The sequence below is a fragment of the Curtobacterium sp. NPDC086286 genome, from assembly GCF_044746255.1.
In the GTDB taxonomy this organism is placed as follows: domain Bacteria; phylum Actinomycetota; class Actinomycetes; order Actinomycetales; family Microbacteriaceae; genus Curtobacterium.
Genome location: NZ_JBIVBW010000002.1, coordinates 1 through 42077, shown reverse-complemented (window position 1 = coordinate 42077; position 42077 = coordinate 1). Strand labels below are relative to the sequence as shown.

Annotated in this window: 36 protein-coding genes and 1 tRNA gene; 23 read left to right on the top strand and 14 right to left on the bottom strand. The window is 71.6% G+C overall.

Features of this window, described 5'->3' with window-relative positions:
* Positions 1-134: 134 nt before the first annotated feature.
* The 4 genes from ACIPKM_RS03665 to ACIPKM_RS03650 all read right to left on the bottom strand — a co-directional run bounded on the left by ACIPKM_RS03665 (position 135) and on the right by ACIPKM_RS03650 (position 5275).
* Entirely contained in the window at positions 135-1562 is a 1428-nt protein-coding gene (locus ACIPKM_RS03665) for an FGGY-family carbohydrate kinase (protein ID WP_402736199.1), read from the bottom strand.
* A complete protein-coding gene (locus tag ACIPKM_RS03660) occupies positions 1559-3091 on the bottom strand; it encodes an FAD-binding oxidoreductase (RefSeq protein ID WP_402736198.1) in 1533 nt (510 codons plus the stop codon). Before ACIPKM_RS03660 ends, ACIPKM_RS03665 begins: the two co-directional genes overlap by 4 nt.
* Before the next feature lie 97 nt (positions 3092-3188).
* Positions 3189-3965, bottom strand: coding sequence for an SDR family NAD(P)-dependent oxidoreductase (locus tag ACIPKM_RS03655; protein ID WP_402736197.1), 777 nt, complete (start codon positions 3963-3965; stop codon positions 3189-3191).
* Positions 3966-3991: 26 nt separating this feature from the next.
* Positions 3992-5275, bottom strand: coding sequence for a nitrate/nitrite transporter (locus ACIPKM_RS03650; RefSeq protein WP_402736196.1), 1284 nt, complete (start codon positions 5273-5275; stop codon positions 3992-3994).
* Between the two features lie 309 nt (positions 5276-5584).
* On the opposite strand from ACIPKM_RS03650, the gene ACIPKM_RS03645 reads away from it, so the two are divergent.
* From ACIPKM_RS03645 to ACIPKM_RS03630, 4 genes are all read left to right on the top strand, one after another.
* Positions 5585-6607, top strand: coding sequence for a LacI family DNA-binding transcriptional regulator (locus tag ACIPKM_RS03645; RefSeq protein WP_070417111.1), 1023 nt, complete (start codon positions 5585-5587; stop codon positions 6605-6607).
* 523 nt (positions 6608-7130) lie between these two features.
* On the top strand, positions 7131-8654 hold the full coding sequence (gene mmsA, locus ACIPKM_RS03640) for a multiple monosaccharide ABC transporter ATP-binding protein (protein WP_402736353.1): 1524 nt from the start codon (positions 7131-7133) through the stop codon (positions 8652-8654).
* On the top strand, positions 8651-9943 hold the full coding sequence (gene mmsB / locus ACIPKM_RS03635; protein ID WP_070417112.1) for a multiple monosaccharide ABC transporter permease: 1293 nt from the start codon (positions 8651-8653) through the stop codon (positions 9941-9943). Before mmsA ends, mmsB begins: the two co-directional genes overlap by 4 nt.
* Before the next feature lie 78 nt (positions 9944-10021).
* On the top strand, positions 10022-11128 hold the full coding sequence (locus tag ACIPKM_RS03630) for a sugar-binding protein (RefSeq protein WP_070417113.1): 1107 nt from the start codon (positions 10022-10024) through the stop codon (positions 11126-11128).
* 122 nt (positions 11129-11250) lie between these two features.
* On the opposite strand, the gene ACIPKM_RS03625 is transcribed toward ACIPKM_RS03630, so the two are convergent.
* Positions 11251-11628, bottom strand: coding sequence for a DUF86 domain-containing protein (locus ACIPKM_RS03625; RefSeq protein ID WP_071294381.1), 378 nt, complete (start codon positions 11626-11628; stop codon positions 11251-11253).
* Entirely contained in the window at positions 11625-12140 is a 516-nt protein-coding gene (locus ACIPKM_RS03620; RefSeq protein WP_083403123.1) for an XRE family transcriptional regulator, read from the bottom strand. Before ACIPKM_RS03620 ends, ACIPKM_RS03625 begins: the two co-directional genes overlap by 4 nt.
* A 154-nt stretch (positions 12141-12294) precedes the next feature.
* Between ACIPKM_RS03620 and ACIPKM_RS03615 the strand changes: the two genes are divergently transcribed.
* Both ACIPKM_RS03615 and ACIPKM_RS03610 read left to right on the top strand, forming a co-directional pair.
* Entirely contained in the window at positions 12295-13296 is a 1002-nt protein-coding gene (locus tag ACIPKM_RS03615) for a hypothetical protein (RefSeq protein ID WP_402736195.1), read from the top strand.
* A gap of 5 nt (positions 13297-13301) precedes the next feature.
* Positions 13302-14045 (top strand): hypothetical protein, encoded by a 744-nt coding sequence (locus tag ACIPKM_RS03610; protein WP_261646440.1) that lies wholly within the window; start codon positions 13302-13304, stop codon positions 14043-14045.
* Between the two features lie 25 nt (positions 14046-14070).
* On the opposite strand, the gene dcd is transcribed toward ACIPKM_RS03610, so the two are convergent.
* Positions 14071-14658 carry a dCTP deaminase gene (gene dcd, locus ACIPKM_RS03605; RefSeq protein WP_070417116.1) on the bottom strand — a complete coding sequence of 196 codons (588 nt, stop codon included), beginning with the start codon at positions 14656-14658 and terminating at the stop codon, positions 14071-14073.
* 88 nt (positions 14659-14746) lie between these two features.
* On the opposite strand from dcd, the gene ACIPKM_RS03600 reads away from it, so the two are divergent.
* Together ACIPKM_RS03600 and ACIPKM_RS03595 are read left to right on the top strand one after the other, a co-directional pair.
* Positions 14747-15838 (top strand): GNAT family N-acetyltransferase, encoded by a 1092-nt coding sequence (locus ACIPKM_RS03600; RefSeq protein WP_402736194.1) that lies wholly within the window; start codon positions 14747-14749, stop codon positions 15836-15838.
* Positions 15839-15920: 82 nt separating this feature from the next.
* A complete protein-coding gene (locus tag ACIPKM_RS03595; RefSeq protein WP_070417118.1) occupies positions 15921-17966 on the top strand; it encodes a cytochrome c oxidase assembly protein in 2046 nt (681 codons plus the stop codon).
* 70 nt (positions 17967-18036) lie between these two features.
* Here ACIPKM_RS03595 and ACIPKM_RS03590 read toward each other — a convergent pair whose 3' ends face one another.
* From ACIPKM_RS03590 to ACIPKM_RS03580, 3 genes are all read right to left on the bottom strand, one after another.
* Entirely contained in the window at positions 18037-20970 is a 2934-nt protein-coding gene (locus ACIPKM_RS03590; RefSeq protein WP_402736193.1) for an Ig-like domain repeat protein, read from the bottom strand.
* Between the two features lie 210 nt (positions 20971-21180).
* The gene (locus ACIPKM_RS03585) at positions 21181-21528 is read right to left on the bottom strand and encodes a hypothetical protein (RefSeq protein ID WP_070417120.1); all 348 of its coding nucleotides are present in this window, start codon (positions 21526-21528) and stop codon (positions 21181-21183) included.
* The gene (locus ACIPKM_RS03580; protein ID WP_402736192.1) at positions 21518-22585 is read right to left on the bottom strand and encodes a DUF6177 family protein; all 1068 of its coding nucleotides are present in this window, start codon (positions 22583-22585) and stop codon (positions 21518-21520) included. The genes ACIPKM_RS03585 and ACIPKM_RS03580 overlap by 11 nt, the downstream gene beginning before the upstream one ends.
* A gap of 210 nt (positions 22586-22795) precedes the next feature.
* Between ACIPKM_RS03580 and ACIPKM_RS03575 the strand changes: the two genes are divergently transcribed.
* The 13 genes from ACIPKM_RS03575 (at position 22796) to ACIPKM_RS03515 (ending at position 37282) form a co-directional block, all read left to right on the top strand.
* A tRNA-Gly gene (locus tag ACIPKM_RS03575) sits at positions 22796-22869 on the top strand.
* 14 nt (positions 22870-22883) lie between these two features.
* On the top strand, positions 22884-23501 hold the full coding sequence (locus ACIPKM_RS03570) for a GntR family transcriptional regulator (protein WP_070417122.1): 618 nt from the start codon (positions 22884-22886) through the stop codon (positions 23499-23501).
* 182 nt (positions 23502-23683) lie between these two features.
* A complete protein-coding gene (locus tag ACIPKM_RS03565) occupies positions 23684-25132 on the top strand; it encodes an MFS transporter (RefSeq protein ID WP_402736191.1) in 1449 nt (482 codons plus the stop codon).
* 71 nt (positions 25133-25203) lie between these two features.
* The gene (locus tag ACIPKM_RS03560; protein ID WP_071294374.1) at positions 25204-26106 is read left to right on the top strand and encodes an ABC transporter substrate-binding protein; all 903 of its coding nucleotides are present in this window, start codon (positions 25204-25206) and stop codon (positions 26104-26106) included.
* Positions 26103-27113: an ornithine cyclodeaminase family protein gene (locus tag ACIPKM_RS03555; RefSeq protein ID WP_402736190.1), complete on the top strand. Its 1011-nt coding sequence runs from the start codon at positions 26103-26105 to the stop codon at positions 27111-27113. Before ACIPKM_RS03560 ends, ACIPKM_RS03555 begins: the two co-directional genes overlap by 4 nt.
* 26 nt (positions 27114-27139) lie before the next feature.
* Positions 27140-28102 carry a class A beta-lactamase gene (gene bla, locus ACIPKM_RS03550; RefSeq protein ID WP_402736189.1) on the top strand — a complete coding sequence of 321 codons (963 nt, stop codon included), beginning with the start codon at positions 27140-27142 and terminating at the stop codon, positions 28100-28102.
* Between the two features lie 69 nt (positions 28103-28171).
* A complete protein-coding gene (locus ACIPKM_RS03545) occupies positions 28172-29440 on the top strand; it encodes an NAD(P)/FAD-dependent oxidoreductase (protein WP_402736188.1) in 1269 nt (422 codons plus the stop codon).
* The gene (locus ACIPKM_RS03540) at positions 29437-30567 is read left to right on the top strand and encodes an FAD-dependent oxidoreductase (RefSeq protein ID WP_402736187.1); all 1131 of its coding nucleotides are present in this window, start codon (positions 29437-29439) and stop codon (positions 30565-30567) included. Before ACIPKM_RS03545 ends, ACIPKM_RS03540 begins: the two co-directional genes overlap by 4 nt.
* Entirely contained in the window at positions 30564-32126 is a 1563-nt protein-coding gene (locus tag ACIPKM_RS03535) for an ABC transporter substrate-binding protein (RefSeq protein ID WP_402736186.1), read from the top strand. Before ACIPKM_RS03540 ends, ACIPKM_RS03535 begins: the two co-directional genes overlap by 4 nt.
* On the top strand, positions 32123-33478 hold the full coding sequence (locus ACIPKM_RS03530) for a M20/M25/M40 family metallo-hydrolase (protein ID WP_402736185.1): 1356 nt from the start codon (positions 32123-32125) through the stop codon (positions 33476-33478). Before ACIPKM_RS03535 ends, ACIPKM_RS03530 begins: the two co-directional genes overlap by 4 nt.
* 392 nt (positions 33479-33870) lie before the next feature.
* Positions 33871-34986, top strand: a complete 1116-nt coding sequence (locus ACIPKM_RS03525) for a glycerate kinase (RefSeq protein ID WP_402736184.1) — start codon at positions 33871-33873, stop codon at positions 34984-34986.
* Positions 34987-35128: 142 nt separating this feature from the next.
* Positions 35129-36175, top strand: coding sequence for an NAD(P)-dependent alcohol dehydrogenase (locus ACIPKM_RS03520; protein WP_071296525.1), 1047 nt, complete (start codon positions 35129-35131; stop codon positions 36173-36175).
* A gap of 147 nt (positions 36176-36322) precedes the next feature.
* Positions 36323-37282, top strand: coding sequence for an AraC family transcriptional regulator (locus ACIPKM_RS03515; RefSeq protein WP_071295513.1), 960 nt, complete (start codon positions 36323-36325; stop codon positions 37280-37282).
* On the opposite strand, the gene ACIPKM_RS03510 is transcribed toward ACIPKM_RS03515, so the two are convergent.
* Genes ACIPKM_RS03510 through ACIPKM_RS03495 form a run of 4 tightly spaced genes read right to left on the bottom strand, consistent with a single transcriptional unit; the run spans position 37279 to position 41079 of the window.
* Entirely contained in the window at positions 37279-38679 is a 1401-nt protein-coding gene (locus ACIPKM_RS03510) for a hypothetical protein (protein ID WP_402736183.1), read from the bottom strand. The two genes, ACIPKM_RS03515 and ACIPKM_RS03510, sit on opposite strands and share 4 nt — an antisense overlap.
* Positions 38669-39448, bottom strand: coding sequence for a TIGR03943 family putative permease subunit (locus ACIPKM_RS03505; protein ID WP_402736182.1), 780 nt, complete (start codon positions 39446-39448; stop codon positions 38669-38671). Before ACIPKM_RS03505 ends, ACIPKM_RS03510 begins: the two co-directional genes overlap by 11 nt.
* The gene (locus ACIPKM_RS03500; RefSeq protein WP_071303407.1) at positions 39435-40466 is read right to left on the bottom strand and encodes a permease; all 1032 of its coding nucleotides are present in this window, start codon (positions 40464-40466) and stop codon (positions 39435-39437) included. Before ACIPKM_RS03500 ends, ACIPKM_RS03505 begins: the two co-directional genes overlap by 14 nt.
* 28 nt (positions 40467-40494) lie before the next feature.
* A complete protein-coding gene (locus tag ACIPKM_RS03495) occupies positions 40495-41079 on the bottom strand; it encodes a TetR/AcrR family transcriptional regulator (protein ID WP_402736181.1) in 585 nt (194 codons plus the stop codon).
* A 97-nt stretch (positions 41080-41176) separates the two neighbouring features.
* Here ACIPKM_RS03495 and ACIPKM_RS03490 point away from each other — a divergent pair, with 97 nt between their 5' ends.
* Positions 41177-41491, top strand: coding sequence for a multidrug efflux SMR transporter (locus ACIPKM_RS03490; RefSeq protein WP_092384760.1), 315 nt, complete (start codon positions 41177-41179; stop codon positions 41489-41491).
* A gap of 1 nt (position 41492) precedes the next feature.
* Positions 41493-41891: a DMT family transporter gene (locus ACIPKM_RS03485; RefSeq protein WP_402736180.1), complete on the top strand. Its 399-nt coding sequence runs from the start codon at positions 41493-41495 to the stop codon at positions 41889-41891.
* Positions 41892-42077 lie beyond the last annotated feature (186 nt).

Genomic DNA, 42077 nt, shown 5'->3' with positions numbered 1-42077 from the left:
GCTCGCCCTGTGGGGGGTGCTGGGGGCTATCTTCCCACCGCCAACGTGGCTCTACCCGGCCCCCGCCCGGGCGGGGGGGGGGGGGCCCGGGGGCCCCCGCGCCTCCCGTCCTCCGAGCGGTCGCGTCGCACCCGTCAGCCGACGATGGCCGCCGTCCGCCGGTAGACCTCGTCGGTGTGCGCCGTCACGTCCGCGTGCACGGCACGCAGCGCGTCGTACACCGCCGCGGTCGACGGGTCCGGCGTGAAGCGGTCCCGCTCGACGACCATCGCCGCGGCCGCAGCCTCGAACGACGGGTGCACCCCGGTCGCGACCGCCGCGCAGATCGCCGCCCCGCGCCCCGCAGCGCTGTCGCCCACCACACGGATGGTCGGCGCCTGGAACACGTCCGACATGATCTGCATCATCAGGTCGGACGACGAACCACCGCCGGAGACGACCACCCGGCGGTACGCCGTCCCGAGCTCGGCGGCCATGGCATCCCCGCGGTCGCGCATCGTCATCGCGATGCCCTCGAGGATCGACCGGTACACGTGCGCCCGGCCCTGCCGTCCGTCGAACCCGAGGATCGAGCCCTTCCGGAACGTCGCGTCGGCCGGCGCGAGCCAGTCCAGGACGGTCAGCAGCCCGTCCGATCCCGCGGGGACGTCGGCGGCCTCGCGGCCCAGTCGGTCCTCGGCGCGCTCGCCCGCCGCGTCGGCCGCTGCCGCGAAGTCCGGCCCGAGCAGGTCGCGGAACCAGCTCACGGTCCACATGCCGCGACGGATGCCGCCGGACTCGTAGAGGTAGCGGCCCGGCTCCGAGCCGAAGTTCGTCCAGAAGTCGGACGCCCCGTCGATGTTCCGCTCGCCGACCGACATGCCCGCGATGTACGTGCCGAGCGACACGAGGAGCGTCGTCGGGTCGAGGAGCCCGCAGCCGAGGGCCTCCACGGCCTTGTCGTTGGCCGTCGCGACCACCGGTAGGCCGACCGGGAGGCCCGTGGCCGCCGCGGCCTCGGCCGTGACGGTGCCGAGGACCTCGCCCGGCGCGACGAGCTCGAACAGCTGGTCCGGTCGCATGCCGGTCGCGGCATACGCCGCTTCGTCCTCGCTCCACCGCCAGGTGTCGGTGTCGATCGGCCAGACTCCTTGGTAGTTCGCCGCGGTGTCCCGGAAGGCGCCGGTGAGCCGGTGCGTGACGTACCCGGAGGACGTCGTGACGTACGCCACGTCGTCCTGCTCGGCGACGAAGGGCGCGCCGACGCGGGCGTCCATCCAGCTCAGGACCGGCTGGGCGAGCGACCCGTCGGCGCGGAGCACCGCCCGGCAGAACCGGATCGTGCAGAGACCGACGCCGACGATCTCGGACGGGTCGCCCGGGAACGCCTCCATCGCGATCCGGCACGCCGCCGCGATCGAGTCCCAGAGGTCGTCGTCCGGGTGCTCGACCACTCCCGGTGCCGGCGTGTGGTTCGGCCGCAGCGGCACACGCCCCTCGGCGACGACCCCGCCCCGCTCGTCGAAGACCGTGACCTTCGACGACTGCGAGCCGTTGTCGATGCCGACGAGGTACCTGGTCATGCGCCGGTGCGCCCGCTCGTCGCGCGACCGAACGTCGTGTCGGGGTCGGCCGCGGCCGGCTGGATCGCGCCCGGCTCCGGGAAGATCGTGCCCTTGTTCATGATGCCCTTCGGGTCGAACTGCGCCTTGAGTCCCTGCATGATCGCGAACGCCGAGCCGTGCTCCTCCTCGACCCAGGGGGTGCGGTACTTGCCGACACCGTGGTGGTGGACCATCGAGCCACCGTGGCGCAGCGCCTCCTCGACGATGATCGCGTTGAGGGGGATGTGGTACTTCTCGATCTCCTCCTCGGGCGAGCAGTCGATGCGGTAGTCGTACACGAAGTACATGTTCGTGCCGGTCTGGTAGCTGTGCGACGAGTGGCCGCCGAGCATCGTCAGGTCGCCGGCGTACGGGTACTCCTCGCGGATGCGGCGCATCACCGCGTCGTACACGTCGCCGACGGCCGACCAGTCCGCCGAGACCTCGGTCGTGTAGCCGAGCTGCCCGTCGCGCAGCATGACGGCCTTCTCGGCGTCGATCTTGTCCTGGCCCCAGTTGAGGTTGTCGAACCACGCCTCGATGAGCGCGGGGTCGACCCGCTCGTGCGGGTGCTGGGCGAGGACGCGCTGGATCTCCTCCGAGGTCGCACGGACGATGCCGGCGGGGCCCTCGGCGACGAAGACCACCACGCACCTGTCCTTCGAGAAGTGCGAGAAGTGCTGGTTGGCGTCCTCCGGCGAGTACAGCCGCACGACCGAGGGGTGGAAGCCGTTCGTGATGACCTCGCGCAGGATCGCGATGCCCGTCCGCATGTCGTCGACGAGCGCGCCGTGGAACTCGTTGTTCTCGGGCTGGTACTTGAAGAGCTTGACGGTGACCTCGGTGATGACGCAGAGCGCACCCTCGTTGCCGATGACCACGTGGCGGATGTCCGGGCCGGCCGAGCGGCGCGGGACGGCCTTGATGCGACGGACCTTCCCGCCGGGGAACACGGCCTCGAGCCCGACGACCATGTCCTCGATCGCGCCGTACAGGGTGGAGAACTGCCCGATCGAGCGGGTCGCGACGAGGCCGCCGTACTGGGCGAGCGGCTTCGACTGCGGCGAGTGGCCGGTGGTGAGGCCCTGCAGGCGGAGCTCGTCCTCGAGGCGCTGGAGCGGCACACCGGCCTGCACCGTGACCTGCATGTTCTCCGGGTCGATCTTCAGGACGGCGTCCATCCGCGAGCAGTCGAGCACGATCGTGTCGACGACGCTCGTCTCGAGGCCGCCCTCGGTACCGGTGCGACCGGTGCGCGGGACGATGTTGACGAGGTTGTCGTCCGCGAACGCCAGGATCGCGGCGACGTCCTCGGTGGACTCGGCGTTGACGATCGCGACGGGGGTCGGGGCGTCGTGGATGCCGTGCACGGACTGGTACTTCTTGAACCGGTCGACGCTGGCGTCCTTGAGGTGCTGCTCGTCCGTGTCGATCTGTTCGGGGCGGACGATGCCGGCGAGACGCTGCAGGATCTCGGCCCGGTCGAGGGTGGCGATCGAGTCGATCATGGTGGTGAGCCCTTCGTTGGTGTGTTTCGTTGCTCTGGTCTGGTGGTCTGTGCCCAGGAGGCGCGTGGCGGTGCCGTCACGCGCCTCCTGTCCGTCGTCAGCGGACGAGGTACCCGCCGTCGACGGTGAGGGTGTGGCCGTTCACGTAGTCGGATGCGCGCGAGGCGAGGAAGACCGTCGCGCCCATGAGGTCGGCGACGTCGCCCCAGCGCCCGGCCGGGATGTGGTCGAGCACGCGCTGGTTCGTCTCCGGGTCCGACCGGGTCTGCTCGGTGATCTTCGTGGCGAAGTACCCGGGCGCGATCGCGTTCACCTGCACGTTGTGCTGCGCCAGCTCGTCGCAGTACGCCTTCGTGAAGCCGACGATCCCGTGCTTGGTCGCGGCGTACGCGGGCGACCACTGTCCGCCGAGGAACGCGAACAGCGACGCGATGTTGATGATCTTGCCCGAGCCCTGCGCGACGAAGTGCTTCGCGACGGCGTGCCCGAGGGCGAACGGCGCGGTGAGGTTCACGGCGATCATCGGGTCCCACTTCGCGCGGTCGAACGCCTCGACGTCGTCGAGCAGGCAGATGCCCGCCGAGTTGACGAGCACGTCGACCCCGCCGAGCCGCTCCGTGCACGCGTCGACGATGCGCGTCGGGGCGTCGGCGGCGGTGAGGTCGACCTCGAGGAACTCGTACCGGCGTCCCTCGCCCTCGACGAGCGCCCGGGTCGTGCCGTCGTCGTCGACCACGCTCGGCACGAACACGTCGGCGCCGGCCTTGGCGAGGGCGAGCGAGAACGCCTGGCCGAGGCCCGAGTTGCCGCCGGTGACGATCGCACGCTTGCCGGCGAGCGAGAACAGGTCCATCGAGAAGTCGCGGATGTCCATGGGGTGAGGGGTCCTTTCGAGGTGGGTCAGGCGGCGACGACGACGTCGGGCGCCGGGCGGTTCCGCAGTTCGCGTGCACGGACGCGCATGGTGAGGGTGGTGAGCAGGAAGCCGAGGACGGCGGCGCCGAGGAGGACGGCGAACATCGTCGTGTAGCCGCCGCCCTGCGAGGGCACGCCGTTCGCCGGGTCGCCGACCCACCACGCGCCGAGGGCGGGGAGGAAGGCGTCCGGCAGGTAGGCGATGCCCGAGGCGAGCCCGATCACACCGCCGCGCTGAGCGAGCGGGACCTCGACCTCGCCGACCTGCGCCCAGTAGATGCCGCGCGAGGTGAACACCGCGAGGCACATCACGATCATGAGCACGACGGCGATCCACACGAGGGCGGGGTCGTGCGGCAGGAGCAGGAAGCCCACGGCGCTGATCGCCGCGACGACGAACGCCCACCGGAGGAACGCCGGCGACGACTTCGTCCACCGGTCGACGAGCACGCCGCCGACCGGGCCGCCGACGATCTGGAACACGTACGTGCGGACGACGCCGATCGCCCCGAGGAGCACGACGGGCACCGCGAAGCCGTCCTGCAGCAGCGGCGTGAGGTAGCCGAGCAGCGTGTAGAAGCAGTACATCGCCATGATCGAGAAGCCGATGAGCCAGGTGTACTTGTTGCGGGCGGCGGCCCCGAGTTCCCGGAGCGACACGGCCTGGCGTCCGACCTGGCCGAGGGCGTCCCGGTCGGTGCGGACGACGACCAGGACGAGCACGGCGAACACGACGCAGAGCACGCCGTAGATGCGCATCACCCAGAGGACCCCGCCCGTCTCGGCGATCGCGGCGGCGACGATGGCGGCGCCGACGAAGCCCACGACGGTCGACGTGATGCCGCGGACGCCCTCGAGCCAGCCGAAGAGCCGGCCCTGCTCGTCGGCGGTCCCGAGCATCGAGACGAGCTTCACGAGCGACGACCAGTACAGCCCCATGCCGAGGACGGCCATGAGCACGTGGGCGACCACGATCCCGGTCTCACCGGGCACCGTCGACAGCCAGAGGTCGACGATCCCCATCCCCGCGAGCGCGATCACGATGAGCGCCTTCGGTGAGAAGCGGTCGGCGAACCAGCCGCCGCAGAAGTACATGAGCACGGCGACGGCGCCGAAGACCGACGTGATCTCGCCGTAGCGCTGGATGGTGAGGTCGAGCGCGTGCGCGGTGTCCGCGAGGAACACGAACCGGATGTACGCGACCTGGAAGATCACGCCGCCGGTCATCGACAGGACGATGAAGCTCGTCAGTCTGCGGGCCTTGGTCAAGACCACTCCTTCGTGGTGGATGGGGTTCGGTGGACGCAAAAAAGAGAACAGCGACACCCCAGCGCTGGTGCGCTGCGGGTGTCGCTGTTCTCTGAGGTCTGGAGCGACTGCCGTCCTCGGGCGGACGGCCGATCTGCAGTTGTGCGTTCCGGTACGGGCGATATGCCGGATACGACGTGAACCGTACCCCACCGGATCGGGAAACGACAACTCAGGTGGCGTGGATGCCGGAGGCGTGCATAATGATCTGGCTCGGAATGTGAACGTGCACATGGGCGTGCCACGGCCCCGGGCAGGAAACGAGTAGCAATGGCGTCGACGCGGGCACAGCAACCGCGGTCGCCCAGCATCCGCGACGTCGCGCGGGTTGCCGGTGTGTCCCACCAGACGGTGTCTCGGGTGCTCAACAACTCGGACGCGATCCGGGCCGAGACCCGCGACCGTGTCCTCGCGGCGATGGAGCAGCTGCAGTACCGTCCGAACCGTGCCGCACGGGCACTGGTCACCAGCCGGACGCGGACGATCGGTGTGCTCACCGCGCAGCGCTCGCACTACGGGCCGGCGGTGACGATGCAGGCGATCGAGGACGCCGCGGTCAGCCGCGGGTACTCCGTGACGACGGCGAACATCGCCGAGCCGACCGACACCGCCGTCCGCGACGGCCTCGGGCACCTGCTCGACCAGGACGTCGAGGGGATCGTGGTCATCGCGCCGCAGCAGCGGGTGTTCGACCTCATCGAGGAGCTCGGGATCCGGACGCCGTACGTCACGATGCGCTCGAGCGTCGGCGAGGACCCGACCGCACTCTGGGTCGACCAGATGGAGGGCGCCCGGCTCGCGACGGCGCACCTGCTCGACCTCGGGCACGAGTACGTCCGGCACATCGCCGGACCGCAGGACTGGATCGAGGCGGACGCCCGGATGCAGGGCTTCCTGCGCGAGATGTCCGACCGCGACATGCCCGTCGTCCCGCCGATCCTGGGCGACTGGTCCGCCGACTTCGGGTACCACGCCGGCCGCGAGCTCCTGCGCTGGCGGGACTGCACCGCGATCTTCTGCTCGAACGACGCGATGGCGCTCGGGGTGGTGCACGCCGCGCGCTCGTACGGCCTCGACGTCCCCGGGGACCTGTCGGTGGTCGGTTACGACGACATCCCCGAGGCGAAGCACTTCTGGCCGCCGCTCACGACCGTGCAGGTGGACTTCGCCGAACTCGGCCGACGGTGCGTGGACCTGCTCCTGCCCGGCGACGACGACGCCGTCCTCCGGCCGATCGACATCGTGCCCCAGCTCGTGGTGCGCGGCTCCACGGGCGCCCCGCGCAAGCGCTGAGCGCGGCGCGGGCGCCGCGCCGCGGCGCGGCTTCGTGAGCAGAAATGGTCGGGTCGGGCAACGCGACCCGACCATTTCTGCTCACGAAGCGTGGCGGGCGCGGCCCTGCGGGGTGGGCGCGCGCGTGCGCGGACGGGAGGCGCGGGGCGGCGCCGATCCGCGCCTCCAGGCCGTCATCGACCCACCCGGGTACCCCAACGCGGGGGACGTGCGGTGCCCGGTTTCGCCAGATCACGCGGCCCGTTACACAAACGCGACCAAACCGAATTGACAGGCGCGCCGATCGCGTGCGTAGTATTACCTCCGTTCCGCCGATGTGAACGGTCACATGACCGTCACGACGCGGGACTCCGGACGCGACAACGAAGTCCACACAGGCCTCCTGTGCCCTTCGTCGCCGCTCGCAGAACCACCCGAAGGACTGCCGCATCGCAGCGGCAGAAGGAGATGCACCGTGGCGTCAACCCCGATCGACACCGGCCTCGAGACCCGGTCGATCACCGCACCCGAGACGATCCTCGAGATGCGCTCGATCACCAAGGAGTTCCCTGGTGTGAAGGCGCTGTCCGACGTCTCGCTCAGCGTCCGTGCCGGCGAGATCCACGCGATCTGCGGCGAGAACGGTGCCGGCAAGTCGACCCTCATGAAGGTCCTGTCCGGCGTCTACCCGTACGGCACCTACGACGGCGAGATCGTCTTCGAGGGCGAAGAGGTCCGGTTCAAGGACATCAAGCACTCCGAGCAGTCCGGCATCGTGATCATCCACCAGGAGCTCGCGCTGATCCCGGAGCTCTCGATCACCGAGAACCTGTTCCTCGGCAACGAGCCGGGCAAGTTCGGCGTCATCGACTGGACGAGCGCCCAGCTCCGTGCACAGGACCTGCTCGCCCGCGTCGGCCTCGCCGACGACCCGGACACGCAGATCAAGAACATCGGCGTCGGCAAGCAGCAGCTCGTCGAGATCGCCAAGGCCCTGCACAAGGACGTCAAGCTCCTCATCCTCGACGAGCCGACCGCGGCGCTCAACGAGAACGACTCGCAGCACCTCCTCGACCTCATCGTCGGGCTGAAGGCCAAGGGCATCTCGAGCATCATCATCAGCCACAAGCTGAACGAGATCGAGCAGATCGCCGACGAGATCACGATCATCCGCGACGGCAAGACCATCGAGACGCTGAACGTCAAGGGCGACGGCGTCAACGAGGACCGCATCATCCGCGGCATGGTCGGCCGGTCGCTCGAGAGCCGCTTCCCGGACCGCACCCCGAAGATCGGTGAGACGTTCTTCGAGGTCCGCGACTGGACCGTCCAGCACCCGCTCGACTCCTCGCGCCTGGTCTGCAAGGGCTCGAACTTCCACGTGAAGCGCGGCGAGATCGTCGGCTTCGCGGGTCTGATGGGCGCCGGCCGCACCGAGCTCGCGATGAGCATCTTCGGCCGCTCCTACGGCACGTGGCTCGGCGGGCAGATCATCAAGGACGGCGAGGAGATCAAGGTCACCAACGTCCAGCAGGCGATCGAGCACGGCATCGGCTACGTCTCCGAGGACCGCAAGGCGCTCGGCCTCAACCTGCTCGACACGGTCAAGCGATCCACCGTCGCGGCCGACCTGCAGAAGATCTCGAAGGCTGGCGTCGTGGACTCCCTCGAGGAGTACAACGTTGCCGAGAAGTACCGGAAGCTGCTCCGCACGAAGGTGCCGACCGTCGAGGAGAACGTCGGCAAGCTCTCCGGCGGCAACCAGCAGAAGGTCGTCCTGTCGAAGTGGATGTTCACCGACCCGGACATCCTCATCCTCGACGAACCGACCCGCGGCATCGACGTGGGCGCCAAGTTCGAGATCTACGGCATCATCCAGCAGCTCGCAGCCGAGGGGAAGGGCATCATCCTCATCTCCTCCGAGCTCCCCGAACTCCTCGGCCTCTCCGACCGGATCTACACGATCTTCGAGGGCCAGATCACGGCCGACATCCCCTCGGAACAGGCCGATCCAGAAACGCTCATGCGCAGCATGACCTCCGCGCGGAAGGGCGCTCTCGTCTCATGAAGAACCTGAAACTGCTGTTCGGCAAGGGCAACAGCATCGGCCAGTACGGCATGATCATCGCGTTGATCGCGATCGTGATCTTCTTCTCGATCACGACCAAGGGCCTGATCCTCGAGCCGACGAACGTCATCAACCTGTTCCTGCAGTACTCCTACATCCTCATCCTCGCGCTGGGGATGGTGATGGTGATCATCGCCGGCCACATCGACCTGTCGGTCGGTTCGGTCGCAGCGTTCGTCGGCATCATCGTCGCGCAGTCGATGTCCGTGTGGCACTGGCCGGCATGGGCCGCGATCATCCTCGGCCTCGCCGTCGGCGCCCTCGTCGGTGCCTGGCAGGGCTTCTGGGTGGCGTTCGTCCGGGTCCCCGCGTTCATCGTGACGCTCGCCGGTCAGCTCATCTTCCGCGGTGCGAACCAGATCATCGGCCAGTCGACCTCGGTGCCGACCCCGGACTCGTACAACGCCATCGGCGCCGGCTACCTCGGCGACTTCGGCCCGGACTTCGGGTACTCGAACGGCACGCTGCTCATCGGTCTGGCCACGATCATCGCCCTGATCGTCATCGAGGCCCGCGGCCGCTCCCGCCGCAAGAAGATGCAGGCCGAGGTCCCGCCGCTGTGGGTGTCGATCGTCCGCACGGGCGTCCTCGTCGCCGTCACGCTCGTCGCGACCTACCTGTTCGGCGCCGGCCCCGTCGGTACCTCGATCCCGATCGTCGCGATCATCCTCGGTGTCCTCACGATCATCTACGGCTTCATCACGAAGAACACGATCTTCGGTCGCCAGGTCTACGCGGTCGGCGGCAACGCGAGCGCCGCGGTGCTCTCCGGTGTCAGCGCCCGCAAGGTCAACTTCTTCGTCATGGCGAACATGTCCGTGCTCGCCGCGGTCGCCGGCATGGTGTTCGTCGGCTACTCGAACGCCTCGGGTCCGGCTGACGGCACCGGCTGGGAGCTCGACGCGATCGCCGCCGTGTTCGTCGGTGGCGCCGCGGTCGCGGGTGGCATCGGCACGATCTCCGGGTCGATCATCGGTGGCCTCGTGATGGCGCTCCTGTCGAACGGCCTCCAGCTCATGGGCATCGAGTCGAACAAGGTGCAGATCATCCGTGGTCTCGTCCTCCTCGTCGCGGTCGCCTTCGACGTCTACTCGAAGTCCCAGGGCCGCCCGTCGCTCATCGGCGGCATGATGCGGCAGTTCCAGAAGAAGGACACCGAGCAGAACACGGTGGCAGCCCAGCAGCCGCAGTCCATCCAGGACCAGCCGGACAAGGTCAACACCCAGTAAAGACGTGGCGCCCCGGGCTCCCGGGGCGCTCGAACCCCTCACCACAGCACCACCCCTCAACGAAGAGAAAGCACTCACATGCGCAAGAAGCTCATCGCCGGCATCGGCCTGGCGCTCGTCGCGGGCCTCGCCCTCAGCGGCTGCTCGGCTCGCGGCACCTCCGGCTCGGACTCGGGCTCGAGCACCGAGATCAAGAAGGGCGACCTCATCGGTGTCGCCCTGCCGGCCAAGACCTCGCAGAACTGGGTGCTCGCGGGCGCCGCGTTCGAGAAGTCGATCGAGGACGCCGGCTTCAAGGCCGACATCCAGTACGCCAACGCCGGCAACCCCGTCCCGGACCAGCAGTCGCAGATCTCGGGCATGGTCACCAAGGGCGCCAAGGTCGTCATCATCGGTGCCGCCGACGGTTCGCAGCTCGGCTCGCAGGTCAAGGCCGCCAAGGCGAAGGGCGTCACCGTCATCGCCTGGGACCGCAACATCCTGAACACCAAGAACGTCGACTACTACGTGGCGTTCAACAACTACAAGGTCGGCCAGCTGCAGGCGCAGGCACTCCTCGACGGCCTCAAGGCCGAGAAGGGTGACGGCCCCTACAACATCGAGCTCTTCGCCGGTTCGGCGGACGACGCGAACGCCACCGTGTTCTTCAACGGTGCGATGAACGTCCTCGAGCCGAAGATCAAGGACGGCACCGTCAAGGTCACGTCCGGCCAGGAGACCTTCCAGAAGGTCCAGACCAAGGGCTGGCTCGCGCAGAACGCCCAGTCCCGCATGACCGACCTGCTGTCGCAGTACTACTCGGGTGACACCAAGCTCGACGGCGTCCTGTCGCCGAACGACACCCTCGCCCGTGCGATCCTGACCGCGACGAAGGCCGCCGGCAAGCCGAACCCGGTCGTCACCGGCCAGGACTCGGAGACCGCGTCGATCCCGCTCATCATGCAGGGCACGCAGTACTCGACGATCTACAAGAACACCACCGAGGAGGCGCAGGCCGCCATCGACCTGGTGTCCGACCTCTCGAAGGGCAACAAGCCCGACACCAAGATCGACAAGACGAACAACTACAACGGCGTCAAGACGGTTCCGGCGATCGAGCTCACCCCGGTCCTCGTGACCAAGGAGAACGCGGTCGAGGCCTACAAGGGCAACGACACCCTCGAGGCACTCGCCAAGAAGGGCTGATCTCCCCGATCACACGACGACGGCCCCGTCTCGCTCCGGCGAGACGGGGCCGTCCCGCGTTCGCGGCGGGGGCACGGTCGGACGGGAGGCGCGGTCCGGGGCCGACCCGCGCCTCCCGTCCGTCACTGCGTCGGGTCCACTGCCCCTGCCGCGCCCCGACGGTCACCGCGCGCTGCGTGCGCGGCGCGCAGGCGGTGGACCGCCTCGCAGAGCGACGGCACGTCCACCCGGGCCGTCCCGAACACCACCGCCGGCGTCGTGTCGAAGTACCGCCGGGTGAGGCGTTCGCCGAGGAGCGACACCCGCGACCACGGGATGCTCGGCTCGGTCGACGTCACCGCGCTCGGGAGCATCCGGACCGCCTCGCCGATCTCGACCAGTCGCATCCGGACCGCGTCGTACACGAGGCCTTCCGGCAGGGCGTCGTCGTCGACGTAGGCACGGATCACCCCGCAGGCACGGATCACGTCGTCGAGCCGGTCCCCGACGTCGCGGCTCACAGCGGCACCGCGTCCCGGACGGCGTCGGCGCCCATGCCGGCGGCGTCCACGACGTCCACCCGCACGCCGAGGAGCTGCTCCGCCTCGTCCTGGATCCGCATGAGCGCGAAGATGCCGAGCCCGGGATCGAGGTCCACCATCAGGTCGACGTCGCTCGCCGGGCCGTCCTCGCCCCGGGCCACGCTGCCGAAGAGCCGGGGGTTGCGGCCACCGAGGCGCTGCACGATCGCGACGAGTTCCCGCCGTGCGGCCATCACCCGTTCGCGGAGGGGCGGCGGTTCCTCGACGGGGTGCAGGTCGATCGCGGCCGTGAACCCCGCTGCGAGCAGGAGCCGCTGCAGTGCGGCGAGGGACGGCTCGCGGCGTCCGTTCTCGTAGGTGCTGATGACGCTCTGCGTGACGCCGGCGCGGTCGGCGAGCTGCACCTGGGTGAGTTCGGCGCGGAGGCGGGCGTCCCGGATGAGCCCGGCTGCCGACACTGGCGGCGCGGGTCGTGGGAGTACTGCGGACATGCGGCCACGATACACAGAATGCGACATTTCTTTACGCACATCCTGCGGTTCGGAGTGCCGCGTCCAGGAGATTGCGACGGGCGATATCGCGGGCCGCGTTATGCCGAATACAAGTTTTTCCATTCGACGTCCGCTTTGCTTGTACGATCACGCCATGGACGTCGTGCGGGGCCTCGAGTTGCTCGAGACAGTTGTGCCCGACCTGGACCTCTCCGTCCGTGCGACCTCGTCACGGACCGCCACTCTGACGTCTCGGCAGGGACTCCGCCACGTGCTCATCCGGGCGCTCGACACCCCTCCGACCCCGGCGCGCGTGATGCGTGAGCTGGGCACTCTCGGCCGAGGCGCGATGGCGGCTGAAGCGCTGCTGTACGTCGTTCCACGATCGACCGCCTCCCTCCGCGCGATCGCGCTCGCTGACCCGCGGGTGATCGTCGCGGCCGTCGACCAAGGTGCCGTACTGATCGACGGCACCGAGTGGTCGCGGACGCCCGTTCCGGCCCCGGTGCGTGGCTCACGCGGCCGCACGCCCTGGGGACGGTTCGCGCTGATGCGAGCACTCGTGCGCACCGGCGCTCCGCGAACACAGTCCGAACTCGCGAGCGAGACGGGCGTCACCCAGCAGGCGATCGCGCTCGCCCTGCCCGCGTTGCACAGCCTCGGCGTGGAGCGAACGGCCGGAGGATGGGTCGGTCGTGATGCCTCAGCACTGTGGGACGAGTTCCTGTCGGCGTACCCGGGCCCGTCGGGGGTACGCAGACGCTGGACGAGCGTGGCCGCGCTCGACCTCCAGCGGCAGCGGGCAGTCGAGGCAGCGCGCTCCGAGTCACGTCCGGTGCTCGTCTCCGGCGACTCGGCCGCCGACACCCTCGCGCCGGTTCGTCGCCCGGCCGTCGCGGTCCTCTACAGCGAGGCCGACCTCGACCTCGCGGCACGCTTCACCACGGCACCACCCGGTGACGAGACGCTCGCGGTGGTCGTCCCCGCAGATCCCACCGTCTTCGCGACCGCTCGAGCCTGGGACCCGCACGGCGCACCGACGCTCACGGATCCGCTGGTCACGGCATGGGAGGTCGCCAACTCCCGGGGTCCCGACCGCGACGACGCGGTCTTGGCACTGCGCCGCGTCACGCTCGACGGGCGGGACGAACGGTGATCCGTGTGAGCGTGGTGGTCCCGTGCACCTCGGTCGCCGACGAACTCGCTTTCGCCTCGCTCGGTGACGCAGTACGCGCGATCGCCGATCGCAGCGCCGCGCGCATCGTCGGAGGCCACATGGTCGGACTGCTCCTGACAGCGTTCCCGGTCGACGGACTCGCGGCGCGGCGGACCGTCGACGCTGACGCGGGCGTGAGCACTGAGATCGCGGCCCGCGGTGACGTGGTCGACAGGCTGCTCGCCGACGCGTACCGGGCAACCGCCGGAAACCGGTTCGAGCGGGACGGCCGAACGATCGACCTGCTCGTGGAGTCGCTCGACGGACGCTTTCGCCCACGGCACCTCGGCGGGCGGCACTTCGACGCGAGTCCCGGCCTCGACGTCGTCCTCGCACAGGACCCGATCGAGGTCGACACGACCGTGGTCGACACCCACGGTCGCGAAGAGCGCTTCGTGGTCCGGGTCCCGACCGTCGAGATGGCGACGATCCTCAAGACGTACGCCTGGGCTTCGCGCCGCTCCACGAAGGACCTCGCAGACCTCGGGCACCTGCTGGAGATCCGTCATGCACACGGTGCCGACGCCGTCGGCGGGTGGGCCCTCGACACCGAACCGGTGAGCGGGCGCCGGCTGGACACCGCACGAACCCTCCGGAGCATCAGGCCGGCCGATGCACGATTCGCGGACTCCGGGATCGCCGGGCCACGCTTCGTCGCGCTGATCAGGGAGTACATCGCGGTGGTCTGACGTCCGACGTCCACCCGGGTGCCGGTCAGGAGCGGCGGGAGACGTCCGTCCGCAGGAAGTTCTGCGCCGAGCGCGACGGCGTCGGACCGCGCTGCCCCTGGTACCGCGACTGGTACTCGGCGGAGCCGTACGGCTTGTCGGCCGGGCTCGACAGCTGGAAGAAGCAGAGCTGGCCGATCTTCATGCCCGGCCAGAGCTTGATCGGCAGGGTCGCCACGTTCGAGAGCTCGAGGGTGACGTGCCCGGAGAAGCCCGGGTCGATGAAGCCCGCCGTGGAGTGGGTCAGGAGCCCGAGGCGCCCGAGCGAGCTCTTGCCCTCGAGCCGTGCCGCGATGTCGTCGGGCAGCGTGACGACCTCGTACGTCGAGCCGAGCACGAACTCCCCCGGGTGCAGGACGAACGCCTCGTCCGGGTCGGTCTCGACCAGCCGGGTGAGGTCGGGCTGGTCGACCGCCGGGTCGATGTGCGGGTACTTGTGGTTGTCGAACAACCGGAAGAACTTGTCGAGCCGGACGTCGATGCTCGACGGCTGGACGAGCGAGGCGTCGTACGGGTCGAGGCCGATCCGGCCCTCGGCCAGCTGGGCGGTGATGTCGCGGTCGGAGAGCAGCACGCGACGAGCCTAGCGGCAGCGGAACGGCACCGGTAAGCTGCGAGGCTGCCCAGCGTCGGGCGGCGTCACACGGCCAGGAGGAACCGACATGACCGCGTACACCGTGCACGAACTCGACGTGCCCGCCACCATGGACGACGACGCCGCGACGGTGCAGGCCTTCCGCGACTGGGTCCGCGTGCAGAACGCCGCCGAGGTCGCCGTCACCCGGTTGCCCGAGATCCTCTGGACGCCCGAGGAACAGCTGCCGTACCTGCTCGACCCCGAGGCACCGAGCCGCCTCTTCGTCGTGCGCGATCCGGACGGCGACGTCGTGGCCGCCGGCTCCTACGACACCAAGGAGGCACCGGGGACCCCGAACTGCTGGATCGCGGTCGCCGTCGCACCGGACCACCAGCGGCGGGGCATCGGCACGCTGCTGGCCGAGCACCTCGAGGGCATCGCCCGCGACGACGGTCGCACGCAGTGGAAGACGTACGCGGTGTCACGGCAGGTCGGGCCGGCGTCCGGACCGGGGTACCTCGTCCCGCCCACCGGCTACGGCGCCGTGCCCGAGGACGAAGCCGGCGCACGGCTCCTCAGCGGGCGCGGCTGGCGCTTCGGGCAGGTCAACCGGATCAGTCGCCTGGCGCTGCCGGCCGACCACTCCGTGGTGCGCGAGCTCCACGACCGGGCAGCGGCCGCCGCCGGGCCGGACTACCGGGTGCACGCGTGGGCCGGGCCGACGCCGGAGCAGTGGCTCGACGGCATCGCACTGCTCGAGACCCGGATGAGCACCGACGCTCCCGAGGGCGACATGGAGGAGCCGGAGGACGTCTGGACGCGCGAGCGCCTGCAGGAGCACGAGGCGCAGCTGCACCGCTCGCCGCGCACGATGGTCACGGTCGCGGTCGAACACCTCCCGACGACCACCTTGGCCGGTTTCACGCAGCTGGCAGTGCCGGACGCGGTGCACCAGCCGGTCATGCAGGGCGACACCCTCGTGCTGCGGGAGCACCGCGGGCACCGGCTCGGATGGCTGCTCAAGGTGGCCGGGATCGAACGCGTCGAGCAGGACTTCCCGGGGCGACCCTCGATCATCACGTTCAACGCCGAGGAGAACCGCCCGATGCTCGACGTCAACGAGGCGGTCGGGTTCGTGGGCGTCGGGAGCGAGGGCATCTGGGAGCGCCGCGTCTGACGACGCGACCTGAGGCGGGCCGCAGCCGGTGCGCGCGACGCACGCCGCGCCTCCAGGCCCACACGCCTACGATTGGACGGTCATGACCGTCACGTCACCCGAAACCCAGCCAGGAGGCGCGGCGCCGGAATCGGCGCCCGTCACCGCGCGCACGTCCACCGTCGCGACGGTCCTCGTCGTCGCCGTCCCGCTCGCGGTGGCGTGCTCGATCCTCGGGATGACGCTCACCGGCGCCTTCACCGCGAACCAGCAACTGGTGTCCGCCGGCGACCTCGTCGAGTACGGGCTGCCCGTCGCGCGCGTGGTGCACGACACCATGGCGGCGCTGACGATCGGCCTGCTCGTCGTCGCGGCGTTCGCACTCCCGGCGCAGAAGAAGGACCACCGAGCGATGTCGAGCGTGCAGCACCGCGCCGCTCGCTGGGCGGCCGCGACGGGTTCGGTGTGGTTCCTCGCGGCCGTGGTGAGCATCGTGCTGACGGGCGCGAACACCCTCGGCGTCCCGCTGACGAACCCGGTGTTCGCGCGGAACTTCACCCTCTTCGCGTTCCAGGTCGAGATCGGGCAGGCGCTCGTGGTGTCGGCCGTGGCGATCCTCGTCGCGACCGTGGTCGCCGCCTTCGCCACCCGGGTGACGACGCTCGCGGTGGCGACGGTCGCCGGGCTGTTCGCGCTGCTGCCGCTCGCCCTGTCCGGGCACGCGGCCGGGTCGCTCGAGCACGCCAACGCGGTGAACTCGCTCGCGGTCCACCTCGTCGCCGTCTGCGTCTGGGCCGGTGGCCTCGTCGCCGTGCTCGTCCTGCGCACCCGGACGAAGGGCGCCACCGGGAGGGTCGTGTCGCGGTACTCGACGCTCGCGGGATGGGCGTTCGCCGCGGTCGCGTTCTCGGGCATCGTGAACGCGTCGCTCCGCCTGACCGGCCCGCTCGACCTGTTCACGACGACCTACGGGTGGCTCATCACGGTCAAGGCCGCCATCCTCGTGCTGCTCGGGCTCGCCGGGGTCGTCCAGCGGCGGCGGCTCGTGCCGGGGCTCCTCCGCGCGCCGCTCGACCGCCGCGTGTTCGTGCGGTTCGCCCTCGCCGAGATCGTGTTCATGGCGATCGCCATCGGGGTCTCCGTCGCCGTCTCCCGCTCGCAGCCGCCGATCCCGCAGACGCCGGAGACCGGGGACGACACCCGCTCCGGACTCATCGGGTTCCCGTACCCGCCCGCGCAGACCGTGCAGACCTACCTGACCCAGTGGCACATCGACTGGGTGTGGCTGGCGCTCGCGGTCGTCGGGGCCGGCTGGTACCTGCTCGCCGTCCGGAAGCTCCGGAAGCGCGGCGACAAGTGGCCCGTCGGACGCACGATCGCGTGGCTGCTCGGGTGCGCGCTGTTCATCTGGACGACGTCGGCGGGGCCGGCGGTCTACGGGATGATCCACTTCTCGTCGCACATGCTCCAGCACATGCTGCTGATGATGTTCGTGCCGCTGCCGCTCGTGCTCGGTGGCCCCGTGCTCCTCGCACTGCGGACCCTGCCGGTGCGGAACGACGGCTCGCGCGGTGCCCGTGAGTGGCTCATGCTCTTCACGCACTCGCGGTACATGCAGTTCCTCGCGAAGCCGGCCGTCGCCGGGGTGATCTTCGCCGGGTCCCTCGTCGTGTTCTACTTCACGCCCGCGTACGAGTACGCCATGCAGTCGCACGAGTGGCACGTGGCGATGATCGTGCACTTCGTCTTCAGCGGGTACCTGTTCTTCTGGGTGTTCGTCGGCGTCGACCCGGGCCCCAAGCGACCGCAGTACCCGATCCTCATCATCGCCCTGCTCGCGACCCTGGCGTTCCACGCGTTCTTCGGCGTCGCGGTCATGACGTCGGAGTCGGTCTTCGCGATCGACTGGTTCCACGCGCTCGGGCAGACGAACGACGCCGCACTCCTGGCCGACCAGCACACCGGCGGCGGGATCGCGTGGGGTGCGTCCGAGCTGCCGATGGTGTTCGTCGCGCTGCTCGTCGTGCGCAACTGGGTCAGGTCGGACACCCGTGACGCGAAGCGCCTCGACCGCAAGGCGGAACGGGACGGGGACGCGGACCTCAAGGCGTACAACGAGCGCCTCGCCGCGATGCACGACCGCGACTGACGGGAACAGGACCGCGCACCGTGCGAGGTCGCACGGTGCGCGGTCCGGTGGGGTCTGCCCGACCTGCTTGCTACTCCGAGGCGTCCCGGGCAGCGCGGGTCCGGCGGACCATCAGCAGCACCAGGCCGCCGAGGAGCAGTGCGGCCGCGAGGCCGATGCCCGTGCCCATCGCGAGCGGCGACCCGGTGAACGCGAGCGCACCGGTGCCCGACCCGACCGGCGCGTGCGACGGGGTCGCCGCTGCGGTCGGGTCGGCGGTCGGGTCCGCTGCCGGGGTGACCGTGGCGGGTGCGGCCACGACGACGACCTCGATCGTGGTGGTCGACGCCGCGAAGGACGCGTCCCCGCTGTAGGACACCGTCACGGTGTTCGTCCCGACGGGCAGCGCATCGGTCTCGCAGCTCGTCTCGGGGAGCGTCGCCGTGCACAGGACGGTCCCGTCCGCCGCGGTGAAGGTCACCGTGCCGGTCGCGCCGGTCGGCAGGCCGGACGCACTGAGGCGGACCGTGGTGCCGACGACCGCGCGGGTCGTGTCGGTCGAGCCGACCAGCTCGGTCGGCTGCGCGGTCACGACGAGGTCGAAGGGGTCGCCCTCGGCCGGCTCGTAGTTGTCGTCGCCGCTGTACCGGGCGTGCACGCGGTAGGTGCCACCCGCGAGGTCGGCGGGGACGTCGCAGGTCGTGTCGGGCAGGGTCGCGGTGCAGAGCACGGTGCCGTCGTCGGTGACGTAGTCGATCGTCCCGGTGGCGTCCTTCGGCACGTTCGGGCTCCCGAGCGTGGTGGTCTCGCCGTGCGTCACGGTCACCGTCGTGTCGGTGCCGGGGCCGGACGGGTCGGACGGTCCACTCGGGTCCGTCGGGTCGGACGTGCCCGGCGTGATGGTGGTCACGGCCTTCCGGACGGTGAGGTCGACCGCCACGGCCGTGGAGCCCTCGTACCGACCGTCGCCCGAGTAGACCGCGGTCACCGAGTGCGTCCCGGCGGCGAGCCCGGAGACGTCGCAGCTCGTGGCCGGCAGGGTCGCCGTGCAGAGGACCTTCCCGCCGGCGCGGAACTCGACGGTCCCGGTCGGTGCGGGCCGGTCGCCGTCGACGGCGTCGAGGCCGTCGACCGCGAGGGTCACGGTCGCGCCGTACGTCGTGGACGCCGGCGTCGACGTCACGGTGATCGCGGTCGGGACCTTCGAGACGACGAGCGAGCCGTCGCCCGTGGCGGAGGCGTGGTCGGCGTCACCCTGGTAGGTCGCGGTGATCCCGCGGGTGCCGACCGTCGAGGTCGGGACGTCGCAGGACGCGACTCCGGAGGCGAGCGTCGCGGTGCAGAGCACGACGCCGGACTCGGTGTCCGTGAACACGACGGACCCGGTCGGCGTGGTCGCCCCGTCGGACTCCCCGGAGGCGACGCTCGCCGTCAGGGTGGCGCGGTCGCCGACGACCGCTGCGGCCGCACCGACCGAGACGGTGCTCGACTGCGGCTGGACCTCGACGGCACGGGTGACGGTCACGGCCTCGGCGTCGGTGGAGGCGACGACGGTCGAGACGGTGGCGGTGCGGGCGGCGCCGGACACCGTGTACGGGATCGTCAGCGTCGGCAGGACGGTGCCCGGCGTGCGGTCCGCCGCGGCCTGGTCGCACGTGACGACCTGACCGGCGGCGGTGCAGCTCCAGCCGTCGCCGCTCGCCGTGGCGACGTCGGGCGTGACACCCGTCGGGAAGGTGGTGGTGGTGCGCACGAGCTGCGCCTCCGAGCCACCGTCGGCCGACACGGTGGGGGTGAGGGTGTACGTGCCCGAGCCGGCGTGCGCGACCTTCGCCGTGCCTCCCGTCTGGGCGGTCAGCACCGGCACCGGACCGGCGACGGTCGTGGTCTTGAGTGCGTTGACCTCGTGCACGTCGTTCGATCCACCGGTGCCCGCGACCCATCCGTAGGTGAGCTTGTACGGGTACCCGGTGGTCTGGTCGACCCACGAGGACGGCACGCCCGCGACGTTGCTGCCGCCCTTCAGCGTGGGGAGCGCGCCGGCCAGGACCTGCCGGGTCCCACCGCTCGACGTGAAGACGACCTTGAACGTGCCCGGATCGACCGACACGTCCGTGTTCCCGGTGCCCTGCGCGCGCAGGGTCGAGGTCGTCGGGTTGATGACGATCTCGACGGGGACCTTCGCGGTGGTGCGGTCGGTCACCCCGGTCCGGCTGAGCGTGCCGTTGCCCGCGAGCGGGGTGCCCGCGGTCGTCGAGACGATGCAGTAGCCGTTCAGGCCGTTGCCGGGGCCCCGGACCGTGACGTTGTTCGCGTAGGCGGCAGCGGACGCGTCCGCGGTGCAGCCCGAGCCGCCGAACGCCTTGTTCGAGAAGTTGCCGAACCGGTCGAGGCCGACGCCGAGGTAGGCGTGGGAGAGCCCCGACGCCTTCGTGCCGATGGACGCGTTCTGACTGTCGGTGATGCTCGCGCTGTAGCCCAGCGAGCCGCCGAGGTACCCGATCTTCTCGGGGACCTCGGGGTTGTACGGGTCGGTCGCGGCGAGGTAGAAGACGATCCCGTCCGCGCCGTTGCCGTTGTACTGGTAGCTGTCGAAGACGGCGTCGATGCCCTTGGTGATCGGGACCGACTGGCGGGAGCCGACTCCGCCGGCCTTGTCGCCCTGCGCGGTCGTCAGGCGGAGCGCCCCGTTGCCGCTCGCGTCACGGACCGAACCGGAGGCGATGCCCTTGCCGTCCGTGGTGCAGGTCGGGATGCTGCCGTCGTTGCTGGTGCCGGCCGCCGGGGCCGCGGTGAGGCACGCCTCGTTCGCCGCGCCGGACTGCGTGGACGGCAGGAGGTAGCCGTCGCCGACCGAACCGGTCGTGAACCCCTCGTTCACGAAGGTGGTCTGCGCGGGAGCGGCGGCGGACGCGGTGGACGCACCCGCCCCCACGAGCGCGAGACCGGCGAGGCCGGCGACGACGACGCCGGAGAGGATGCTGCGAGCGCGCGCGACGGCACGCTTCTGGGGTTGTGTACGCACTGGAGCCCTGTTCAGTGAGAAGAGCGGTGCCGACGAGGAGCGTGCGCGCCCGGCTCGTCGGCTCGGGTCCTCACACCGTAGGGCCGGATCGGGTACCCGCGGGTCTCGAAACGACCGTTCGCACCACAACTGGGGACACGCCCGGGCCCGCGAGTCGCGTCGAGCGCTCGCGCTGGCCCCACTCCGGGTGGCCGCAGAGGCGGTCGGTGCTCAGTCGCCGTGGACGATGCAGACCGCGTCGAGGTCCATCGCGGCCTCGAGCGCGGCGGAGATCCCGGACTCGCCGTCCGCCCCCTCGGGCGTCACGGTGTCCACCCACCACAGCGGCGTCGACAGCGTCGGGGCGTCCGGCAGGATCCGCTCGACCTCGTCGAGGGCGTCCACGCGCCGCACCGCGAGCACGGTGATCACGGGGTGCGTGGCGTCCCGGCAGACCTGCATCATCGGGCCGTCGTCGAGCGCCCGGACACCCCAGGACTCATCGTGCAGGAGCAGTGCCTCGGCGACGTCGCGCGTCTCCACCGGCCCGCGGCAGAGCAGGGTGACGTCACGGGGCACGGTGACCGCCGAACACGTGCGAACCGTCCCCGACGTGGCCGTCCAGCGTGCCCTCGTCGTGCGCCGGGTCGAGCGGGGCACCACCGACGAGCTGCAGGAACCGGTCCTCGTCGATGCGGTCGAGGAACGCCTCAAGCGCTTCCCAGCCGTCGTCGAAGCGCACGACGAGACCGCCGCCGCCGAACGTCGAGGTGGTCGTGCGGGGCGGGGGCCACACGCCGTCCCGGTCGAGGAACTCGGTCGCCTCGGGTCCGACCACGACCGCCAGCGGAGCGGGTTCGCCGTGCGAGACGGCACGGACGAGGTGGTCGGCGTCGCCACGACGCTGCATCACCACACCGAAGACGGGTTCGACGTCCTCGGCGACGCGGTGCACGGCGTCGAGGAGCCGCGGCGCGAGCGTCTGGTCGGCGCCGTCCTCGGGGATCGTGAGCACGGCGGACATCGTCTCGACGACCACGCCGTCGAGCAGGTGCGCGGTCATCGTCGCCGAGAAGCCCTCGCCCACGGCGTACGACGTCGACACCGCCGGGGCCTCGTGCTTGGCGTACTGCGTGACGACCCAGCGGTCCCACGGCACGGTGAGCGGTTCGGCGGTGCCCCAGCGCGTCGGGCAGGTGCCGACCGTCTCGCAGAGGGCCTCGATCGCGGACCCGATGTCGATCGCGCGTTCGGCGTGGTGGCGCAGCGTGAGGTCGATGCTGATCTGCCGCACCGAGTCGCGCGCGACGGGGTGCTCCGGCGAGGGCGTGCCGACGAGCTCGGGGCCGCGGTGCACGAAGTCCTCGATGCGGGAGGCTGCGACGCCGGTCCGTCCGTCGCGGAGCGTGCCGTCGGGATCGGTGACGGCCCACGCGGCCCCGTACGCGCCGAGGGCGTGCCGGAGCGCCGGTGTGAGCGCGGAGCCGGCCCCGGTGCGGAGGACGACGAAGCGTCCGGACTCGGATGCCCGACGGAGCAGGGAGGCGAGCGCCTCGGTCAGCCACACCACCGGCGAGGCAGAGTCGACCACGATCGCGGGGCCGACCACGTCGTCGATGAGGGGATGTCTGACCATCCGGGTCCTCCTCGGGTTCGCGGGTCGCTCGATCCACCTGGACGGTACACACGGGGGCGACACCTGTCCGTCAGACGGACCGGCTCACAGCGGAGACACGGGTCCGGCCAGGAGGCGCGGTGCGGGTCGGCAGCGCCACGCTCGGCGGGCACTCGGCTGGCGTCCAGCGCAGAATCCGCTAGGCTTGCGACGTCCCGCTGAGCGGGGTGCGCGAGTGTAGTTCAATGGTAGAACTCCAGCTTCCCAAGCTGGTAGCGCGGGTTCGATTCCCGTCACTCGCTCCAACTAGCATCGTGCTGTGGAGTCCAAGCCGGCATCTGTCCTCAAGGCGATCAGGGCCGAGATCATCGCCGGTACGCTGCCACGCGGCTCCCGCCTGAAGGAAGACGCCCTGGCCGAACGCTTCGGGGTCTCACGGGTCCCCGTGCGTGAAGCACTCCGACAGCTGGAGACCGAGGGGTTCGTCGAGTCCGAGAAGTTCAAGGGCGTCCGCGTCGCCGACTCCTCGACCGAGGTCGTCATCGAGCTCATGCAGATCCGCCGCGGACTCGAGGTGCTGGCTGCCGAGCTCGCCGCTCGTCGCCAGGGCGGCGAGTGCGCCGACCTGCTGCGCGCCGTCGGTCACGAGGAACGGTCCGACCAGGAGATCGAGGCCGCGCAGTCGCCGCGGTTCGCGTTCCACGGGCTGGTGGCGCGCGCCGCGGGGAACAGCCGACTCGAGACGATGATCGACCACCTGATCCACCAGACTGCCTGGGCCTTCGAGCGCGTGACGCAGGACGAGGTGGCGTCGAGCAGCGATGACCACACCGCCGTCGCCGGCGCGATCCTGCGCGGCGCCTCGGTGCAAGCGGGCCTGCTGATGGACGAGCACCTGCGCCGCGACGAAGCGATCTACCGGGCGCTGAACCCGTAGGAACGTATACGAAACCCAACGAGGGACTTGGTCGGCGCCAGCCGTGATGCTTGAATGTCCGCGTGACACAGGCAGCCGTAACGAACCGTCTCGTGTTCGAAACCAGCCCGAAACAGCTTTTCGTATACAAAAGAGTGACCGCACGGTGCACCGCCCTCACTCTTCCCCCGCTGGAGTCACGAATGTCCGCTGTCACCCGCTCCACCGCACCAACCCGAACCGCGTCCGCCGCCCGACCCGAGGGCGGCATCGGATCCGCCCTCGACTCGATCGGCTTCACCCGGGCCCAGTTCTGGGTCCTCATGCTCATCCTCGCCGGGGAGTTCTTCGACACGCTCGAGCAGAACTCCGTCGGCGCGATGGCCACCAACATCAAGGCCTCGCTCGCCATCGGCGACGTGCAGCTCTCGACGATCAACACCGCCACCGTCCTGGGTGGCCTGGTCGGACGGTTCCTGGCCGGCTGGCTCGCCGACAAGTACGGCCGACGGTTCTCGCTCGGCCTCAACCTGCTCGTCTACACGCTCGGCGGCCTGCTCAGCGCGGTGTCGTTCAACTTCGACATGCTGCTCGTCAGTCGGTTCATCGTCGGCATCGGCGTCGGCGGCGAGTTCATGATCGGCATCGCGATGCTGTCCGAGATGGTGGCCACGAAGTACCGCGGTGGTCTCATCGCGACCATCAACGTCGGTGCCGGAGGCATCGGCAACTTCATCTCCTACGGCCTCTTCCTGCTGCTGCTCGGGCCGCTGGCCGTCCCGCTCGGTGGTGACGACCACGTCTGGCGCTGGACCTTCGTGATCCTCGCGATCCCCGCACTGTTCGTCGTCCTGTACCGCCGCAAGCTGCCCGAGACGCCGCGCTGGTTGCTCTCGAAGGGCCGTGTCGACGAGGCGAACCGATCGCTCGCGATCCTCGCTTCGAACACGCTCACGCCGCCCGCCGAGACCGCGCCCCCGGTGCGTCTGACGCCGGCTGACCTGCCCCCGGTCGCGCTGCACTCCTCGCCTGCCGCGGTCTTCCACAAGCTGGTGCTCCGCCGGACGATCGCGATCGGCGTCGCGTCGTGGATGGCCTTCGGCGTCCAGGTCACGCTGAACTTCCTGATGCCGACCCTGCTCGTCGAGCGCGGCTACACGGTGTCGCAGAGCCTGCTCTACACGATGATCATGAACATCGGTTCGCTCCTCGGGTGCACGGCAGCGGCACTCCTCGCCAACCGCGTCGGACGCCGGCCCCTCATCGCCGTCGCGGGCATCCTCGGCTGCCTCACCGCCCTGGCGTTCGCGGCGTTCGGCAACGACACCGCCGCGATCCTCGTGCTCGGCGCCCTCTTCCAGTTCTTCACGATGCTGACGAACACCACGCTCGCCGCCTGGACCGCCGAGGTCTACCCGACCGCGATCCGCGCATCCGGCGCCTCGATCGTCAACGGCATCGGCAACATCGCCGGAGCGGTCATGCCCTTCGCGGCCATCGCCCTGTACGGCTCGTGGGCCTTCGCCGGTGTCTTCGGACTCGCCGCCGTCATGTACGCGGTGCTCGTGGTCGCGTCGCGCTTCGCCCCCGAGACCCGCGGACGTTCCCTCGAGGACGTCAACGAGAACGCCCTCTCGACCTCCACCGCCTGACCGACGGCACCACCCGCACCACCCCGGTGGGCCGGACATCCCGGCCCACCACCCCACGATCGGAGAACACCATGGACACCCTGAAGATCTCGGCGACCGCGAACGGCCTGAACTACCTGCCCGAGTACGTCGCCGACGTCGGCGGACTGTTCGCCGAGCGCGGCCTGGCCGTCACCGCGAAGGCGTGCGACCCGTGGACCGGCGTGCTCGACGACATCGACTCGCACGAGGCCGACCTCGCGCTCGGCGGCCTGTGGGTCCCCGCGATGTACGCCGGCACCTCGAGGAAGCTCTCCGTCGTGGGACAGCTCAACCACGGGTTCCCGATGACCATCGTCGCCCGCGACGAGACCGCCCCGATCACCCTGGACTGGCTCGCCGGCAAGGTCGTCCTGGCGCCCGGGGCCGGCGGCAGCGCACCGTACGAGTTCACCGCCGGACTCGTCCGCGAGGCCGGGTTCGACGTCGCCGCGACCCGCTTCGTCCGTGACCTCTCCACCGCGATGCTCATCGAGCTCTACCAGGGCGGCCTCGGTGACGCGATCATCCTCGACCTCGTCTCCGCCCAGGAACTCGTCGCCGCCGGTGGGGGCACCATCGTATTCCGGCACCTCGACGCCGGTGGCGTGATGCCGAACAGCGTCTACTACACGCGCACGGACCGCATCGACGAGCTCGGCGACCGGGTCGACCGGTTCGTCGACGGCATCGCCGCCGCGATGGCCAAGATCACCGCGGGCGACGCCGACGCCGAGATCGCGGCCGTGCTCGCCGCCCGGTGGCCGGAGAAGGACGCTGCCCTGCTGCGGCGGGCCGCCGACGAGATGGCCGCCGGGGGCGTCTGGGACACCGCGGTCGTCGACCGCGAGGCCTCCGACCGCTGGATGCGCATCCTGTTCGACGGCGGGCTCACGACCCACACCCCGTCGCTCGAGGAGCTGCTCGGCGCCTCGACCGCCGTCGCCGCGTCGTGACCGTCGTCCTCGGCGCCGCCGACGTCGCCGGTCTCATCGACGCCGTCGACGTCGTCGGGGCCGTGGAGGCCGTCCACGCCGACCTCGGGACCGGCGCGATGCAGCAGCCGGCTCCGGTCGCCCTGACCGGCGCCGACGACGCGCTCTTCCTGCCGATGGCCGTGCGGTCCGACCGACTGGGGCTCGTCGCCGTCAAGCTGATGGCCGACATCCCCGAGAACAGCGCACGGGGGCTGCCCTCGCAGCGGTCGACGATCCTGGTGTCCTCGTCGGTGACGGGTGAGTGCGTGGCGGTCCTCGACGGCATGGCCATCACCCGGGCCCGGACCGCGGCGACCACCGTGGTCGCGACGAAGCACCTCGCCCGCTCGGGCAGCCGGACCCTCGGGATCCTCGGCGCGGGCAACCTCGCCGTCGAGCACGTCCGCGCGTTCGAGGCCGTGCGACCGTTCGAGCGGATCGTCCTCTGGTCGCGCTCGTCGGGAACGGTCGCCCGCTTCCTCGACGCCGTCGGCCCGGACGTCGCCGGGCGGTGCGGGGTGGTGCACGAGGCCCGTCGGGTGGTCGAGGGGTCCGACGTGCTCTGCACCCTCACGCCCTCGGTCGATCCCGTCGTCCGAGGAGCCTGGTTGCACGCGGGCCAGCACGTGAACGCGGTCGGAGCACGTCCGCGCCCGACCCACCGGGAGCTCGACGGCGCCGCGATGGCGCGCGGCACCCTGTTCGTCGACAGCCGTGCGACGGCGTGGACGAAGTCCGGCGACCTGCTCGAGGCCGTCGTCGAGGGGACGGTCCCGCAGGCCCTCCACCCCGCTGAGCTCGGCGAGGTCGTCGCCGGGCGTGCCCCGGGCCGGACCACGGACGACGAGGTCACCGTGTTCGACTCGGTCGGGCTCGGCGCGCAGGACCTCGCCGTCGCCGCCCGCGTGATCGAGCTCGCGCGGGAACGGCGCGTCGGGACGGAGGTCGCGGTCGCACGGGTCGGGGTACCGGTTCCCGGCAGGTGACCAGGGTCGGGCGGCAGGGTGCTGCCATGCGCCGTGCTCTCCCCCTGGTCGTCGCCGGCATCGTCGCCGCGCTCGCCCTGACCGGCTGCAGCGGCGGGAGCCCGGGCACCACCGTGACCGCACCGTCACCGACGCGCACACCCCCGTCCTCACCGACGCCGACGCCCTCGCCGACCCCGACCATCACCGCCGCCGACCGGGCTGCCGTCGCCCGCACCCTCGCCGACCTCGAGCGGGAGTACGACGCCACGGTCGGCGTCGTCGCGACCGACACCACCACCGGCGAGACCGTCGCGTACAACGGCGATCGCCGCTTCGGCTACGCGTCGACCCTCAAGGCGTTCGCGGCGGCGCAGTTCCTCCGCGCGGTGCACGGCGCCGACCGGGACGAGCGGGTGCGCTGGAGTGCGGCGGACGCCACCGCCGCCGGCCACTCCCCCGTCACGAGCGAGCACGTCGCCGACGGCCTGACGATCGCCCAGCTCGCCGAGGCCGCGGTCCGGCAGAGCGACAACCTGGCCCTGAACCTCGTCCTCGACCGCATCGGAGGCCCCGCGCGGCTCGACCGAGCACTGGCGGAGCTCGGGGACCGCACCACCGAGGTCGTGCACGACGAACCGGCCCTCAACACGATCGAGCCCGGCAGCACCGAGGACACCACGACCCCGGCGGCGTTCGCGGCGACGCTCGCCACCGTGCTCGACGGCCAGACGCTCGGACGCTCCGACACCGCGCTGCTCGAGCACTGGATGAGCGGCAACGCCACCGGCGACACCCTCGTCCGCGCAGGCGCTCCCGACGGCTGGACGGTGGTCGACAAGTCCGGCGGCGCGGGCGGCATCCGGAACGACGTCGCACGCGTGACCCGGCCGGACGGCCGCCCGATCGTCATCGCCGTCCTCACGACCCGCAACGCCCCCGACACCGCCTACGACGACGCCCTCGTCGCACGGTCCGCCGCGGCGGTGCTCGACGCGTTCGACGGCTGACGGCCGCCCGGCGTCACACGGCGTCATGCACGACACCTGTCGGGGACGCCGGGCAACTACGATCTGGTCATGTCCTCCCCCGACTCCCCCACGGTCGTCGTCGGCGCCGGCATCATCGGTCTGAGCACCGCGTGGCACCTCGCCGACCTCGGGCAGCGCGTCGTCCTCGTCGACAGCGGCCCCGCCGCCGGTGGCACGACGACCGCCGGTGCCGGGTTCGTGGGCCAGTGGGCAGCCGGGTACGCCTGGTACTGGAACGAGTCCGAACGCGACGTCGAGCAGTACGGCATCGACTTCTACCGGCGGCTGGCCGAGTCCGGCCACGGTCCGACGGGCTACCGCCGCAACGGGAACGTCTGGCTGACGGTCACCGAACAGGGCCGCGCGGACCACATCCCGCCGTTCGAGGACCACCCGCTGCGCCCGGCCGGTGCGCGGACGCTCACCCCGGCCGAGGCGGCCGACCTCGTCCCCGGACTCGACCCGTCCGCCGTGACGGCCGGCTTCCTGCACCCGGACGGCATCCAGATCAGCGCGCCCGACACGGCCGCCGCGCTGGTCAGTGCGCTGCGTGCGAAGGGCGTCGAGATCCGTGAGCACACCGCGGTCGCGGGCCTGGAGGCACGGGACGGCTCCGTCACGGGCGTCCGGACCGCGGGTGGCGAGGTCATCGACGCCGCGCGGGTCGTCCTCGCCGCCGGCAGCTGGACGAACGCCCTGCTCGCGCCCCTCGGTCGCGAGCTCCCGACGGTGCGCGTGGTCGCGAGTCGCCTCGTCACGAAGCCGTTCGGCCTGCCGGGCACGCTGCCGACCCTGATGCTCCCCGAGCTCGAGGGGCTCTGGATCCGGGAGCACCGCGGCGGCCTGACCTACGGCGCCGGGAGCGGGTACGAGGCGCTGCACGTCGGTGGCGCGGACCGGGGCACCGAACCCGCGCGCCGCCCGGTCCGGACGGACCTGCTCGACGCCATGCGGACCTCCGTGCACCCGATCGTCGCGCGGCTCCTCCCAGCGGCGGCGGGCGTGCTCGGAGCGGACGAGACCCCGACGCAGGGCGTGGTGTCGATGACCGCCGACCGGAACTTCATCGTCGGCCCGGTCCCCGAGCTCGCCGGGCTCGTGGTTGCGGGCGGGGACAACGAGTCCGGCGTCACCCACGGCCCCGGTCTCGGCCGGATCGCCGCCGAGCTGAGCGTCGCGGGGACGACCACCCTCGGCGACGCGAGCCGGTACGACCCCGCACGCTTCCCGGCCCGTGCGCCGAGCGAGGCCGACGTCGTGGCGATGATGCCGGCCCGACGCGAGGCCGATGCCCGACGCGCCGGAGCGACGGCATGAGCGACCGGACGACGACGCACGTCGTGATCGGCGGCGGGGTCGTCGGCGCCGCCACCGCGTACGCCCTCACGCTCCGCGGCGAGCGCGTCGTGCTCGTCGAGCAGCACGAGCGGGGGCACCACCGGGGGTCGTCGCACGGCGCCACCCGGATCTTCCGGCAGGGCTACGCCGATGCCGAGTACGTCGCACTGACCACCCGGGCGCTCGCACTGTGGGAGGCGCTCGAGGCTGCGGCGGGCGAGGAGCTGATCGTCCGGACGGGCGCTGTCGACCACGGGCGGCCCGCGGTCGTCGACGCCATCGCCACGGCGCTCGCGGACGCCGGCATCCCCCACGAGACCCTCAGCCCGGACGCCGCCGCCGCGCGCTGGCCGGGCATCGCGTTCGAGGGGCACGTCCTGACGCACGCGACCGCGGGACGGATCCGGTCCGACCGCGCGATCGAGGTGTTCCTCACGCTGGCCGACCGCACGGGGCTCGCCGACCTCCGCTTCGACACCCGGGTCACCGGGCTCGAGGACCACGGCGACGAGGTGACCGTGGCGCTGTCCGACGGGTCCACCCACCGCACGTCCTCGGTGATCGCGGCCGTGGGGTCGTGGGCACCCACGCTGGTGGGCGACCTGCTCGCGGAACGCGGGGCGCGCCTCCCGGCCCTCCGTGTCACGCAGGAGCAGCCCGCCCACTTCCCCAGCCACCTGCCGGACGAGGCGTGGCCGAGCTTCGTGCACTGGGCCGACGGCGACGACGTGTACGGCCTGCTGACCCCGGGCGAGGGCGTCAAGGTCGGGTTCCACGGCACCGGCCCCGTGGTCGACCCCGACCACCGCGACTTCACCCCCGTGCCCGCCGAGGCCGAGCGCCTGCAGGCGTACGTCGCCCGGTACGTGCCGGGGGTCGACGCGACGAAGCCGACGTTCATCAGCTGCCTGTACGACAACTCCCCCGACGAGGACTTCGTGATCGACCGTCGAGGTCCGGTCACGGTCGCGACCGGGTTCTCCGGCCACGGCTTCAAGTTCGCTCCGTTGCTCGGCGACATGATCGCCGACCTCGCGACCGACGGGCCACCACCCCCGGCCCGCTTCTCCCTCTCGAAGCACCACCCCACTCCCTCAGGACCATGACGACCCGACTCCTCAGCGCCATCGCGCTCACCGCCACCGCCGCCGCCGTGCTCACCGGTTGCGCGTCCACCGGCTCGTCCGGCACGGACGCCGTCGACGGGCTCGTCGTCGGCACCACCGACGTCGTGACGTCCCTCGACCCGGCCGGCGCCTGGGACCGCGGGAGCTACACGGTGCAGACGCAGCTCTACCAGCACCTGCTCACCTACCCCGCCGGGAAGACCACGACCAGACCCGAGGTCGCGAAGTCCTGCGACTTCACCGACGGCACGCACTACGTGTGCGAGATCCGGGACGGCCTCACGTTCTCGAACGGTGACGACCTGACCGCCAAGGACGTGGTGTTCTCGTTCGAGCGCCAGGTGTCCCTCGGGTCGACGAACGGCCCGGGCTCGCTGCTGGCCAACATGGCGTCCGTGTCGGCGTCGGGCAGCACCGTGACGTTCACCCTGAAGCAGGCGGACGACCAGACGTTCCCGTACGTGCTCGCGAGCATGGCGGGAGCGATCGTGGACTCGAAGGTGTTCTCCGCGACGAAGGTGCACGCGAACGACGGGGTCGTCGGCTCCGGGCCCTACGCGCTGCAGGACGCCGCGGACGGCGGGGCGACGATCGCCCTCACCGCGAACACTCGGTACGACGGCGACGCGCCGGCCACGAAGAGCGTGACGATCAAGCAGTACACGAAGTCCGCGGACCTCAAGCTCGCCGTGCAGAAGGGGGACGCCGACGTCGCCTACCGCCAGCTCACCCCGACCGAGGTGACGTCGCTGTCCTCGGACGACTCGCTGCAGACCGTGCACGGCGACTCCGGCGAGGTCCGGTTCCTGGCGTTCAACCTGCAGACGATGCCCGGGAAGGACGCCGCGCAGAAGCAGGCGATCCGGCAGGCCGTCGCGGCGACGATCGACCGCGAGGCGATCGCGAAGGACGTCTACCAGGGCGCCTACACCCCGGCGTACTCGATCGTGCCGAACGGGTTCCAGGGCGCGACCGAGGCGTTCGAGGACGCGTACGACGGCGCCGACGCGAAATCGATCCTGCGTGATGCCGGTGTGACCACTCCGGTGCGGCTGCCGATCGAGTACACGACCGACCACTACGGCTCGGGCTCCGACGACGAGTACGCGCTCATCCAGCAGCAGCTCGAGGACACCGGCCTGTTCACGGTCGACCTGCAGTCGGCCAGCTGGGACACCTACGTCGGGAACGTCGGCAAGGGCGAGTACCCCGTGTTCCAGCTCGGCTTCTTCCAGGACTACCCGGACGCCTCGTCGTACCTGACCCCGGCGTACGGCGCGACCGACGTGAACCTGCTCGCGAACCACTTCGACGACGCCACGGTGAACGGCCTCGTCGCGTCGCAGGCCGTCGAGCCGGACGCGGCGAAGCGGAAGCAGCAGATCGAGCAGATCCAGCAGGACACCGCCGAGTCGGTGCCGCTCATCCCGCTGCTCGCCGGGCAGGAGAACGTCGTCGGGCAGGGGTCGCTGACCGGGCTGTCGAAGTCGGTCGACGCGTCCGGCGAGTTCCGGATCTGGGAGATCGGTCGCTCGTGAGCAGCTCCCCGCTGCGCGCCGCCGTCCGCGCCCGCATGCCCGCCGGGCTCGACGACCTCGCCGCGCTCGTCGCGATCCCGTCGGTCCACGACCCCGCCGTGCAGTCGCTCGACGACTGCCACCGGGTCGCGGAGGCCGTGCGGGTCGCGTTCGGCGACCTCGGCCTGGAGGCGCGACTCGCCACCACCGCGGACGGCTCGCGGGCGGTCATCGCGACCCACCCCGCGCCGGCCGGGGCGCCGACGGTGCTGCTCTACGCGCACCACGACGTGCAGCCCGCGGGCGACCTCGCGGCCTGGACGAGCGATCCGTGGACCCTGACACCGCGGGACGGGCGGCTCTACGGTCGCGGCGCGGCGGACTGCAAGGGCGGGATCGTCACGCACCTCGTGGCACTCCGGGCGCTGCTCGACGTGCACGGGGCGTTCCCGGTCGGGCTCGTCGTGGTCGTCGAGGGTTCGGAGGAGCAGGGCACCGACGGCCTCGAGCAGTACGTGTCGTCGCACGCCGCCGACTTCCGGCACGTGGGCACCGCCGTCGTGATGGACGCCGGGAACGCCGCGGTCGGGGTGCCGGCGCTCGTGAGGACGCTCCGGGGCACCGCGTTCGTCGAGCTCCGGGTCCGCGCGCTGCGGGGCACCGTGCACTCCGGGATGTTCGGCGGGGCGGCGCCGGACGCGATCGCGGTGCTGGTCGCGCTCCTCGCCACGCTCCGAGACGAGGTCGGGGACACCACGGTCGACGGCCTCGACGCCTCGCAGACCTGGGACGGCCTGCCGTACGACGCCGACCGGTTCGCCGCCGACGCCGGGCTGCTCGACGGCGCGGTGCCGATCGGCTCGGCGGACCCGGCGTCCCAGGTCTGGGCACGCCCGGCCCTCACGGTCGTGGGCATCGACGCCCCGGCGGTCGCGGGGTCCTCGCCGGCCGTGCAGGCGACCGCCGGTGCCGCGCTGAACCTCCGCGTGCCGCCGGGTGTCGACCCCGCGGCAGCCGGCGAGCTGCTCGTCGCGCACCTGCTGCGTCGCGCACCGGCCGGCGTCGAGGTGACGGCTCGGGTCACCGGGGTGGGCGCCGGGTTCCGTGCCGAGGGCGGTCCGTCGTCGGCGGCGTTCCGCGCGGCGCTCTCGGAGGCGTACGACGGCGCCCCGGTCGGGTCGCTCGGCGGCGGCGGCTCGATCCCGCTGTGCGCGACGCTCGAGCGGGCGATCCCGGACGTCGAGGTGATCCTGGCCGGGGTGTCCGAGCCGGCGGCGAACGTGCACGGCCCGGACGAGAGCGTCGACCCGTCCGAGATCGAGCACATGGCCCTGGCCGAGGCGCTCTTCCTCGCCTCGCTCACCACCCCCTGACCCCGCGGCGGCCGATCACGCCGCGGGTGGGTGTCCGTGTTCGGTCTCGGCCGTGACCGTTCTGGTTCACGAATCCCGGGTCTCGCGAACCAGAACGTTCACCGACGCTGGCCGATGGCGGGTCCCGTGCAGGTGACGGACGGCGCCGCTCACCCGGGGCGTCCGGCCGTCCGAACCGCCGCTGCCGTCCGAGCGGGCCGGACCACCCGGCCCGTCCGGACCACCCGGGCCGTCCGGACCACCCGGGCCGTCCGGGGCGCACGGGCCGTCCGGGGCGCACGGGCCGTCCGGGGCGCACGGGCCGTCCGGGCCTTCGGGCCGTCCGGGGCGCACGAGGCGCCCGGGCAGTCCGGGGCGTCCGGGGCGCGCGGGCCGTCCGCTACGGTGGTGCCGTGCGCATCGTGGTGGCTCCGGACTCGTTCAAGGGGACCGCGACGGCGGCCGAGATCGCAGCGGCCTTGCGCGACGGCTGGCTCGCCGAACGTCCGGGCGACGAGGTCGTCCTGGCACCGATGGCGGACGGCGGCGAGGGCACGCTCGACGCCTTCGAGACGGCGATCCCGCTGGCCGTCCGGGTGCCGATCACCGTCACCGGTCCCGCCGGCGTCCCCGTCGACACGCACTGGCTGCAGCTGCCCGACGGCCGCGCCGTGGTCGAGCTCGCCGCCACGAGCGGACTCCCCCTGCTGCCCGAGGTCCTGCCCGACACCGCGACGAGCCGGGGCTTCGGCGAGGCGATCGCCGCCGCCCTCGACGACGGGGCGGCCGGGCTCGTGCTCGGCATCGGCGGCAGCGCCTCGACCGACGGCGGCGCCGACGCCCTGATCGGGCTGGGAGCACTCATCCATATCGATCCCGCGGTCCCCGAACACCCGCCTCGACCGCGTCAGGGGGCCGAGCTGCTCGACGACGTCACCGGCGTCGACACCACGTGGATGCGCCGGCTGCCGGAGCACGGCGCCGTCGTGCTGACCGACGTGACCTCGCCCCTGCTCGGACCGACCGGCGCCGCGGCGGTGTTCGGCCCACAGAAGGGCATCGCACCGGAACGGATCGCCGCCTTCGACGCCCGGCTGGCCGACTGGGCGCGCTGCTTCCCCGACGTCGACCCGACGACCCCCGGGGCCGGAGCGGCCGGCGGTGTCGGGTTCGGACTGCTCGCCTGGGGTGCGACGCTGGCGGGCGGAGCGGCCGCCGTCGCCGAGGTCCTCGGGCTGCCGGCGCTCCTCGACGGCGCCGACGTCGTGATCACCGGCGAGGGCCGGTACGACGGGCAGTCCGCGGCCGGCAAGGTACCGAGCGTGGTGCGGACCCTCGCATCGACGCACGCACCGGCTGCCCGGGCGATGCTCGTGGCCGGTGCGATCGACGCCGCGCTCGACGACTTCGACGCTGCCGCCTCGCTCACCGTGCTGGCCACGCAGACGACGGGCGAGCCGGACGACGCCCTCGCCGACCCGCTGCGCTTCGCCCGGATCGCCGGCCAGCGACTCGCCCGCCTGGCCTGACGCCCGGCGAGCCCGGCGCCCGCACGCGACACGCCCGCATTCCGTGCAGGGGTGCCCCAACGGGACCTCCCACCCGATGGCGCGCTCCACCACACTGGTGGAGGGCCGGAACCGGCCCGGACGCACCACCCACGAGGAGACCATGCGCACCGTCAACGCGTACGCCGCACCGTCGGCCACCGAGCCGCTCGTCAAGACCACCATCACCCGTCGCGACGTCGGCCCGAACGACGTCGAGATCGACATCGCCTACGCCGGCATCTGCCACTCGGACATCCACACCGTCCGCGGCGAGTGGGGCGAGATCCAGTACCCGCAGGTCGTCGGCCACGAGATCGTCGGCCACGTCACCTCCGTCGGGGAGAACGTCACCAAGCACCAGGTCGGCGACCGCGTCGGCGTCGGCTGCATGGTGAACTCCTGCGGCGAGTGCGAGAACTGTGTCAAGGGCGAGGAGCAGTACTGCCTCAAGGGCAACATCCAGACCTACGCCGGCGTCGACCCCGCCGACGGCAGCATCACCCAGGGCGGCTACTCGCAGGCCGTCGTCGTGAACGAGGACTTCGTCCTCCGCGTCCCAGAGTCGCTCGACATCGAGAAGGTCGCGCCGCTGCTCTGCGCCGGCATCACCACCTACTCGCCGCTGCACCACTGGGGCGTCGGCCCCGGCTCGAAGGTCGCCGTGATCGGCATGGGCGGGCTCGGCCACATGGCCGTGAAGATCGCCGTCGCACTCGGCGCCGAGGTCACCGTCCTGTCGCAGACCACCTCCAAGCAGGAGGACTCGCTCCGCTTCGGCGCGACGGCCCACTACGCGACGAAGGACCCGGAGACGTTCGAGAAGCTCGCGAGCTCCTTCGAGCTGATCATCAACACGGTCTCCGCGAAGATCCCGATGGGTGCCTACCTCGGCCTCCTCAAGGTCGACGGCACCCTCGTCAACGTCGGCGCACCGTCCGAGCCGCTCGAGGTCCCGGCGTTCGCCCTGATCCCGCGCCGGCTCAGCTGGGCCGGGTCCGCGATCGGCGGCATCCGCGAGACCCAGGAGATGCTCGACTTCTGCGCCGAGCACGGGATCCTGCCGGAGACCGAGCTCATCAGCGCCGACCAGATCAACGAGGCCTACGAGCGCGTCCTGTCCTCGGACGTCCGCTACCGCTTCGTGATCGACGCGGCGACGCTCGCCTAGTACGCGACCACCGACGCGACGGGAGGCGCGGTGCCGGCTGGCACCGCGCCTCCCGTCCGTCCCGCGGTCTGTCCACACAACGCGAGCCGGTCGTCCGGCTGGCGCAGCTGACGGGCCGGGCACAGCCACCCACGCCAGACTCGATCCATGAGCAGCACGGCGGACGAGGGTCCCGCGTCCCTCGTGTCCGTCGCCGGGACGGACACCGACACCGCGGTCGCCGACCTCGCCGGCATGTACGCCGGCCGCGCCTGGCACTCCGGCCGCACCGACGGCGACTACTGGTACCGCTACGTCGGGATCGGCGACGAGCGCATGAGCGTCCGACGGTCGCAGATGCACGGGTCCCTCCGCGGGGACGTCGCCGTCCAGGGCGAGGTCGTCGTGCAGTGGATCGACGCCGGCACCGCCACCGTGGACGTCGGCGGTGACGCCGTCCAGATGCAACCGGGCGTCCCGACGCTGTTCCCGATCGAGCGCCGCTTCGACGTCGAGTACCGCGACTGGGACCAGCGGCTCGTGCACCTCGACCGCGACCTCGTGCTCGACGTCGCGTCCGAGCGGTACCTCGTCGACGACACCGTCGACTTCGACCGCTCCACACCGCCGACGGCCGCGGCGATCACCCGGTGGCGCGGAGCGGTCGCCACGTCGGTGCAGGCACTCCGCACCTCGGGGAGCGGTTCGCTGGCCTGGCACGAGTCGCAGCGCGCGGTGACGTCGGCGCTGCTCGACCTCTACCGCTTCCGTGCCGAGGCGGTCCCGCCGGGGTGGGGCGAGCACCGCAACGCGCGCATCCGAGCTGCCGTCGAGTACCTGCACGCCCACGCGCACGAGCCCCTCACCGTGTCGGACGTCGCCCGGGTCGCCGACCTCAGCGTCCGCGGGCTGCAGGAGGCGTTCCAGCGCACGCTCGACCGGTCGCCGATGCAGTACCTGCGCGAGGTCCGTCTCCGTCGCGCCCACGAGGACCTCCTCGCCGCCCACCTCGGTCAGGTCTCCGTCGCGGACGTCGCTGCGCGGTGGGGCTTCACGCACATGGGCCGGTTCTCGGGCGAGTACCTGCGGCGGTTCGGGGAGTACCCGAAGCAGACGCTCCGCCGCTAACCGACCTCGTCGCCGGACGGCAACGCCGTGCACCAGTCCACGGACCCGGCGTCGACGCTCGCCTCGAGCGCGCCGGAAGACGCGTCGACGATGCTCACGAGCACGCCGCCGGCCGACTTCGTCGCCACGGCGACGAACTGCCCGTTCGGGGACGGGCAGACGGCCGTGACGCTCGCGTCGTCGGGGACGGAGACGGGCAGCCTGGAGGCGCGGCTCCCCTCCACGCGCACGATGCGTTGGGCGAGCGTCCCGTCGGCACGCACGTCGCCCACCACCCGCAGGTAGCCGTCGTCGGTGAGCGGGGCGATCCGGCCGAGGTACGCCGCGTCGGTGCTGCCGGCCGGTGCCCGCAGCGCGGTTCGCTTCCCGTCCGTCAGGTCGAGGCGGACGATCCCCGTGCCGGTCTCGACCACCGCCGTGGTGCCGGTGCCGACGAAGCCGTGCAGGTACGTGGCGCTCCCCAGCCGGACGGGGTCGGTCCGCCCGCTCATGTCGACGAGCACGAGGTCGTCGCTGCCGGTGCGGACGAGGGCGCTCTCCGTGCGGGGCACGTACGCCCACTGCCCGACGCTCATCGGGACCGCCCCCGTCCTCGGCTTCCCGCTCGCGTCGATCGCGGTCGGCAGGTGGGTGCCGGTCATGTCGACGACGTAGAGCCCGACGTTGCGCGACTGACCGGTGGACGTGTCGGCGTACTCGAAGCCGAACGAGGCGCCGTCGTCGGCGGCGTGCAGGGCCGTGACACGTCCCTCGGCGGTCGGGAGCGTCAGGTGCTCGACCGGGAGGTCCTCGTCCTGCACCCCGCCGGCGAGCGGCACGATGTCGACCGACGACCCGGCGTCCGTGCCGCTCACCACGACGAGCGACCGGCCGAGGCGGACGTACTCCGAGATGCCGGTGCCCTCGTACACGGTCGTCGAGCCCCCGGCGTCGAGGGACCGGCGGACGATGCGGTCCTTCCCGCCGGCGGCACCCGGGACCAGCGCGAGCACGTCGGTGCTGCCCGTGCGGATCGAGGTGCGGAGGTCGGCGGTCGCACGCTGCCCCGGCGCCCGGACGCCCGCGACCGAGATCTCGTACGAGCGGTCGTAGGCCAGGGGCCCGGTGAACTCGACCGCGATGGTGTTGCCGCTCGACGTCACGGTGTGCGCCGCTGCCGGACTGACCCGGACGTCCTGCGCCGACACGCGCTCGATCGCCTGGTTCGCGGTGAGGATCACGCGCTGTGCCGGTCGGGACACCAGGCCGGAGGCGTCGTACGACACGTCGCGCAGCCGTGGGCCCTGCTGCGACCCGACGACCGCCGCGGCGCTGGCGACGACGACGAACACCAGCACGGTCGCGACGAGGCGACGGCGGAAGCGGTTCCGGGGGCGTTCTCGCAGCTCAGTACTCATACGGGTCCTCGGGCTGCTCGACGCCCCGCACCGTGGCGGCGCGGATGACGATGCGGGCGTCGGCCGACTGGTCCGGGTTGGCGGCGAGCGCTCCGCGGACCCGGACCCACGCGCCCTGACCCGGGACCGTCCCGTCGGTGTCGACCCCGATCCCGACGGGTTGGGCGTCCACCGCGCAGCAGCTGATCACGAACCGGGTGAGGGTGAAGGACCCGTCCGCGCCCGAGACGACGAAGCCCGTCAGGTCGACCCGTTTGCCGACGAGCGACGTGGTGTCGGTCGTCTGCCGGATGAGGGCGGCCCAGTCCTTGACGCCGTACTCCGAGGTGTCGACCGAGGTACTGCCGAGCAGGGACACCGCGGCCTGGGACCCGGTGGCGTTCGACAGGGTCGCCGAGTCGACGCTCCGCTGCTGCGCGGTGCGGGCGGACAGCGTCGTCGGAGGCAGGACCAGCATGGCGGCGGTGACCCCGATGGTGACGAGCGCGGCCACGCCGCTGAGGACGATCCGTGTGCGGCGAGCCGCGCCTCCTGGGCGGTGGTCGTGCCCCTCGTCGTGATCGTGACCGTGTCCGCGCGCGGTCACCACGAGGCCGGCGATCGACGCGGGCACCGCGACGGCCGCGAGCACGACCGTGAAGACCGAGTAGCGCGGGTTGATGTACAGGTCGAGGTGCCCGGCGAGGGCGAGCCACAGCGTGCACAGCGCCACCGCGAGCACGGACCCGAGGCCGAGGGACGACGACAGGCGGGACTCAGACGAGGACATTCATCACCAACCCGACGGTCGCGGCGAACAGGACGCAGACGACGGCGAGCAGCACCAGGAAGCGCGCACGGAACGTCGTCCGGAGGAGGGCGATCATCTTCACGTCGATGATCGGCCCGATGATGAGGAACGCGGTGATCGACCCGGGGAGGAACGTCGACGCGAAGGACAGCGCGAAGAAGGCGTCGACGTTCGAGCACAGGGAGACCGTCATCGCGAGGAGCATCATCGCCGCGACGGAGAGCACCGGGTTCGCGCCGATCGACACGAGAGTGGACCGGGGCACGGCGACCTGGATCGCTGCGGCGAGCCCGGCGCCGACGAACAGCGCGGGCATCATCGTCGCGGTCTCGCCGCCGAACTGCGCGGCACTGTCCCGCCAGCGGTTCCGGGACCGAGGGGCACCGACGGCCGCTCGGCAGCGGGCCTCGAACGCGGGCAGCAGCAGCTCGGTCGGACGACGGTGCGCGGCGACGATCCAGCCGACGAGGTTCGCGATGACGAAACCGCCGACGATGCGCACGGGCAGGATCCAGCCGGACCACCCGAACGCCTGGGCGGTGCTGATGATCACGAGCGGGTTGAGGATCGGGGCGGCGACGAGGAAGGTGACGGCCTCGGCGGGTGTGAAGCCGCGCATCATGAGGCCGCGGGCGAGTGGCACGTTCCCGCACTCGCACACCGGGAAGAGCATGCCGATCAGGGAGATCACGGCCCGGCGCGGGATCGGGCGCTGCGGTAGGACCTTCTCGAGCGCGCCGACGGGGACCCACACCTCGACGACGATGGACAGCAGGATGCCGAGCACCACGAACGGCAGGGACTCGACGACGACGCTGATCGCGAGCGTGAGGAAGTCCTGCACGACGTCGGGCAGACCCGCGGTGCCGACGGCCGGCGAGAGCAGGCGGATCCCGAGCAGCACGGCGACGGCGAGCAGCACCAGCCCGGGGCCGGTGAGGCTCCGGGAGCGGGACGCGGCGGTGGGGCGCTGCTGCGGCGGCGTGGTCGTCGTCACCGGGCAAGGATAGGCCGCTCGCGCGCTCCTACGGTGAGCGCCGCGCGAGCCCGTCGAGGTGCCGGTCGAGCACGTCGATCGCCCAGTCGCCGGACTCCCCCGGGGCGAGCCGCACGAGGTGCATCGCGAGCCCGTCGATCAGGGCGTGCAGCCGACGGACCTCGTACTCGCGATCGGCCGCCGGGACGCCCACGAGCTCGAGCACCTCCTCGCTCCACTCCCGCATCTCGACCACGACCAGGTCGAGCGCCGGCCGCAGTTCGGCGTCCGTGAGGGCCGCGTTCGCGAGCGCCAGGTACACCTCGAGCTCGATGACCCGCTCGTCGTCGAGGGGCAGCAGCTCGAGCAGGAGCTGGTGCGCGCGCTCGCGGGTCGGCAGCCCCTCGGGGATCGCGGCGATCCGTTCCCGGGTGCGGTCGAACACGAGCGTGATGGTGTGCTCGCGCAGGCTCGACTGCGTCGGGAAGACGTAGCGGACGGTGCTCGGCGGCAGCCCGGCCTCGGCCGCGACGTTCCGCACGCTCAGCGCGCCGAGGCCGTCACGGGCGAGGACCCGCCACGCCGCTTCGGACACGGAGCGACGTCGTTCCTCGATGTCGATGCTCCTGGCCACGGGCCAATACTCGCACAGTCGTACGAGTTCGTGCTACCGTGGAGTTCGTTGTCGCACAGTCGTGCGACTTGCGGAACGAGATCGAAGGGAGACCGTCATGGCGTGGACAGTCCTCGTCCTGTCGGGCGTGCTCGAGGCAGTGTGGGCCACTGCGCTGAGCGCATCGAACGGCTTCAAGAAGGTCGTGCCGACGATCGTGTTCGTCGTCGGCATGGCACTCAGCATGGTGGGGTTGGCGTTCGCCATGAAGGAGATCCCGGTCGGCACCGCCTACGCGGTCTGGGTCGGCATCGGCGCATCGCTCACCGTGATCGTCGCGATCCTCCGCGGGCAGGAGGCCGCGTCCGTCGCCCGGGTCGCCCTCGTGCTCGGGCTCGTGGCCTGCGTCATCGGCCTGAAGGTGGTGAGCTGAGGTGCCGTGGATCGTCCTGTTCGTCAGCGCCGCGCTCGAGACCGTGTGGGCCACCGCCCTCGGTGCGAGCGACGGCTTCACCGAGCTCCGTCCGACGATCGTCTTCGCGATCACCATCGTGGTGAGCCTCGGGGCCTTCGGGTACGTGCTCAAGCACATCCCGATCAGCACCGCCTACGCGGTGTGGACGGGGACCGGAGCGGCGCTCACGGTCCTCTGGGGCATGGCCACCGGCGCGGAGCCCGTGACGGCGCTCCGCGTGCTGCTCATCGCCGGGATCGTCGGCTGCGTCGTCGGCCTGAAGCTCGTCCCGGCCCGCCCGGCGCACGCCTCTACCAAGCCGCGAGACTCGGCCCCGCGGACACTTCCGCGCGAGGAACGCGCGAGTTCTGTCCGGTAGCCCGAGACTCGCGACGGCGAGGTGGGTGGCGACCCGAGACGGACTGGAGGCGGGGGGGGCGCGGGGCCCCCCCCCCCCCGCCCGGGGGGGGGGGGGGGGGGGCCCCCGGGCCGCGGCGGGGGGGGGGGGGAGGGGGTGGGGGGGGGGGGGCCCGCCCCCCCCCGGGCGGGGGGGGGGGCGCGGGGC

Bases quoted from the DNA above. Each gene is read 5' to 3' on its own strand.
- ACIPKM_RS03560 (WP_071294374.1), top strand. From the start codon at position 25,204: ATGGACACCCTGAAGATCTCGGCGACCGCGAACGGCCTGAACTACCTG.
- ACIPKM_RS03580 (WP_402736192.1), bottom strand. From the start codon at position 22,585: ATGGTCAGACATCCCCTCATCGACGACGTGGTCGGCCCCGCGATCGTG.
- ACIPKM_RS03600 (WP_402736194.1), top strand. From the start codon at position 14,747: ATGACCGCGTACACCGTGCACGAACTCGACGTGCCCGCCACCATGGAC.
- ACIPKM_RS03535 (WP_402736186.1), top strand. From the start codon at position 30,564: ATGACGACCCGACTCCTCAGCGCCATCGCGCTCACCGCCACCGCCGCC.
- ACIPKM_RS03630 (WP_070417113.1), top strand. From the start codon at position 10,022: ATGCGCAAGAAGCTCATCGCCGGCATCGGCCTGGCGCTCGTCGCGGGC.
- ACIPKM_RS03540 (WP_402736187.1), top strand. From the start codon at position 29,437: ATGAGCGACCGGACGACGACGCACGTCGTGATCGGCGGCGGGGTCGTC.
- ACIPKM_RS03655 (WP_402736197.1), bottom strand. From the start codon at position 3,965: ATGGACATCCGCGACTTCTCGATGGACCTGTTCTCGCTCGCCGGCAAG.
- ACIPKM_RS03520 (WP_071296525.1), top strand. From the start codon at position 35,129: ATGCGCACCGTCAACGCGTACGCCGCACCGTCGGCCACCGAGCCGCTC.
- ACIPKM_RS03505 (WP_402736182.1), bottom strand. From the start codon at position 39,448: ATGTCCTCGTCTGAGTCCCGCCTGTCGTCGTCCCTCGGCCTCGGGTCC.
- mmsB (WP_070417112.1), top strand. From the start codon at position 8,651: ATGAAGAACCTGAAACTGCTGTTCGGCAAGGGCAACAGCATCGGCCAG.
- bla (WP_402736189.1), top strand. From the start codon at position 27,140: ATGCGCCGTGCTCTCCCCCTGGTCGTCGCCGGCATCGTCGCCGCGCTC.
- ACIPKM_RS03565 (WP_402736191.1), top strand. From the start codon at position 23,684: ATGTCCGCTGTCACCCGCTCCACCGCACCAACCCGAACCGCGTCCGCC.
- ACIPKM_RS03620 (WP_083403123.1), bottom strand. From the start codon at position 12,140: ATGTCCGCAGTACTCCCACGACCCGCGCCGCCAGTGTCGGCAGCCGGG.
- ACIPKM_RS03545 (WP_402736188.1), top strand. From the start codon at position 28,172: ATGTCCTCCCCCGACTCCCCCACGGTCGTCGTCGGCGCCGGCATCATC.
- ACIPKM_RS03645 (WP_070417111.1), top strand. From the start codon at position 5,585: ATGGCGTCGACGCGGGCACAGCAACCGCGGTCGCCCAGCATCCGCGAC.
- ACIPKM_RS03515 (WP_071295513.1), top strand. From the start codon at position 36,323: ATGAGCAGCACGGCGGACGAGGGTCCCGCGTCCCTCGTGTCCGTCGCC.
- ACIPKM_RS03660 (WP_402736198.1), bottom strand. From the start codon at position 3,091: ATGATCGACTCGATCGCCACCCTCGACCGGGCCGAGATCCTGCAGCGT.
- ACIPKM_RS03510 (WP_402736183.1), bottom strand. From the start codon at position 38,679: ATGAGTACTGAGCTGCGAGAACGCCCCCGGAACCGCTTCCGCCGTCGC.
- ACIPKM_RS03615 (WP_402736195.1), top strand. From the start codon at position 12,295: ATGGACGTCGTGCGGGGCCTCGAGTTGCTCGAGACAGTTGTGCCCGAC.
- ACIPKM_RS03490 (WP_092384760.1), top strand. From the start codon at position 41,177: ATGGCGTGGACAGTCCTCGTCCTGTCGGGCGTGCTCGAGGCAGTGTGG.
- ACIPKM_RS03595 (WP_070417118.1), top strand. From the start codon at position 15,921: ATGACCGTCACGTCACCCGAAACCCAGCCAGGAGGCGCGGCGCCGGAA.
- ACIPKM_RS03665 (WP_402736199.1), bottom strand. From the start codon at position 1,562: ATGACCAGGTACCTCGTCGGCATCGACAACGGCTCGCAGTCGTCGAAG.
- mmsA (WP_402736353.1), top strand. From the start codon at position 7,131: ATGCGCTCGATCACCAAGGAGTTCCCTGGTGTGAAGGCGCTGTCCGAC.